Below are 56356 nucleotides of genomic sequence, written 5' to 3' on the forward strand. Positions count from 1 at the left end.
TAGCCCCTGAATCTATGATCTTTTGGACCATTTCTTTTATCATTTGTTCTTCTTGTTCGATGAAGGCTTGCATCTGTGAGGGATCTGTTAACCGTATCTTCGCATCTGTTTCAAGTTCCTTAACCTCTATCGGATATTTTAAGAGTGCTATCTTGGCGTTTTCAACACGTTTTGGCATTGCATGGTCTGCTCTTCCCTTGTCAATTGCTATCCCATTGACTATCATGGAATCGTCAATTGATCCGCCGAGTATTCTATGGATGTTTATGTTGTCCTTGTCTATCTCACCATTATCTTCAACCTGGAGTATTGCATCTACGACCAACTCTGCTAATGATTCCCTTGCCTTTTCAGCTCCTTTTCCTGTCATTGCCGTCATGGCAACTTTTAGTAATGTGCCACGGTCCCTCGCATTTATTGCTATGGAGTCCAGGATTTCCTGGGCTTTTTTAGCTGCTTCCCTGTAGCCTTGCACTATTATTGTTGGATGCACACCCATTTCCAGGAGTTCTTCCGCCTTTTTGAGAAGTTCTCCAGTTATTATGACAGCTGTTGTTGTCCCGTCTCCTACTTCGTCTTCTTGGGTTTTGGCAACTTCTACCAGCATTTTAGCGGCTGGATGGGCTATGTCCATCTCCTTTAGGATTGTGACACCATCATTTGTCACTACTATATCCCCTAGGGAGTCTACGAGCATTTTATCCATTCCCTTAGGGCCTAGGGTTGTTCTAATGGTCTCTGCGAGTATCCTGCCTGCTATTATGTTCATCCTCTGGGCTTCTTTTCCCACATATCTTGTAGTTCCTTTTGGTAGTATTAGTATTGGTTGTGAACCAGTTAACTGTGCCATGTGATCACCTCAAAATATTTGCAATTATCCATGGGTTAGGGGTTCTATAAATATTTTACCCACCCGGTATGATTTTCGGTATGAATGTCTGGCAAAAATCGGGCCTTTTTCTTTTCATCTCCTCTACTATCTTATTGGTTATCTCCTTCTCAAGATCTTTTGTCTTCTCAGATTCAACAGCAAATGATTCACCATCCATATAAACCCTCAGGACCTCTCCACCCATAGACAATTCAAAGGATACCATCCTACCCTTTCCCATATCATCCATTATATTATCGAGTATGTGTTGGGAAAGCTTCAATAGCTTCCTCCCCTCAGGTTTATAAGTTTCTGTTGATGTTTCAATCTTATTTATCCTTAGGGGGGCGCAACCCTCCTCACGGATAGTCTTACGCACAGCCCAGAATAAACATGCCAACAACTTATCCTCCATTGGCAAATCTTCCCCTAAAACTATCTTCTCCATTCTAACACCTATAATGATCTTATATGAGAAGCTACCGACTTGCCCATATCATAACATTTAACCAAATCCTCTTGTGATGGCACATAATCCACTTCTATAGTGGCGAACACCTCAAATCCCGCCTTTGAAAGTTCCTGTTTGAGGTTGTTAACCGCACCACCACCCCAACCTTTAGAACCGAATACAACTGCAAGTCTCCTGAAACCGGTCCTGTCAAATGCAAGACCCCTCAGATAATATGTTAAGTCTCCAAGGCTTGGGAATGGCCCGTTAAAGATCGTGGGACTCCCAACAAATATGGCCTTACTTTCAAGTATATCCTTTACTATTTCACTTCTTTCATCCTCATGTAGAAAATACATGGAGACGTCTACTTCTTCACTCATAGCCCCCTCTGCGAGGGCATGCGCCAACCTTTGGGTGGAATAATGCATTGTATCATATATTATAGTGATCTTATCTTCACATCTTCCCGCAGCCCAATTCTTATATGCGTTTATGATCTTCTCGGGTCTGGTCCATATTTGTCCATGAGATGGTGCTATCATCTTTATCCTGTCAAGGAGTCCAAGATCTTCCACTTCTTTGAGTTTCCTCAACACCAGCGGTGATAATGGTGTTATAAGATTCGCATAGAATTTCCTGGCAGCATCCATTAGAATATAATCATCAATATCCTTGTCAAAGCGTCTATTGTAACATAGGTGTTGTCCGAAGGCGTCATTGGAGAAGAGCATACCATCCTCAGATAGGAATGTGAACATGCTATCAGGCCAGTGAAGCATAGGAGCCTCAAGGAACATGAGGTTTTTACCGCCAAGGTCTAGGCTGTCACCAGTCCTGACTATCTCTATCCTAGAATCCTCTAATGGCGGGTAATGCCTCTTTAATCCCTCTGCTGCTTTCCCTGTGCAGTAGATGGGTGCATTATATTTCTTCCAAACCTCCAGTAGCGACCCGCTATGATCCCTCTCAATATGATTTTGTATTATCACATCAATCTCGTCTCTTCCCTCTTTTCGAAGAGCGTCACTTATCCTTGCCATCATCTGCGCAGAAGTCCCAGGGTATGTGTTATCTATAAGGGCGACCCTATCCTCACCGAATATAAGGTACACATTATATGTTGTCCCCCTCAGGGTGTAACCATGGTAGCTTCTAATATCCCAGTCCAAGACCCCAACCCAATAAACATTATCCACAATTTTCACAGCATCAGCCTTCATATTAATACACCAATATTAGTATGATGGAACTTATATTAACTTGTAATGTTAACAGGAAGATGATTCATAAGAGATCTAGATCTGCACAAAAAAATAGAGAGAATGCGCCTACTTCTAATCTTGTACAATTTAGAAATCCCATAAACCCGATGCCACTGTCTTGGGCCAACATTGTAAGATTAACGATCCATAGGGTGGATGGTCTCCTCCATAATCTGTGGATATTAGCAAGTTTTCGCAGTGACCATCATTTATGAGATCTTCCCTCTATCGTAAAAACTATCGCAATAGGATAGTTGCTGAATTTATCCACGGGAACTCATGGGTTATAGTACACCTCCAATGCCCTCGGAGCATCATTCGGTTCCCTGGCGGGTGGACTTGACTCATGGGTTATAGTACACCTCCAATGCTAGGTGAATGTGCATTATCATTCGGATTCTCTGAGGAGACCCATACTATAATACGGTCTGGTTTTTCTAGGAATGGTCTGCTCAGATTCTTTAGTTCTGCGCACCCCTTTAATTTTATTTGGGTTTGTACTGCAATAATTTTTTCATTACCAAAATGTTTTTTTTTTTTTTTTTTTTTTTTTTTGGAGGGGATTGGTATGCTCCTGTTAAAATCCTCTCATTCTTCGATTTCATATTTGAATTCCCAGAATGGTTTTCCAGTGATTTGACCCTTTGAGAGGTGTTCCATTTCATGGGATACCCCATAGGCTCCGGATCCTTCAAACTTGACGGGTTCTTTTATCTTTTTAAGTTTTATCTTAAGGTCTAGGGGGTCTAGGCTGGCTTTTATAATATGATCGGCTTCTATCACAACCTTATATGGTCTTTTAACAAGTGCTCTTTCACCCTTCTCTCCACATTTTTCCAGCCTGTATACTGTCCCCTCTTCCTTGAGTATTCTTGGATTCAAGAAGAGGTATACTATTTCTATGGTGCGGCCAACCTTTTTATTCTCATCATATTTTGTGATTTTCTCCTTCACTGTCATGAACTTTTCAGAATTTTTCACAAAACTCCAATCCCCACCAAAACGTATGGAAAAAAGGAGGGGGATGAAAGCGTCAGGGGGGATTCCCAGCCTCTTTATAATCTTTTTTTCCTTTAGGGTGAACTTTAAAAGTTTTTTAAGTTGATGGTATTCCAAGTATATCATCCCATGGAAGAGACTATGGGGTGAGTTTAGTGTAGAAGTCGTCTATAGCCGCGTCAACAACTTCTATTATAGCCTTGTCGAGATCTTCGGGGGATTCATCCACTACAATAGGTATATTATCAGAGTATACCACGTCTAAGCCAGCGTCTAACGCTTCCTTTGTCGCGACGTCTACCGCCGCTGCCTTCAACTCTGTTAACATGACCTCGGCCTCATCTATATACTTTTCTATGTCCTTTTGGAGTAGTGGCCTGTTTGAAAGGTGGTTTGTCGTGCCGACTATATTGCAGTTGTATTTGTCCTCGATGTATGTTACAAGTGTATCCATTACGGATCTTGGGGCTGTTGTGGCGAATAATACACTCTTATCCTCTATATCCTGGAGTGGTTTGGGCCTGAATATTGTTGGTATCACCTTTGCATCAGGGTTTATCTCATTTATGAACTTCTCTATATCCTCTATTTTCTTTTTTGTGGCCATTGGCTCTTCGCACATGGTTAAAACGATCAGATCTGCTAGTTTGATCCTGAATGGTCCGAAGAATTTTGTGATGTTTATCATGGGCTGATTCGCGCCTACTATGACAATATGCCTGTCTGTTTTTACTGGTGGTATGGCCGCCCCACTCCCTTCCATGATAACGAAGTCCGCGTCCACTTCATTCGCGATTTCAGCGCCACGTTTAGCATTTGTTATGAAAACGTCACCCACCATACCCCCACCGCATCTCCTGCATCCTATGGTTAATATCCTGCTCATGAGCGCGTCCTCCCAATGGTCTGAGGCAGCGTGCACTCCCTTGTATGCCTGTTCTATCAGATACTCTGGTGTTATGCTTATTTTATCGCCGCGGACTATCTCTGGTTCCTCCGGGCCTCCGCGGCCCATGGCAACAACACATGGGTTATAATCTTTTTCATGGATTAAACGGGCAGCGTATGCGGATACTGCTGTTTTACCTATCCTTTTGCCTGTTCCGAGTATTTTAATTGATGGTTTTTCGAGGACCTCATATTCTGTCAGTGGCTGGAACTCAAAATCTGGGCCTCTGTAAATCGCACCCTCTTCCAATACTATGCTTGCTATGTTAAACCTTTTGGAGTAATCTAATACTGGTTCGTCACTTAAATCCATAACAACATCCGCATCATATTTCCTTATAATCTTTCTTATGAGATTATAGGGGATTTTATGCGGATCCTCACCAAAGTAGACCGGTTTTTCCATGATCTTAGCATATTCCTCTGGGGAGGATGTTTTAAGCTTCTCGGTACCCCCTATGAATACAAGAGCCCTAACATCTACATGTTCGATACAATCAAGGGTTTCAATTGCAGACTTTGTAACGGGGAGATAATGTTCACCGTCAACAAGACAAATAATATTCTCCATAGCTTTCATTCTTCGACACCTTCTGCTGGTTTTTAAGTAGATTGTTAATATTAAATATTTAATAATTTCTGAATCACGACTTTACATTAAAATGGGGGAAGGAAATTTATTTTTTATTTGAGTTAAAAGAAAATTATGACTTCCATTTTGTGGGATAACTCTGATCCTTCTAGTCAAGCGCCACCACAGAACGCCGAGGGTTGGCCTATTTTACTTCTATGTTAGCCTCCATCTTTGCAAGTTCCTTTTTTGATCTTTTAGCGAGCTCTGATAGGCCATTCACGATGTTTGGTGGGAGTGTGTCATTTCCCTGTTTTGCGAGTATTTCTGAAATGGCTGTTGAAAGTACAAAAATAGCATATTTATGTTCCGCCTTTGTCCGGTGGATGTGATGGGGGCTTATGTTAAGTGAAAAATACTTCTCACACTCTTTTTCTATGTCATAACCATTTTCAAGATATTTTAGGATATATACCAGAAATTGATGTAGTTGTATCACCTCATCCTTATACATGGGTACCAGCCTCGACTCCCTCCATATCAGAGTAGTCATGAAGATTATATAAACCTAATGTTAGGGAATCAAAAATAACCCACTGGTACACCAAAAACATACTATTAGGCCCCTCTATGAATTTTCTTTAATGTACCCTAGCTTATATATAATCTTCCTCTTTTATATACCTTGTGTAACTGGGAAAAATTATAATTCAATTTGAATTTAACCCCACATCATCAAAAAAAAAGTTCCCAGAAGATCCTCAACACAACCCCCCCACAAGACCAGAGAAACCAAACACACACCTTAAAACTCCACCCCCCAACTACCCACCAAGATTCCATGTCCAAAAAACTTACCACCCCCATACAATAACATAAGCCTGAGGCGACAATGAATAGGCCTATGTGAAGTGCCCCTTCCCAGAGGATATCAATGATGAACACATCTACTAAATATCACCAGTAACAGATGGGTGAAAGATCATGAAAAAAACTCGCGGGTAGCACCATTGTTCGTTTTCATTGTAAAATTATAGATAGCCCAACGTAGGCTAAATACAAAATTTCACCCCCGCAATTTTAATAATAGCATTCACAATTGGAGTATGGTTTCCTCCCAGCTTCCCCACCCAAAACCAGCCACACATTCCCCCCACAACATTTACAATAGGAATGTTCCTTACAAGACTGAAGATTCTTACTAGCCCCCACACACTTGTAAATGCTATCGCATTCCTCTCAAAACACAAACGTCAAGATGGAAAGCACAAATAATGTTACACATGAAAAGATACTCAATTCTAAGCGGTCTCATTTCACCCGTGTGGTTTTCCGCAAGTCCACCATCCCCACGCCCAAGTTGAAGTAACAGCCATTTGAAATCTACAAAAACACTACCACCTAGGATAATAAACCCACCTATGGTATCCCATGATCAGCCCCCCACAGGTTGACCTCCCAACCCACCATAGGAGCCTGTAACATAACAGATAGTCTCCCCCGCCAAGGATAATCTCCTAGGAAATGGTTAAGATCGACCTCCTAAAACCCCATGGGTATTTAAATTAACATCTAATAAAATTAATCTTTGTGATAGTATGCAGATCATAGAATTCGAAGCCCACATGATCGAAGAACTTGTGAAAAGATCCTCACCAAATATCGATAACGTGACAGAACCCGTTAAGACCATAATTGAAGAGGTTAGAAAAGACGGTGACAAAGCCCTCAGGAAATTCACAAAGAAATTCGATGGCGCCGAAATCGAGGAATTCAAAGTTACAAGAAATGAAATAGAAGAAAGCTATAAGCATATAGATAAAAAGGTGAAAAATGCATTGAATATGGCGGCTGCAAACATCAAAGAATTTCACAGACTACAACTCCCAAGCCAATGGCTAAAGAAGATAAACAGGGGTATAATCGGGGGTCAAATTATAAGAGCAATTGGAAGTGTAGGCTGCTACATACCCGGAGGAAGGGCAGTTTATCCTTCCACCGCCCTCATGACAATAATACCCGCCAAGATCGCTGGCGTCAAAAGGATAATCTGCTGCACCCCACCAAACAAAGACGGAACCGTGAATGAAGCCACAATAGTAGCAGCTGACATGGCCGGAGCAGATGAAATATACAAGGTTGGGGGAGTTCAGGCCATAGCTGCCATGGCCTATGGAACCGAAACCATAGACCCCGTTGATAAGATCGTCGGACCCGGGAACATATTCGTGGCAGCGGCTAAAAAGTTGGTATATGGGGATGTGGATATCGATTTTATCGCAGGCCCATCAGAAGTTCTAATAATAGCCGATGAAGGGGCTAACCCAGAGTATATAGCAGTTGAGATGATAGCCCAAGCCGAACATGACCCTGATGCAGCCTCAGTACTTGTAACACCATCAAGAAGTCTCGGAGAGAAAGTTTATAATATCCTAGAGGAGAAGGTTAAATATGCTAAAAGGGGTGAGATCATAAGAAAGTCCCTCGAAGATTATGGTAAGATAATCATCGTAAAAGATCTTAAGGAGGCTGTTTATTTCAGCAATGAATATGCCCCCGAGCACCTTATAATAATGACCAAGGACCCTGAGATTCTATTAGATGAGATTGAAAATGCCGGGTCCATATTCCTTGGAGAGTTAACACCAGTCTCTGCAGGAGACTATGGTTCAGGGACTAATCACGTACTACCCACCAGCGGATGTGCAAAGATGTACTCAGGATTATCAACAGAATCCTTCCTGAAAAAACCCACAGTACAAATATTATCAGAAGATGGTCTCAAAACCCTCAAAGATATTGTAATCCCACTCGCAGAATATGAAGGACTCTACGCACACGCAGAATCATTTAAAAAGAGACTTATGAGGTGACAACCATGCTAGGTAAGACCAGGAGAACCCATTATTCAAATGAGATCACACCATCACTTGACGGATCCCATACAATCCTCATGGGTTGGGTGTACGAAATACGAGACCTTGGAGGGATAATATTCATACTCCTCAGGGACAGACATGGTATAATACAGGTAACCGCCCCAAGTAAAAAAACATCAAAAGAACTATTCAAAAAATTAAGAAAACTCAAAAAAGAATATGTTATAGAAGTCCAAGGGACGGTTCAAAAGTCCCCCAAAGCCCCAAGAAGCGTTGAAATAATACCCTCCAATGTGAAAGTCCTGGCCAAATCACAACAACCATTACCACTCGACCCCACAGGGAAGGTTAAAGCCGAAATTGACACAAGACTAGACTCAAGGTTCCTAGACCTTAGAAGACCCGAAATAAGCGCAATATTCAAGATAAAAAGTAGAATGCTGCATTCAGTGAGGGTTTTCCTCGAAAAGGAGGGTTTTATCGAGATAAACACTCCCAAGTTGGTTGCATCAGCAACCGAAGGCGGGACAGAACTCTTCCCCATAACCTACTTCGAAAGGGAAGCCTTCCTAGGCCAAAGCCCACAACTCTACAAACAGATGATGATGGCAAGCGGCCTCGACAAAGTCTATGAGATAGCACCCATATTCAGGGCAGAAGAACACGACACCCTCAGGCACCTAAACGAGGTCATATCCATTGACATAGAAGCAGCCTTCATGAACCACGAAGACGTCATGAAAATACTCGAAAAACTCATCGTAAAAGTCATAAAGGACATCAAAGAACACTGCAAAGAAGAACTCGAAACCCTAGGCAGAGAACTCGAAACCCCAAAACTGCCCTTCGAAAGACTAGAATATGACGAAGTCGTGGAGATAGTCAAATCACAAGGAGTCCACCTCAGACATGGAGAAGACCTCTCAAGGGCCGCTGAAAAAGCCCTAGGCGAGATAATGCCCGGCTATTATTTCATAAAATCCTGGCCAACGAATATAAAACCATTCTATGTAATGCCAAGGGAGGATGACCCAAGCAAAAGCTACGCCTTCGACCTCATGTACAAGGACCTTGAAGTATCCTCCGGTGCCATGAGGGTCCATGAACACGACCTCCTAGTTGAAAAGATTAAAAAACAGGGACTAAATCCCAGATCATTTGAAAGTTACCTTTCAGCCTTCAAATATGGGATGCCACCACATGCAGGTTGGGGTCTTGGAGCTGAAAGATTCACCATGGCACTCCTAGAAATCAAAAATATCAGGGAAACAGTACTATTCCCAAGGGACAGGAGAAGATTAACCCCATAAAGTGATTTGATGATGGGCGCCTCCACAAAAAAAGGAAAAAAGATCGCGGAAAAGAGTAGGAGGATAGTGAAAAAGCTTATAAAAGATAAGATAGAAGGGTTACCCCCAGAAGAAGTCGAGATCATAGAGAGGATAGTTCATTCCACAGCCGACCCAGAATATGCTGATATCACTAGGATGAGCCAAGAATTCATACCCACAACCATAAATGCCCTAGGGGACCTTAAGGATATACTAGTAGATGTTGAAATGGTGAAAGCAGGAATATCCTATGATGGGGACATAAAATGTTATATAAACCATCCAACTGTTATAAAGATGGCGAAGGATAAAAACATGACCAGGGCAGCTGCTGCAATGGAATACGCAGCCTCAAAAGACTTCAGCGGAATCGTAGTGGTGGGTAACGCGCCAACCGCACTCTCAAAGGTGATAAAATTAACAGAAGCAGGGATGGATGTTAAATCTATAATAGGAGTGCCTGTTGGTTTTGTAGCTGCTGCTGAATCCAAAAAACTCCTCACAAAAACAAACATACCATACCTTATAACCTCCGGTCCAAAGGGTGGGACGCCAGTTGCAGTGGCAGCCACAAACGCCCTAATAAACCTCACAAAAAAATGGAGAGGAGGAATAAGATGATATCAGATGACCTGTTTAAAGAAGCATTGAAAGTTTTACCTGGTGGTGTGAGCTCCCCGGTAAGAAAGTTTGAACCACACCCTTTCTTCGCCAAAAAAGGTGAAGGTTGCATCCTCTATGACGTGGACGGTAACCGTTACATAGATTACTGTCTAGCCTATGGTCCCCTCATCCTCGGTCACGCCCCAGAGAAGATTACAAGTGCAGTCTGTGAACAAATTAAAAAGGGTAGTGCCTATGGCACGCCAACAAAGGCAGAATTAGAACTTGCAAAACTTGTCATAGAAAGAGTACCATCAGCTGAGATGATAAGGTTTGTGAATTCGGGTACAGAGGCTACAATGGCCGCGATAAGACTTGCAAGGGCATTCACAGGGAAGGATAAAATACTCAAATTTGAGGGCGCATATCATGGCGCCCATGATTATGTTCTGGTAAAACCAGGATCGGGCGCGGCAGCAGCCCCCGATTCACCAGGCATACCCCAAGATACAACAAGAAACACTATATCAGCGCCTTTCAATGATGAAGAAGCAGTTGCAAGTATAATAGAAGAGGATGACAATATCGCGGCAATACTAGTAGAGCCTGTGATGGCTAATATAGGCTGTATAGAACCAGAGGACGGCTACCTAAAATTCCTGAGGAAAATAACAAGTGAAAATGGTATACTCTTAATATTTGACGAGGTTATCACCGGTTTCAGAATAGCCCCTGGGGGTGCCCAAGAATACTATAATATAACAGCAGACCTTGTAACCTATGGGAAAATCATAGGAGGAGGATTCCCCATGGGCGCCCTAGCAGGTCCCAGAAGACTAATGGAACATATATCACCCGCAGGTGATGTTTACCAAGCCGGCACATTCAACGGCAATCCTGTATCAGTAACCGCTGGCATAACAACCCTCAAGGAATTAACAGATGATCTTTACAAGGAACTTAACAAAAAAGGGGAAATAATAAGAAAGGGCATAAAGGATATCCTAGAGGACAATAATCTAGAATTTTACCTGGCAGGATTATCCTCAATGTTCCAAATCTACTTCACCCAAGAGAAGGTTAAAGATTATACCAGCGCCAAGACAGCTAATTTGGAGATATTCAAAAAGTACTTCCATAGCCTACTCAAAGGTGGGGTGTTTGTGCCACCATCACAATTCGAATGTTGTTTTATCTCAGCAGCTCACAGAAAAGAAGATCTTAACATGACACTAGAGGTGGTGGAGGAATCCATTAAAAGAGCCGTCAAACAATCCCCCAGGTGACTTTGCAATGTATATTTAAGTTTTTCAAATCCTATGTATGTTAAAAATTCCACAAGGGCAGTTTTTGGGATTATGATGATATTACCCTGGGCACTTTGCCGGACAACCTCATCTACTATGCTTACATATTTATTCCTGTCCCTTGCAGAGTCTATTATGGCTTTCATGAGGGACTTCACAGCATCCCCACGGGTGTATCCGGCCTTCTGCTCCTCTCTTAGGAATTCTATTGAGTTGCCTGAGACGTAACCTTCCCCCTCCACATATACCGGTCCTATCCTCGCCAAGATCGCGTCAACAGCTTCTGGTGTTACTATAACTACAATATCTGTTTTCTCACCAGTATTATATTCTACTATTTCTTGGGCGAGCTTCGCCCCCTTCTCGGTGTCCTTTTCCCAGAGAGCATCATGAAGATACCATCTTTCAACACCTATAGCTTTTAGGGATGGTGGTGGTGTTGCCGTGGGATGGGCCATCTGCCCCGGATAGACAGACTTTATACCTGTTATATTACCATTATCCAAGGTTATGATGAACGCCATGTCAACTGCTCCTATCCCCGGTCTCGGCTCGCTCGGATCAGCGCATAAAAGCAACACCTTTTTTTCTCCTACCATCACGTTCTGAGAATTCTTAATATACATGCAAGATAGGAAGATAATAACTGAGAGAGCTACTACGAATATTATAATGGTCCTTCTTTCCATGGATACTCTGTTATCACACTTCCATTATATATATGAGGTTGATGCGATCACCGTCTGATTACCCCCATCTTGAACTTCCACCCTTTCATTGGTTGGCTTTTGTGTGGGGGCTCCCACCTCCCCGAGTCTCTTAGGTTCCGTCTCAGGAGATGATCTGAGCACTTCAGTGTGGGGGGGTCTTGCGTCCATTCGATTCTCCCCCCACACGGAGTAGGGTGCGTGTGGAGAATATTTTATAAAACAGCCAAAAAAAGGGGTGTGTGGAACAAAAAAAAAAAAAAAAAAAAAATAATGGGATTTAGTGGAATCCAAAAATCTCCCCACATATTGGGGGAATGAAAAGATAATGGGGGTGGTTTCCCTGCTGAAAATGGACTACCCCCTTGATGGGGGTTTTCTGCTTCAAATGATGAGAGCTTGTGTGAACATGGGGCTAGTTCCCCCTAGAGGGTTTTCCTCATGGCCTGGAGCGTGTCCCCAGCCCCGGTTTTGAATGGTCAGTTATGAACCTGGATTATCTGCCAGTTTTCCCAGACCCTGGGGGGACAAGATAAGTGAAGATTATAATCGAACACTCCAGTTATAAGGTTTTCCGCTCACATCCCCCCATTAGATGGGGAACCTCCCCAATGATAAAATTAAAATGATCAGAAGAACGATCATAGTGGCTATGAAAAATAATATGGGTAGATAGTTAGTGTCCTTATGGGTTTTGATTGCCTCTCTTTTATCCTGGATGGTGGAGATAAAATCTTGGGCATCATCATAGTCCTTTTTGAGCAAACTTTCAAGTGTTTCTTTGTTACTGGTAAGTCCGGTGTGGGTTATCTCATAGGGTCCTTGTGTGGTTTCACTCTCGTTGATAATTTCAGAGGATATTCTGTTGATGGTTTCATCAACTTTGGGAGGTCTTTCTGTGTAGGCTTCTTCTATGGAATCATAATATTGGAGTGAACCTCCACATTGACATGAGACAAAATCAGCGGGGCTTTCACCTTCCTTCAACTTGTAGTAGCCTCCACATTCGCTACAGACGAGATAACCCTTGGAGTCGGATTTTCCAGCCTTTGACAACTGGAACCCCCCAATAAACACCCCAGATTAAAGTATTAATCATGCTCCTATATCCTACCATTTTAATAAAAGGAGCATCTAAGATTATCTTATATTATTTATAGATAAACCTTTCGTATAGGCCATTGAGAAACCTCCTATAATGGAAGATGCGAATAAAATCTTGTTGAGGGGCCCCGATATGGTGGTTATAGTAGTAGGAGTTGGTGAAAACAAAAATGTTGAGAAAGCAGCGAATAATATGGACTTTGAAGTTCTTTTATCCTATTCTGAGGAAGAATTTATCAAGATGATCCATAAGGGCCTTGGAGACGCATATATGAGGGGTTCATTAAATTCAGCGCCTATAATAAAAGAACTGCGGAAAATTGGGGATCCTAAAAGGGCATCATTTATAAAATTAGATGATCACAGTTTTTTCCTCGCCCCTGTTGGTATAGATGAGGGATTCACAATAGACGACAAGATAAAGATAATAGACTACTGTTCCAAATTCATGGAAAAAATAGGCATCAAAGCTACAATAGCAGTTATTTCAGGTGGCAGACCCCAGGATATTGGAAGAGCGCCCGAAATCGACAAATCCATCAAAGAAGCCAAAAAATTAACATCAATGATAAAAGATAAATATAATATAAAACACTATTATATCCTGATAGAAGATGCTATAAAGGATGGACGTAATCTGATTCTAGCCCCAGATGGTATAACCGGTAACCTGATATTCAGGAGCCTCGTGTTAATCGGATCAGCTAAGAGTCATGGGGCTATAACCCTTGGAATAGACCCTATTTTTATAGACACTTCCAGGGCCCAGACTGTCGAGGGCTATGAAAGAGCGTTAAAATTCGCATATAAACTTGCTAACATGAGGGAGGATGTGGATGAAACTCCTAAAACCAATCTATAAACTCTACGAATGGTACATTCTAAAAGACTTGAAAAAGGAGAAAATGCCAAGGCACGTAGCCATAATAATGGATGGCAACAGACGCTACTCAAGATTACAAGGTAGCAAAGATCCTATACAAGGCCACAAAAGAGGTATTAAAACCCTTGAAAAAGTACTAGATTGGTGTATAGACCTTGGAATAGAGATCGTCACAGTGTACGCGTTCTCCACCGAGAACTTCAAACGTCCCAAAAGGGAAGTAGAAGGCCTTATGAGATTATTCGAAGAAAACTTTAAAAAAGTTGCCAAAACTGAGAAGATCCATAAAAATCGTGTGAAAATCAAAGCAGTCGGCAACCTTGACCTCTTACCCGAGAACGTGAAAGAAGCCATTAGAATAGCCGAAAAAGCCACAGAAGAATATGATGATAGAATCCTTAATATTGCCATAGGCTACGATGGGCGACTAGAAATAGTCGAAGCCACACGTAAGATAGCCCAGATGGTTAAAGAGGGAAAACTCGACCCAGAGGATATCGATGAGGAGACCATAAATGATAACCTTTATACCGCAGGTTTAGAGGACCCCCACCTCATCATAAGGACAAGTGGAGAGGAAAGATTGAGCGGATTCCTACTCTGGCAATCATCCTACTCCGAATTATACTTCTGTGACAGTCTATGGCCAGAATTTAGGAAAGTGGACTTTTTAAGGGCTCTAAGATCATACCAGGAACGTGAGAGGAGATTCGGCACCTAATGGTGGGGGTTTGATAATATAATAGATGTTCACTGCCATATAAACTTCAAAGACTTTAACAAGGACAGAGAAGAGGTCATAAAAAGAGCCAAGAGAAAACTAACCGCCATCATAGACTCAGGAGTAGGCCTCGGAGGCGTGAGAAGATCCATCAGATTATCAGAAGAATATAAACATTTCATATATTCTACACTAGGTTTACATCCAGCAGACGCGGCTAGGATGGGGGACGAACTCATAGAAACCATCATAAAAGAGATAGAGGATAATATAGAAAGGGCAGTGGGTGTTGGTGAAAGTGGATTAGACTTCCACCATACAAGGGACTTGGAAGGTCGCAGAAGGCAAGAAAAAATCTTCAAGTTATTCATAGAACTCGCCATCGAATATGAGCTCCCACTCATAATCCATGCAAGAGAAAGTGAAAAACAAGCCTTCAAAATCCTAAAAGAACATCCAATAGAAAATGCAATATTCCACTGTTACAGTGGCGACCTAGACACCGCAAAGAATATAATAGAAGAAGGCTACCACCTCTCATTCTCCACCATGATATGTTTCATAGACCACCACCAAAGGCTAATCAAGGACCTACCACTCCAAAGTATCCTAACAGAGACCGACAGTCCATACCTGTCCCCATTCAAGGGCAGACGGAACGAACCACCATACCTAGAAGAGGCCGTGAAAAAGATAGCCCAACTGAAAAATACAAACATCCAAGAAGTCGACAGTATAACAGAAAAAAATGCTAAAAAAATATTCAGGATATGAATCATTCCAGGACTTCCTTAGCTACTATTAGAGCATTTATAGCAGCGGGAAAACCAGCATATACTGACATTTGTATTATAGTCTCGATTATCTCCTCCCTCGTGCAACCCGCATTAATAGCACCCCGAATATGACCTTTAAGCTGTGAAGTGGCGCAACCAAGAGTTGTTAAAGCGGCGATGGTTATAAGTTCCCTTGTCTTAAGATCAAGACCACCCCTAGAATATATCTCACCATAAGGGAACTCAGCAACCATACGCGCAAAATCAGGGGCTATATCCTCCAGTTCCCCCTTAAGCTCCTCATACGAGCCCTTATGGATCCTATCCTGTATCTTCAATCCCTTCTCATACCTTCCCATAATCTTATACCTCCACAAAGCCAATATCTATCCAATAAATACTTGGGGGTTATACAATTTGAAACCTTATGTAATATTAAATGCTGCCATGACACTCGACGGTAAAATAGCAACACACACCGGAAGCTTGGAAATATCAGGAGAAAAAGACCTGATAAGAGTCCATAGACTGCGCAGAGAATGCGACGCCATAATGGTAGGGATAAACACAGTACTCATAGACAACCCCCGCCTAACAATACACAAGATAAAAGCCGACAAAACAGAAAACCCCACTAGGATAGTTGTCGACAGCAAAGCAAGAACACCCCCAGATTACAGAATACTCAACAAGGAAGCCCCGACAATAATAGCAGTTTCAAAAAGCGCCCCAACAGAGAAAATCAAAAAACTATCAGAGAAGGCGAAGATAATCACAGCAGGCGACAAAAAAGTCAACCTAAAAACCCTAATGGCCGAACTAAAAAAAATGGGCATACACAAGTTAATGTTAGAAGGCGGTTCAACCCTAAACTTTTCCATGCTCAGAGAAGGCCTCGTAGATGAGGTAAGGGTTTGCATAGCACCCATGATAGTAGGGGGTGTCAAAGCAAAAACACTAGTAGACGGTCAAGGAATACCCCATATGAAGGATGCCATAAAACTAAAACTCAAAAAATACTACACACTCGGGGAGGATCTAATCCTAGAATACAAGGTTATAAAATCCTAAAATTTTGGGGGGATGCTCAAATTGCTCGAAGAAATCTACAAAAGAATAATCAAGTTAAGAGAGGATGGATGCCAGGATGGTCCCAAGAGCATCTGTCACGTGGATGAATTCTATTTCAACCAGCTAATGGCCCGCCTAGAAAAGGAGATAGAAATCGTGAACAAATATAACCCCCCAACAAGGCCCGCCCTAGACCCCCTCGTATCCACAGAACTTGGAATCTACCGGGGCGATGACTACCAGATAGGTCGACTACTAGGTTATCCAGAATGTTGCGTGAAAAGCTTTTCAGAAGAGACAAGATTCGCGATAGACGAAAGTCACCTAAAGGAATTAGAGGAGTTGGACGTGCCAGAGGGCGTCTGCGCCCTCATACTACCATCCGGTTTCATACCCTGCAGCTTAAAGTGCAAAAGGGCGTGGGAAAACCGGCTGATAGCATATGTAGATTCTAGAGAATACCAGATGATATTAGAACTTGAAGAGGAACTTAAAAGGGAACTACCACACTTTCATTTAGGCTACAACGAATATTACGAGAAGCTCCCAATCAAAAGATAAAAGGGTTACCTCCATATGTAGATCAAGAGCACGGCCAATCCTATGATAACAGCATAATCCAGAAGGTGGAATAATGATTCTACAGTTGCCCAATGAGGACCTAGGGTTTACCCAACGTATGCCAGGGCGAAACACCAGGGCACTGATCCCATGAAAGTATAAATTGTGAACTTTTTCAAGTCCATTTCAGCTATCCCTGCAGGTAATGAAATGAATGTACGTATAACTGGGAGGACCCGGGAGATGAGAACTGTTTCATGGCCATACCTTGCAAACCATTCTTCTGCCATTTTAAGCTTCTTCTCTGTGATAAGAATATACTTACCATATTTTTCAAGTAATGGTCTGCCACCATAAAAGCCTATAATGTATGCCATCAATGAACCTATAAGGTTTCCTAGAGCTCCTATAATTGTAACCCCAATGATGCTCATAGTACCCTTCCATAGGATATATCCGCTGAATGGCATTATAATCTCACTAGGTAGTGGTATACATGCACTCTCAAGGATCATACATATAAGAACGCCAAAATATCCGGTTTCTTGGATGAATCCAATAACAATATTGCTCAAATATTCCAAAATACTGAACATGTACCCCTTCTTTGTCTAAACTTTGATATATGTTTTCCCATACTATGACTATTATCTTCAGTTTCCCCGGCCATTCTCATCCTATGGAGACCATCCCCTAGACTGGGAGGTTCACTTCTAGAAAAGTACACTATATATGGGGGGTTTCCCGATTATAGACGGAGAACATGGCATATTATTAGCGTCAGGTTTTCCTTCAGTTCAGAAAAATAATCAGCTACCTATTCAATTAAAATAAGTCCCCGGGGTATTATGAAAATTTTTTGAATGATTGGGGTTTGAATCCGAAGTTTATTAGTGTCTGTTTGTCTTCTTCTGTAAGTTTACCTTCTGATGTTGGCGGTACTGGTTTTCCACTCTTTGCTAGTATGGTTCCCCCTTTTCTTTGAGCTCCCATGAATTTACCCGCATCCCCATTTATTATAATCGTACCTGATCTCATGTCAATGCCCGTGAAGTCACCAGCATCCCCATCTATTATTACCGTGCCTCCTCTTAGTAAGGCTCCTGTATTCCTACCAGCATCCCCATCTACCCTTACGATGCCCTTTTTCATTAGTATACCCGTGGAAAGGTCAACATCACCCTTATGTATTATCTGGGCCTCCACGTCTAAACGGGCCCCTATAGTGTCCCTTACACGCCCATCATCTATTATAAGCCTGTTACCTGCTAATATCGCCCCCACGAGCTTCTCTCCTTGGAGGCCGTTGGTGACTATATCTGTTATTGACTTGAATTTTTTATAGCCTTTCCTGTCAGATTCCACCTCTATGAGGTTCCCGATGGGCTCCTTGACATCACCTTTGACGTATATGCTCCCCCTTAACATGTTTATACCCATTCGGGTGTCAACATCACCCTCTACGATAACATCGCCTATGTCTATTGCTTTTCCTGTTCCCCCAAAAAATTTTAGGTCAGCTCCCATACTCGAGCATAGCCTATGACCAGCATCTCCCAATATTTTGACGTTACCACCATTTTTCAGGTGCTCTACAATGTCCTTGTATGTGTGGTCTGTTCCGGGTATTTGATCTTCTGGTTCAAGTTCTTCCCCCTTTTGTTGCCAGTAGAAATTGTAGGTGAAGTCTCCTATACAATCTATGGGACCATCAGGTTCTATTTCCAGGATATTTTCCTTATCACCTTTCCTTTTTAAGAAATTGAACAACTCGCCCACCTTCATCAGAATTTATACTCTTATTATATTATATGAATTAAATAAAATTTTAAGGGAGAGGTGGAAATTCTATGGGTAAAGGAGAGGTTATCAGGTTCTTGTCAAGTATTGGTGTTGACACGAGATTTGTGAGCATCTTGGAGGATGCCATCCTTATAAATAATCTCAGGTTTTCGAGGTTTTCCAGGAAGCGAGAGGAAGTGTTCAAGAAAAATTATCCTAGTATAAAGGTTGTAAGGTCTAAAATTTTCCAGATGATATGTTCAAGGGTCTCCCGCGTACTATCAGATGAATTAGAACCCCATCAGAGGATACTTGTCGAGGAAGGGGATGATCCGCTCTCATACACATTATATGCTGTATTAGAACCCTACACTAGAAAATATGGTGTCAGTTTAGTCTCTGGGGGAGAATTTGATTTTATCGCATGTCCATTAACACTGGATCATATAATCGCAAATGCCATAGGGGAGATGATCAATGGAAAGCCTATAAGGGGCCCCCCAAGAGAAGATGATAGGGGGAGATTATTGTACCCACTATCCAGGGTGCCTGTAGCTTGGATTGAAAGGTGGCTTAGGACCGGGCCGATAAAAATAACAGGGGATGATGTTATCGAAGAGTTTATCGGGTTCTTCGAGGAGATTCTACCAGAGTTTAGGGAGAATATGCTGAAATCTTTAAATTATATTAGAGAAAAGGGTATTATTTGAATTGTAGGAGTGTTGTCTGTTTCTCCCGGTCTGGGGGATCCGCCCCTTCCACTTTCTGTTCTGCTTTCCCGGTCTTGCGCGATTTTCTCTTCCCCTTGAGTATCTTGAATTCTTCATCTGTTAATTCTAAATACTTTCTGATCTCCTTGGCCATTTTTTCATCTTCTACTATTATTTTGAGGTAGGGGAAGGTTGTGATGGCAACCTTCTTTGATATGTGCAACTTTCTTGAAATCTTCTCCGCCAGGTTATCTATTGTTTGGCGTTTGGCCCTTGTCCTCCCAAGGAATTGGAGTGATCCCGGGCCTGCGTATCTTGTAAATTTCCTATAGGTTTCATCCTTTGATAGGGCTACCCCTACTCCTATATGTTCTGATGCATAACGCCAATATATGTAATCTCTTGTCTGTTTAGCCCTCCCAAAAAATATGTCGGCACGGGATAGATGATTGTAAGCTTTTCTTATCTCATGGGGTTTTTCGTATTCTCTTGGGACGTTTTCTGCTGTGAATTCTAGTAATAGTTGGGGGTCTTCGTCGATTTGCATGGCCTCCCTTACATGCCTAATATTTTTACTCTTTAGGATGGCCCTTATAGCGTCGAATAGGCCCGGGAAAACATCCTTTTCACCAGCTTCCAGAATCTCGGCTCCTATTCTCTTTTCTCCTTTCGCCATGGCCTCCAGGTCATTTATGGCTGATCTTAGATCCCCATGTGACCTCTTGGCTAGTTCTCTTAGGATTTTAGGGTCTGCTTCTATGTTCTCTTTTTGGCAGATCCTTTTAAGGTATGCTACTATTGAGTTTGGGTGTGCTTTTCTAATGTTGATGATCTTACAGGCTGGTTTTATCGTCTGCAGTTTTTTACTGTAGGGGTCGTTAGCAGTTAATACGATGGGATGCTTTGACTCCTTTATTATCTTGTTTATTGCGCGCACCCCCCCACGGTCCTCGTTTCCATGGATGCCATCAACTTCGTCGAGTATGATGAGTTTGAGGTTATCATCAAATAATGATCTGGTGGTTGATGCTTCTCCTATAATGTTTATGAGGAGGTCGTAGGATCTTTTGTCACTGGCGTTAAGTTCTAGTTTATCTGAGAAATAAGAGCCGATAATATGGGCTAGTGTTGTCTTCCCAGTTCCTGGGGGTCCTATTAGTAGGAGTGGGGGTTGTGGTTTGCCGTCTTTCCATGCTTGGATCCATTCTTTTATTTCCTCGATGGCTTTTTTGTTCCCCACCATCTCATCGAATGTGCTCGGCCGGTATTTTTCAGTCCATGACATCCTCTTGCCCCGGTCACTCAGATAGGAATGTTGCAAGCAGCGCCTCTAATTGTATTCTGGGATTTGCGCCTTCTCTTATCCTGAAATCATATTCTCCAATGGAATCTATGAATTTTATGTAGGTTTCGGCTTCTAGGACGCCCTCCATGGCCAGTCTTGAAACTTCCTGGTATATTTGATCCACCATATCCTCTCCACTCACACCCTGTAATATCATGATCTCCCTTAAAAGATTCCTAGCGTCCATGAAATCCCCCTTGAGGGCTGTTTTTATCATCCTACGGACGTCCTTTGGCCTGGCCCTTGAAACCACTTCGTATATTGTGTCCTCGGTTATTTTTTCTTGTAGTGAGGCTGCTGCCTGTAGTATGTTTATGGCTTTTCTAAGGTCGCCTTCTGATAGATAAGCTATGATGTCTAGGGCTGTTGGTTCATAGTCTAGTTCTTCCTTCTCTGCGATGTATTCTAGCCTTTCCTTTATCTGGTGTCCCTTGAGTGGTAAGAAGCGGAATATTGCACATCTTGACTGTAATGGTTCTATTATCCTAGACGAGTAATTACAGGAGAGTATGAATGCTGCCGTTTTTGTGTACATTTCCATTTCCCTTCTGAGGGCGTGCTGGGCGTCCCTTGTCATGTTGTCTACTTCGTCGAGGAATATTATCCTGAATGGTGCGCCTATTGGTTTTAAGCGGCAGAAATTTTTGATGTTAGTTCTTACCGTGTCTATTCCCCTCGCATCAGAAGCGTTAAGTTCTAGGAAGTTTTGCCTCCAATTTTCTCCCAATATCTCCTTTGCCAGTGCTAACGCTGCTGTTGTTTTACCGACCCCCGCTGGTCCTGTGAACATGAGATTGGGCATGCTCTTCTGTTCAACATAGCGTTTAAGCCTTGATATGATGTGTCCTTGTCCCACTATCTCATCTAGTGTTCTTGGCCTGTACTTTTCAACCCATGGTCCTTCCAATTTTGATCACCCTATAACTTTTAGTATTGCCTTTTCCATTATACCCGTTGGGGCTTCTTTCCCCGTCCATATCTTGAATGACTCCGCCCCCTGGTATACTAACATTTTTATTCCTGATATTGTCCTAGCCCCCGCCTTTTCAGCTTCTCTTAAAAGTCTTGTCTTGGGTGGATTATAGACCAAGTCCTTCACGATCAGGTTCTCGTGTAATATGTCAGCGGTTGCGAGGGGCCTTGCATCGGCATCAGGGTACATTCCAACTGGTGTTGTGTTGATGAGGATATCCGCATCCTTGATCTTCTCTTTCAAATATTCTAGGCCACCCGCGAATACCCTAGTTCCTAGTTTGTTTTTTATGTCCTCCGCTGTCCTCTTGGCGTTTTCAGGGGTTCTGTTAAGGATGTGCAAGCCCCCTATATTAGAGGAGACTAGTTGGAATGCGATAGCTCTTGAAGCCCCACCAGCACCTAATATTATAATATTCTTGCCTTCGAGTGTTGTCACTTCTTCAAGGGCTCTTACACAACCCAGGCCGTCTGTGTTAAAACCCCATATTTTCCCGTCTTCTAGTTTTAGGGTGTTAACCGCCCCTATAAGCTTTGCTGTTTCATCTACCTTGTCAATGTAGTCCAGTATATCTACCTTGTGTGGGATTGTGACATTAAGTCCCCTTATGTTGAAGGTTTTCATGGCCTCTGTTGCCCTCTTTGCCATCCCCCTTTTCACGTGGAAGGCTACGTAGACATAATCCAAGTTTAGGTGATTGAACGCAGCATTATGCATGATAGGTGATAAGCTGTGCTCCACAGGATCCCCTATCACTCCAACAACATTGGTCTTTCCTGTTATCATTACCAGGAGCCTCCTCTTCTCTTAATTCCTTTGGTAGATCCAAGTATATTTATTTGTTGATGATGATAATATATTCTATCACGATTATGAGAGGGGAATAAAGGTGCTTGCAAAACAAAGATTTGTACTTGATACAACTGCATTTACTGATAAACAGTTAAGGGACCTGATAGGCTCCGGGGATCTCCATAAGTCAGTTGATAAACTACTCGACCTCATAGCAAGATCCCGTATCAAATTAAATATAAGCTGTCATATGCCCCCAGTAACCTATAAGGAGTTCACCGATTATATGAACAGGTATAGTTGTCCAGAGGATATACTCGTAAAGGCAGAGACATGGATAGTGAAAAAGACACCAAACCGTTATGACACCCAGATACCATCCCAGGTTTTCTTTGAGTACGTCCGGGACATAAGGGAGAGAATGAACAAGGGTATGAGGATCTCAGAGTCCGCAATATGGGAGGCTGCAGTAGAGGCCATGGTAATGGCCTCAAAGGGTGTTAAAAAGAGCAGGATAGAAATGGAAGTGATAGGCGGGGCTATAAAAGACTTCAGGAAAAAATATAGGAGCGCACTCCGCAGGGGGACCCTTGACAGCGCCCCAGACCTCGACGTTTTATTACTGGCCAAGGAACTAGGTGCCGGTGTTGTCGCAGCAGATGAGGGCATCCAAGTATGGGCTGAAAGATTAGGTTTAAGATTCCTTGAGGCAACATCATTCCCCAAAATGTTAGAAGAATACCTTAAATACTATGAATAGTCCAAAATCGCCAGGGGGATAATACATGGAGATAACAAGACCGCGTGGGACAAGAGACTTCCTCTTCGAGGAGATGAAAAAGAGAAAAGAAGTAGAGAAGACCCTGAAGAGAATCTTTGAAACCTATGGTTATCATGAGATAAAAACCCCAATATTCGAAGACTTAAAACTATTCACCCTAAAATCTGGAGAAGAGATAATAAAACAGATCTACCATTTCAAGGATAAAGCAAACAGAGACCTGGCCTTGAGACCAGAGCTCACAGCACCAGTGGCCAGATTATACCTGAATGAGATGAGAAAACATCCAAAGCCTATAAAATTGTACTATTATGGGAGTTGTTTCAGATATGAGAGGCCCCAGGCTGGCAGATTCAGGCAATTCTGGCAGTTTGGATGCGAACTTATGGGCGCAGAATCCCCACAGGCGGAAGCAGAAGTGATAGCATTAGCAGCGCATTGCCTGCGAGAACTTGGCCTCAAAGAATACAAGTTACATATAGGACACCTTGGCATACTCAGGGGAATATTAGAAGATGCTGGGATAAAAGGAGAATCACAAGATAAGATAATGAGCCTAATCGACAAGGGAGACCTAGAAGGACTTAAAATCCACCTAGAGAATATAAAAGTGGACAAAACCACAGAGAACCTACTATTATCCATCATAGGCATGAAGGGTGGTCTAGAGGTGCTTGAAGACCTTGAAAGTATGGTTGGTGGCTGTGAACCCGCCATGGAGTCCATTAACGACCTTAGAAAACTCATATCGCTTTTGGATGATTTCAAAGTTGAAGACTATAACCTGAACTTGGGAATTGCCAGGGGACTGGACTACTACACTGGTATAGTATTCGAGATCTATGTACCATCACTAGGAGCCCAAAAGCAAATCTGTGGAGGCGGCACATACAACCTCATAGAATTGTTCAGTGGAGAAAAAATCCAATCAACAGGATTCGCATTCGGATTCGACAGACTAGTAGCAGCCCTCAAAAAACAAAAAGGTGAGATCTTCCAATTTGCAAAGGTTTTCGTGGCCCCAGTCTCTGATTCAACCAGACCATCAGCTTATAGGATAGTCCAGGAGCTCCGAGAGGCTGGCATACCCTCAGATGTTGACCTCTCAAGTCGAAAACTGAGGAAAATATTATCATATGCAGACCATCTCAACGTGGAAAAGGTCATCCTCGTAGGCGAAAGAGACCTTAAAGATGGTAAAGTCACCATCAAAGACATGAAAACAGGCTCCCAGAAGCTCGTAGAAATTGATAAGATAATAGAATATCTCAAGGAGGAATAAAGATCCTAAATTTTAGACACGAAATAGGCGGGGAGAAACTTATAATAGCAATAGCCCAAGATAAAAATACCAAAGAGATCCTAATGGTAGCCTATATGAACAAGGAAGCCCTAGATCGGACAATAAAAACCGGCATGGCCCATTACTGGAGCACGTCAAGGAAAAAAGTCTGGCTAAAAGGTGAAAGTTCAGGTCACACCCAAAAAGTGGAAGAAATCCTAGTAGATTGTGACATGGACGCCATAATATTAAAGGTAGAACAAAAGGGTGGTGCATGCCATACAGGATACTACTCATGCTTCTATAGGAGGCTAACCCCCCCCAAGAAGTTAGAAAACATAGGCCGGAAAGTTTTCAATCCTGAAAAAGTCTATAGGGGATGAATAATATGAAGATAGTCCCAGATACGAGTGTTATCGTGGATGGTAGAATCACAGACATAGTACAAGAAGAGGAATTCAAGGGGAGCAAAGTTATAATACCAGAAGCCGTAGTATCAGAACTAGAATACCAGGCGAACAGGGGCCGTGAAACAGGATTTAACGGTTTAGAAGAGCTTAAAAACCTGCAGGAGTTGAGTAAGGAGAATATAATCTCCATGATCTTCGTTGGTAGAAGACCCACACTAGATGAGATAGCCCTCGCAAAGGGTGGTGAAATAGATGCCATGATAAGGAGCACAGCCAGGGAACACGATGCAGTACTAGTTACAAGCGACAAAGTACAAGCAGAAGTTGCAAGGGCCCAAGGATTAGATGTAGTATACATACAACCAGAAGTCCTTGAATATGATAAACTCGAGATAAGCAAATACTTTGACAAGGACACAATGTCAGTCCACCTAAAAGAGAACGTTGTCCCCATGGCAAAAAAAGGAAAACCAGGAAAAATAAAACTTGTCAGGATAGGATCCAGGCCACTTAAACGTTCAGAAATCCATAGAATGGCCCGTGAAATAGTTGAAAGGGCTAAAAGCGACTTGAAAAGTTTCATCGAAATAGAAATGGAAGGCGCTACAGTCGTCCAATTCCGAGAATATAGGATATCCATCGCAAGACCCCCATTCTCAGAGGCCATGGAGATAACAGCCGTAAGACCAGTAGCAAGGGTCTCACTCGAAGATTATAGCCTATCTGATGAATTAATGGAACGTCTGAGGGACACTGCCAAGGGTATAATAATCGCCGGGGCCCCAGGGGCTGGTAAGAGCACATTCGCCCAGGCAGTCGCCGAATTTTTCAGCAAGGAGATGAATGCAATAGTCAAAACCATGGAATCCCCAAGGGACCTGCAAGTAGGTGATGAGATAACCCAATATGCTCCGATAGAAAGGGACATGCAAAAGACCGCGGACATCCTCCTCCTTGTAAGGCCAGACTACACAATATATGATGAGCTGCGGAAAACAAGAGACTTCAGGATATTCGCTGACATGCGCCTTGCAGGTGTGGGTATGGTTGGAGTGGTCCACGCCACCCGGCCCATAGACGCCATCCAGAGGATAATAGGACGAGTAGAACTTGGTATGATACCATCAATAGTAGATACAACCATCTTCATAGAGGATGGGAAGATAAAGGCAGTCTATGACATCTCCCTAACGGTTAAGGTGCCAAGTGGCATGGTCGAAGCAGACCTTGCAAGGCCAGTAATCGAAATCAGAGACTTCGAAACAGGAGAATTAGTATATGAGATTTATACCTACGGTGAACAGACCATAGTAATGGAAGTTTCTACCCTCGGTGAAAGGAAAACCCCAGCTCAGTTAATCGTTGAGAGGGAAATTGAAAAAGAGTTCAGTAAACGATTACCCCCTGGTAAATTCAAAGTCGAACTAGAATCCGATGAAAGGGCGAGGGTATGGGTTGAAGAAAAATATATACCACAGATCATAGGCAAAAAGGGTAAAACCATCGAAGAGATCGAAGATAGTATAGGGATAAGCATCAACATACAACCCCTTGAAAAGGTAGAGGAAAAAGGCCTAATACAGGTTCCAGTGGATGTATCCGGGAACTATGTGGTCCTAGAATTCGGTAAAGATTCTATAGGAGTATCATATGATATACTAGTGGGTGACGAATACCTGTTCACAGCCACGGTAGGGAAAAAAGGCACTATAAGGATAAAAAAGGATATCGAATTGGCTGAGATGATATTAGAGGCTATTAGGAAGGGCATACCCATAAAAGCCCGTTTAAGGTCAGAAACATGACATTGGGGGGCCTATTTGGATTTTGGAGTTTCAACATTAGCCTTGCACCCAGCACCACTTAACGCCACCTTGGAATATTTAGAAGGGCTCGGGATCAACAATTGTGAGATAATCAACGAATACCCGCTAGATAGGATAGAAGAGGATCTAATCAGCTCACACTCCCTCAAATTCATAGTACACGCCCCCATCTCTGATGTTAACATAGCCTCCCCAAATAAAAGGATAAGAAGATCATCAATAATGGAGATAAAATCCTCAATGGAGTTAGCAACACGCCTAGACTCGGATAAGCTGATATTACACCCAGGTAGCGTACCATTCCTTGCAAGAGCATACAAGGATAAAATTTTAGAATATAATCTCCAGTCACTCAAAGAACTTAAAAAATATGCAGATGATCTAGGCGTGACACTCTGCCTCGAAAACATGCCAAGGATGGAAAAATACCTCTACAATAACCTAAATGAACTACAAAAACTAGTAGAAGAACTTGAAATCATGGCAACCCTTGATATCGGCCACGCCCACACCATGGGCTACACAACAGAGGACATTAAAATAGATTTAATAGGCCATATACACCTCTCAGATAACAATGGCCTAGAAGATTCCCACAATGCCCTCGGAACAGGGACCATAAACTTCCCCAAGGTATTCGAAAACCTGAAAGGATACAGTGGTATCCTAACAATTGAGGTGAAGGGCAAGGAAGAATTAATTGAAAGTTTAACTTTCCTTGAAAAATTAAACCTACTCTAAGGGTGATGTACAATGGATAGGAAAATTGCCATAATAGGAGGAACCGGAGACCAGGGCATGGGATTGGCCCTAAGACTCGCGATGGCGGGTGAAAATGTTATAATAGGCTCGAGGGATGCGAAGAGAGCCCGGGATACAGTGGATAGGATAAAGGAGATGACAGACAACCCAAGGCTGAAATTGGAGGGTATGAATAATGAGGATGCCGCCAGCCTAGCAGATATCATAATATTAACGGTACCATTACATGCCCAGATGGCAACCCTAAAATCTATAAAGGAACACACCAAGGGTAAAATTTTCATAGATGCCACAGTACCCCTTGAAAGTTCACTTGGCGGGTCCGGTGTAAAATACCTTGACCTATGGGATGGTTCAGCCGCTGAAAGATCCGCGAAATTCCTAAAAGATACAACCGTAGTCTCAGCATTTAACAACATAAGCGCCCATAGCCTACTAAAGTTCAAGGAAGACGTAGAATGTGACTGCCTCATAACATCAGACGACGAAAAAGCCAAGAAACTCGTGATAGAACTTGCAGAAAAAATACCTGGAATCAGGGGCATAGACTGCGGACCCCTAGAAAATGCCAGGATAATCGAGAAGATAACACCACTACTCATAAACCTGAACATGAAAAATAGGATAAAAAATGCTGGTATAAGGATAACAAACATTTGAAGGTAATACAATGCCCCTGAGAACCGTGGAAAAGATAACAGAACACGCACGGAGAGTCGCGGAAAGAATAAACAAAAAAGACATAGATAACATCATAGAATTACTCACAAAATCAGAATCTATATTTATATTGGGCAGTGGCAGGTCAAGACTAGTAGGCGAAGAATTCGCAATGAGACTCGCCCAACTAGGACTAAATGTCCATGTAATCGGAGACTCCACAACCATCACACCCAAGAAAGATGACCTTATCATAATCATCTCAAGTTCAGGGGACACAAAGAGCATAATAACAGAGACCAGAAGATTAAAAAATAAAGGGGCCCGTATCATAGGAGTAACAGCAAACCCAAAATCGCCACTCGCAAAATTATCAAATACCATAATAGATGTCGGACCATGGAGAGACTACAAAAAAGAGATAAAGACCGGGAAAGAAGATAACATAACACCACTTGGCACATTATATGAAGATACAAGCCTCCTAATATTAGATGGTATAATATCCGAGTTAATGACAAAACTTGGAAAAACAGAAAAAGACCTTGCAAAAGCACACTACTAAGGGTGAGAATGTTTGGATGGTCAACTTGCAGGTGACACAGTAACAGTACAAGGGGATCCTATGGCCCTACGCCTAAACCAGAAGAGCCACTATGGGAACCTAGAAGGCGACCACCTCAAACTGTCACTGGTAGAGGCGGCCTACCTACAATGGAAAGGCAAACTCTCAATATGGGATGATAAAAAGATTATAAGCTTCAACGAGCTCATATCCATCCTAAACAAGCGCGGCTTATACCAGAAATTCATAGTCTACAGGGATCTTCGAGACAGGGGCTACATAGTGAAAACAGGCTTCAAATATGGTTCAGAATTCAGAGTCTATGAAAGAGGGAAAACCCCAACCAAAGACCATTCAAGCTACCTTGTAAGGGTCTTACATGAAAGCACAAACCTTAAAATCCTAGACTTTTCAAGTTATGTCAGAGTCGCCCATGGCGTTAGAAAAAAACTAATACTTGCAGTAGTCGATGACGAAGAAGACGTCACCTACTACATGGTAGAATGGATCAGACCATAAAGGTGAAAGATTATGATAGACCCATGGAGTTCAAAGATACTAGAATACAATGAAATAATGGAAAACTTCGGCATAAAACCCTTCAAAGAAATCCTAGACAAGATAGAGGATCCACATTGGCTCATGAGAAGGGGTATAATATTCGGCCACAGGGACTATGAGAGGATACTCACAGCCATAAATGAAGGGAAAGACTTTGCAATAGTAACAGGGATGATGCCCAGTGGAAGGATGCACATCGGACATAAGATGATAGTTGACCAGCTCGTCTGGTATGATGAACACGGGGCGGAAATTTACATTCCAATAGCTGATATGGAATCATATTCTGCACGTGACATCGACTTCGAAGAATCACGGGAACTCGCAATCAAAGAATATATAAGTAGTTATATAGCCCTTGGCCTAGACCTTACACAGGATAACATCCATGTTTATCTACAATCAGAGAATCTCCTAGTAGAGGATCTTGCTTATATATTCGCCAAAAAGGTTAACTTTAACGAGCTGAGGGCCATATATGGTTTCACTGGTTCGACTAACATGGCACATGTTTATGTCCCCCTCATACAAGCAGCTGATATACTACACCCACAATTAGAGGAGTATGGTGGTCCAAGGCCGACCCTCGTACCAGTAGGGCCTGATCAGGATCCTCACATACGCCTTACAAGGGATATAGCATCCCGTCTCCAGAAAAGGTATGGTTTTATTCTCCCCTCCTCCACTTATCACAGGTTTATGAGGGGGCTTACTGGGGGTAAAATGTCAAGCAGCAAACCAGCCACTGCAATATTCTTAACAGACACGCCTGACGAGATCGAATGGAAGGTTAAAAATGCCAAGACAGGTGGCAGGGAGACCCTAGAGGAGCAGAAGAGACTAGGGGGGGTTCCAGAGGATTGTATCGTATATGAAATCCTATTATATCATATGATAGGCTCCGATAAAGAGCTTGAAAGGGTATATAGGGATTGTAGGAACGGCACACTTATGTGTGGTGAATGTAAAAATAATGTTGCAGATTATATGCGAAGATTTTTTGAGAAATTTTCAAAGAAAAGAAAAAGGGCCGAGAAAATCGCAGAATCCATACTTGACAGGGTGCACCCATGAATATCAAAGACCTTTACAAAGAGAATAAGAATTACCTTATCATAGCCACCATAATATTCCTAGGATCATTTTCCATAGGATACCTGCTAGCAGGATTCCTGGATATCTTGTTAGCGCCTCTGATGAGAGAGTTTAAGAAGAGCGTCATAGAAGAGGGTATAAGTATATTCTCCATATTCTCTCATAATCTACAGGCCATCCTCCTATTATATCTTGGCGGCTTATCCCTGAGCATCTTCACAAGTTTATCCCTTGCACTTAACGGATTATTTATGGGATATTTCGCCACGAAGGTCCCGGTGGTTGATTTCATATTATTAGTAGCGCCCCATGGCATATTTGAGATCCCAGGTCTTATAATCGCGAGTGCAGGAGGTTTCAGGTTATCAAGTTTCATCATCCACTTTATAGGGGACCTTATAAGAGGTTCAGGGTCATTCACCCGGAAATTGAAAAAATCCTTCAATGATAATATAACAGAGTTTAGAGATTCCCTACTCATATTCCTTATAGCTGTTATACTCATACTCATAGCGGCTATAGTCGAAGCAGAGTTCACACTAACATTCTATTATATGATAAAAGGCTTCTAGTGGTGTTTTAGAGATGATAAGATGTATAAAATGTAGGATGGAGTATGAACTGGATGAGATAGTATACACTTGTAAAGAGTGTGGCTCGATACTCGAAGTCATAATAGAACCCAAGGTCTCAAGGGATGTTTTCGAGGGTAGAAAGAAGACAATGTGGAAATATAAAGAGTTCATGCCAGTTGATGAATCAAAGATAGTAACACTCCAGGAGGGTGGAACACCCCTTATAAAATGTGACAATATAGGAAAAGACCTTGGGGTGAAATTATATGTTAAATTTGAGGGTGCTAATCCAACAGGAAGCTTCAAGGATAGGGGTATGAGTGTTGGTATAACCAAAGCCCTCGAGTTAGGGGTTAAAAGTGTTGGATGCGCTTCAACAGGGAATACCTCAGCTTCACTGGCTGCATATGCTGCGAGGGCCAACCTAGACTGTTTAGTGCTTCTACCCCATGGTAAGGTTGCCCTTGGCAAGCTTGCCCAGGCCATGTTCCATGGTGCCAGGGTTTTATCTGTTAGGGGTAATTTTGATGAAGCCCTCGAGGCCGTGACGAGCCTTGCCTTAATGGGTGAAGTTTACCTTCTTAATTCTGTGAATCCTTTCCGTCTGGAAGGTCAGAAGTCCATCGGTTTTGAGATAGTTGATGAGCTGGGTTGGAGATCCCCCGATCGTATTATATTACCAGTGGGTAATGCTGGTAACATCTCGGCGATATGGAAGGGTATAAGCGAATTCTACCGGGCCGGTTTTATTGATGATAGGCCTATGATGACTGGTATACAAGCTGAGGGTGCTTCCCCAATTGTCAATGCTTTTAAGAAAGGTGAGATGGAGATAGAACCTGTTAAGAATCCTGAAACTGTCGCAACAGCTATACGTATAGGGGCTCCTGTAAGTTATCTTAAGGCTCTTCGGGCTATTTATGAGTCCGAAGGTCTTGCAGAGTCTGTGAGCGACAAGGAGATTTTGGAGGCTCAGAAGCTCTTGGCGAGGAAGGAGGGTGTGGGTGTTGAACCCGCCTCAGCAGCTTCCCTAGCAGGCCTTATAAGGTTGTTGGATGAAGGAGAGATTGACAGGGGGGAGGAAGTCGTCTGCATAGCAACTGGCCACCTACTCAAGGATCCTGACACTGCTATAAGGGCTTGTGAGGAGCCATTGGAGGTTGAAGCTGATATTAACAGCCTATTAGATGTTATAATGGGAAAGGCCGGTTCTGGGTAGATTTGTCTTTTTTGGTTGTCCCTTTTTTCATGGGACTCTTCCATAGTTTATCGTTTTTTATAAAATCTTGGATGATAATACCTATCATGATATCATGGGCGAAAAGTTCATAGTTGGCCCAGAGAATCTACATGATTGGCGATATATTTATATAGAAGTAATTTAATAGATGATACTTGTAAATTGAGGTGGTTGGTTATGGAATTGCCAATAGCCCCTATTGGGAGAATCATAAAAAATGCCGGTGCCGAGAGAGTTAGTGATGATGCAAGAGAAGCACTAGCAAAGGCCTTAGAAGCAAAAGGTGAAGAGATAGCAGCAGCAGCCATAAAATTCGCAAAACACGCCGGTAGAAAAACCGTTAAAGCAGAGGACATAGAATTAGCCGTTAAAAAGATATAAGCTTTCTTATTTCTTTTATTTTTTCTTTCCCGGGGAAAGTTTTATAAACAATAACTAGAATAACACTACTATAGTTGTTCTAATTTTTTATTAGAAAAATTTTATATATTCCCATTTATAAAAGGGTACTCACCAGCTCAGAGTATTGCCGATGGATGGTATCCAAAAAACCAGATGAAAAAGGAGGTAATATTTTATGGCAAAAGCAATCTACGTAAAATTCGACGTGCCAAAAGAATTAGCTGATAAAGCCGCTGAAGCATTAGAGATAGCGAGAGACACTGGTAAAATAGCTAAGGGGACCAACGAGGTCACCAAAGCAGCTGAAAGGGGAGTTGCACGGCTCATCCTAATAGCTGAGGATGTTGACCCGCCAGAGATAGTAGCCCACCTACCAGTCCTCGCGGAAGAAAAAGAAATACCCTACGTATACCTACCCACAAAAGACGAACTAGGAGCAGCCGCGGGTTTAAACGTTCCCTCAGCATCAGCATGTATAATAGACCCTGGAGAATCAGAAGAACTAATAAAAGAAGTGATAGAGAAAGTCGAAGAACTCAAAAAATAACAGCCTAGGTGATAATATTGGAAGAAGCAACCCCAGCAGAAGTCATCGAAGTCCTCAAAAGGACCGGGATGACAGGGGAAGTACTACAAGTAAAATGTAGAATACTAGAAGGAAGAGACAAAGGCCGAATACTCACAAGAAACGTGATGGGACCAGTAAGAGAAGGCGACATACTAATGCTACTGGACACCATCAGAGAAGCCAAAGAAATCAAAGCACCATAAGGTGTAAAGACCATGAGAACATGCTCATTCTGTAACCAAGAAATAGAACCAGGAACCGGGAAAATGTTCGTGAAAAGAGACGGCACAGTATACTTCTTCTGCAGCAGCAAATGCGAAAAGAACATGCTAAAACTTAAAAGAGTCCCCAGGAAAACCAAATGGATCACAAAGAAAAAATAATAGTGATACCATGGAAAAAACATTCATAATGTTAAAACCAGACGCCATCCAGAGAAGACTAATCGGAAAAATCATAACACGACTCGAAGAAAGAGGACTTAAAATAGTCGCTGCAAAAATGTTAAACGTCACAAAGGAACTCGCAATGGAACACTACCAAGAACACAAAGACAAACCATTCTTCGAAGACCTCATAGATTACATAACATCCGCACCAGTACTAGCACTAGTAATAGAAGGCGAAAACAGTATAAAACTGACAAGAAAGATCGTCGGAGCCACCAACCCACAAGAAGCAGACCCCGGCACCATAAGAGGAGACTTCGCACTCCATACAGGGAGAAACATAATACACGCCTCAGACTCGCCCAGATCAGCTGAAAGAGAAATAAAACTATTCTTCAATGATGATGAAATCCACGATTATACCATGCTAGATGAAAAAATAATATACGAACCCAGGAGATAAAAAAAATGAAAATAAGGTCGCCCATAGTATCAGTCCTCGGCCACGTTGACCACGGCAAAACCACCCTACTAGACCATATCAGGGGCACCGCCATCGCCGCCAGAGAAGCCGGGGGCATAACGCAACATATAGGGGCGACAGAAATCCCAATGCAAATCATAGAAAAAATATGTGGCAAATTCCTTAAAAGATTCTCCATAAAAGAAAGATTACCAGGCCTGTTCTTCATTGACACACCAGGCCATGAGGCATTCACAACCCTCAGAAAAAGGGGAGGGGCCCTAGCAGACCTCGCGATACTGATCGTAGACATAAATGAAGGCTTCAAACCTCAAACCTATGAGGCGCTGAACATCCTCAAAATGTACAAGACACCATTCATAGTCGCGGCAAACAAAATAGACAAAATCTCTGGGTGGCAAGTCCACGAGGACATGCCATTCATGGACACATTCCCACTACAAGCCAGTAACGTCCAGGAAAGACTTGAAACAAAGGTATATGAGCTTGTTGGCAGCCTCCACGAGGAAGGTTTCGCATCTGAACGCTTCGACAGGATAACGGATTTCACGCGCCAAATAAGCATCATACCTATAAGTGCGAAGACGGGTGAAGGCATCCCCGAACTCTTAACCATGCTCATGGGCCTCGCCCAACAATACCTTAAAAAACAGTTAGAGATAGAACCCGATGCACCGGCAAAGGGCACAGTACTAGAAGTCAAAGAGGAAAAAGGACTGGGGACAACATTAGACGCCATTATCTATGATGGTATAATCAAGGACAACGACCAGATAGCCCTAATAACCCCAGATGATATCATAACAACAAGGATAAGATCATTACTAAAACCAAGACCCCTTGAAGAGATGAGAGAAACCAGGAAAAGATTCCAAAAGGTAAACGAGGTCGTGGCTGCCGCGGGTATAAAAATAGTAGCCCCAAACATAGACGATGTCATCCCAGGCTCCCCCCTGAGGGTTATCAAGGATGATATAAAATCTATAAAGGATGAACTACAAAAAGAAATAGAAGACGTTAAAATAGTCACAAAGGATGAGGGCATAATCGTCAAAGCCGACACTCTAGGTTCACTCGAAGCCATGGTAAAACTCCTAGAAGATCTTAAAGTGCCTATAAAGATCGCCGATATAGGTGATGTTTCAAGGAAAGACGTCGTCAATGCACAGATTGCAAAACAAGAAAACGAACTCTATGGCGTTATAATAGCCTTCAATGTAAAGGTTCTACCATCCGCCATGGAAGAAATCAAAGCCTCAAAGATAAAATTATTCCAAGGGAATGTAATCTACAGGTTAATGGAAGAATACCAAGAATGGATGGAAAAAATCAAGGAGAAACGGAAGAAAAAATGGCTGGAAGCCATCATAAGACCTGCTAAGATTAGGATAATACCTAAATTAGTGTTTAGGCAGAGCAAACCAGCCATAGCAGGTATAGAAGTTCTCACCGGAACTATAAAACAGGGCTACCCCCTAATGACAAGCGAAGGCAAATCCCTTGGTAAAGTGGCTAGCATGCAAGACAAGGGCGAAAGCAGAAAATCCGCATCAACCGGCCAAAAATTGGCCATGGCAATAAGTGAAGCCATATTCGGGAAGAATGTCCATGAAGATGACATACTCTACGTGGACGTCCCAGAGAAACACTATAAGATCCTCATAGACAAACTCAGAGGGGATCTTACCGAGGACGAATATAACACGCTCCAAGAAATAGCCGAGATTAAAAGGAAAAAGGATCCAACATGGGGATCCTAAAATAAATAGTATGGGAGGGAGATGACACAGTGACTTTCAAGATAGTAATCTCCGATAAAGAAAAAAGCATACAACTGGAAGCCGACCCCTCACAAGAGAAGAAACTCATAGGACTCGCCATAGGCGACGAATTTGAAGGTTCAATAATAGGACTAAAAGGTTACAAGTTAAAGATAACCGGTGGAAGCGACAAGGACGGTTTCCCAATGAGAAAGGATATACCAGGCCCTAGGAGGGTTAGAAGTCTAGTATCGGCCGGTCCAGATTACAGGCCAAAGCGTAAAGGTGAAAGAAGACGCAAAACCCTAAGGGGTAATGTTATATCCGAGGATATTGTGCAAATAAACACCATAGTAACCAAGAGGGGTGATAAGCCCCTAGAAGAACTTATAAGTGCCGAGGAAGAATAAAAAACCTAATAGGTGCATCCTTGTGAAAAAACAATCCGAGATAAACATCGGCCTCGTGGGACACGTCGACCATGGGAAGACAACCCTCACAAAGGCCCTATCAGGGGTGTGGACAGACACCCATAGCGAAGAAACAAAAAGGGGAATATCCATCCGCCTAGGATACGCGGATATAACCTTCAGGAAGTGTCCCAAGTGCCCGCCACCCCAATCCTACACAACAAAAGAAAAATGTGAACACTGTGGCTCCAGGACAGAATTCCTAAGGAAAGTATCATTCGTAGATGCTCCAGGCCACGAAACCCTCATGGCAACAATGCTATCCGGCGCCGCAATCATGGATGGTGCGATACTCGTGATAGCAGCCAACGAACCCTGTCCACAACCGCAGACAAAAGAACATCTCATGGCCCTGGACGTCATAGGAGTTAAGGATGTTATCGTAGTCCAAAACAAGATAGACATAGTATCAAAAGAAAGAGCCCTAGAAAATTATAAGGAGATCAAAGAGTTCGTGAAGGGCACATGCGCAGCCGACGCGCCGATAATACCAGTATCAGCCCAACAAGGGGCTAACATCGACATACTAATCCAAGCAATAGAAGAGAACATTAAAACGCCAAAAAGGGATCTTAAAAAACCTGCGAGGATGTACGTGGCCCGCTCCTTTGACATAAACAAGCCAGGAGCCACCCCAGATCAACTAAAGGGCGGAGTTATTGGCGGGTCACTTATACAGGGCAAATTCCGAGTCGGAGACGAGATAGAGATAAAACCTGGCATACAACTCAAAAAGGATGGTAAAGCATCATGGAACAGCCTCTACTCAGAGATCGTGGGATTAGTTGCCGGTGGAGAGCCGATGGAAGAAGTTGGACCAGGAGGCCTTGTAGGCGTGGGCACCAAACTAGACCCATCACTCACAAAGGCAGATTCCCTCTCAGGTTCAGTAGTCGGTGAACCAGACACTCTACCACCCGTTAGGCACAATCTCACCATTGAAACACACCTATTAGAGAGGATCGTTGGTACAGAGGAAGAAGCGAAGGTTGAACCCATAAGAACAAATGAACCCCTAATGATCAACGTAGGGACAACAACCACCGTAGGTGTTGTAACCTCCGCCAGGGAGAATGATGCTGATATCACATTGAAATTACCAGTCTGCGCCGAGGATGGTCAAAGGATAGCATTATCAAGACGAGTAGGTGCAAGATGGAGGCTGATAGGCTATGGTATCATCAAATAAGATTGTCATCGACGCAAATTTTTTATGATACCATTCCAGTTCAGGGTCGATATCATCTCTGAACTGAAGAGAATAGCCCCCAATGGCGAATTTATCATCCCATCATTCGTAATAGACGAACTCGAAATGATTAAAAGGAAATCCAAGGGGAAGGATAGGATCGCCGCCCGGATAGCCCTCAGATTGGCGAAGAGGGGGCCGTTCAAGATAATAAACCTCCCACTAAGGGAGGGTGAAAGTGTGGACGACGCGCTAATACGCTTATCAGACATCCTCTGCACAAATGATAAAGAACTTAGAAAAAAAGCGCGCAGAAAGGGCGTGCCAGTCATCTACCTTCGACAGAAAAAATATCTAGCCATCAACGGATACATATCATAAGTAATAGTAGGAGGGAGATAATATGAACCTCTGGAAGGATATAAAACCGGGACCATCAATCCCCGAAGTTGTATATGCCATAATCGAGATACCAAAGGGTTCAAGGAACAAATACGAATATGACAAGGACCTAGAAGCCTTCTCACTCGACAGGGTATTATATTCACCATTCTTCTACCCTGCAGATTATGGTATAATACCACAGACACTATACGATGACGGAGACCCCATGGACATCCTCGTACTCATAGACGAGGCCACATTCCCCGGTTGCATCATCGAATCAAGGCCAATAGGACTGATGAAAATGCTTGACAGCGGCGACCAAGACGATAAGATACTAGCAGTACCAGTCAAAGACCCCCACTATAAGGACGTGAATGACATCGGCGATATCCATCCACACATCCTAAAGGAGATAGCCCACTTCTTCAAGGAATACAAGAAACTTGAAGATAAAAACACCGAAATAATCGGATGGGAGAACCGTCAAAAGGCATTAGATGCAGTTATCCACTCAGTGGAATTATACAAAGAAAAATACCTAAAATAAAAATTTAGATAAAAGGGGGATACCTTGTATTATAAAACAAAGATCATAGACACGGTTAGAATACCACCACACCGTTTTGAAGAACCCCTAGAAGAAGTCACATTCGACATACTCAACGAAACCTACGTAGGTAAGATGGATAAGAAACTTGGACAGATGCTCACAGTAACAGACATAGAAGAGATAGGAATAGGGAAAGTCATAATGGGTGACGGGGCCGCCTACCATGAAGTAACATTCAACGCACTCTTCTTCAAACCGGAACTCCAAGAAGTGGTTGAGGGTGAAGTGATAGAGATAACCGAATTCGGCGCATTCGTAAGGATAGGTCCCATGGATGGTCTAGTCCATGTTTCACAGGTTACAGACGATTACATAACATATGATGCCAAAAAACGTGTCCTAGTCGGTAAAGAGACCAACAGGAGGCTCGAAGAAGGCAACCGTGTGAGGGCTAGGATAGTCTCACTAAGCCTTAAAGAGGAAGGAAAGATAAAGATAGGCCTCACCATGAGACAGCCAGGACTTGGAAGGCTTGAATGGATAGAAGAAGAGAAGAGGAAGAGTAAAAAATGACCCTCAAAGCTTGCACTAAGTGTAAGAAGATCACAGAGGAAGAACGCTGCCCAGATTGTGGAGGATTAACATCTACCAATTGGAGTGGAGTGCTCATCATAATCAACCCCGAAAACTCCAGGATAGCCAAGGAACTTGCCATCACCAAACCTGGTGAATATGCTTTAAGGGTCAGATAAAGTGTTAATCCTACCAAGAAAATTAAGGAAAAAATTAAAGGAACCATTCGGGAGACTATACCCATCACCCAAGGAAGCGCCCATACCAAAGGGTGCATTCATAATCTCAGTAGGTGATGTTACAACACACAGACTACTCCAGACAGGTTTAAAACCCCGCCTAGCCATAATAGATAATCGCATTCAGAGAAGAGCCTCAAATTACAGGATCCAATATGATGCCAAAATCCTAAAATGTGAAAACCCACCAGCCACCATAACAGATGAACTCTGGACAAGTATAAAAAAGGCCATAAATTCAGGGGATAATTTCCTTATCATAGTAGATGGTGAAGAGGACCTCGCAGTCTTACCATCGATCATATTAGCACCACCAGATGCCATTATATTATACGGACAACCCAATAAGGGGGTTGTCCTAGTCAAAGCAGAAAAGATGAAAGAAAAAGCAGAAAACCTAATCAGAGAATTTAAGGAGGTAAAAGAGGATGGAGATCAGAATAACCGATGAAAAGGAGAACCCACTCCTTTCAAGGACTGAGATAAAATTCGAATGCCTATATCATGGGGAGCCAACACCAAAAATACTCGAAGTTAAAAAGAAACTAGTCGCAATGCTAAACACTAATAAAGATCTTCTAGTTATAGACACCCTAAAACCATACTTTGGAGAAGGCAAAGCAGAAGGATATGCAAAACTCTACCAAGACAAGAAAGCACTAGAAAAGATCGAACCAAAACATATCATAGAAAAAAACCTAGAAGAGAAAGCGGAAACCGAGGGAGAAGAATGAGCAAATATAAATTATATGAAGTCAAAGAAGACAAGATCAAGAGGAAGAACCCATTCTGTCCCAGATGCTCAAGTGGGGTTTTCATGGCCGACCATGGGGACAGATACGCGTGTGGAAGATGCGGGTACACCCAATGGAAAAACAGGTAGAGGATGGAGGATAATTGAACATTAGAGGTGGCAGACTACAAAAAAAGATGGATGAAGAAGCTGCCAAATTCACATCATCCCTAAAATTTGACCACCACATATTCCACGCTGATATAAAATGTAACATAGCCCACACCAGGATGCTAGCCCAAGAGGGTATAATAGACAAAAAAACAGCCCACAGGATAATAAAAGTCCTAGAAGAACTCGAAAAAGAGGGTATAGAAGCCCTAGATTTAGATCCCTCAGTTGAAGACATCCACATGGCTATAGAAGAATATGTCACAGAAAAAATAGGAGAAGAAGCCGGTTTCATGCACACAGGGAAATCGAGAAACGACCAAGTAGCAACAGACCTCAGACTCGCCCTCAAAGAAAAAATACGAGAAATACAAAAAGAACTACTACACTTCATCAAAGTCCTGGTTAAGATGGCTGAAGACCATAAAGAGACTATCATAGTAGGTTATACGCATCTTCAACATGCCCAGGTCACAACCCTCGCACACCACCTACTCGCATACACCCATGCACTTAAAAGAGACTATGAACGTCTAAAAGACACCTATAGGCGGGTTGATGTTAACCCCCTTGGTTCCGGTGCCTTGACAACAACTAGCTTCCCAATAAACAGAAAACTCACAACGAGACTATTAGGATTTAGTGACTACATGGAAAATTCAATGGATGCTGTAAGTAGCCGGGACTTCATTGCAGAGACCATATTCGATCTCTCAATGATAGCCACGAACCTGAGCAGAATCTGTGAAGAGATAATACTCTGGAGTAGTTACGAATTCCATCTAATAGAATTGGCTGATGAATTCTCATCAACATCATCTATAATGCCCCAGAAGAAAAACCCAGATGTTGCTGAGATAGCCAGGGCCAGGACAGCGAACCTCTACAGCAACCTTATGGGCGTTCTCGGGATCCTAAAGGGTCTACCCTATACCTACAATCGGGATCTCCAAGAGATCACACCCCACCTTTGGGATGCTATGAGAACATGTTACGATATGATCCGTATAGTTAGGAGAATGTTATCAACGGTTAAAATAGACAAGAAAAGAGGTTTTGAACTTGCGGTTTCCAATTTCGCCACGGCAACAGACCTCGCAGATACTATTGTAAAGGAGAAGAAAATCCCCTTCAGGACAGCCCATCAAATCGTTGGACGCCTAATCAACAATCTTATAAGTGAGGGTTTAAGTCCATTAGATGTTGACTCCAATCTACTAGATAAGGTTAGTATGGAGATCATAGGGGAAAAACTCGGATTAGACGATGATATTATAAAGAGGGCTCTTGACCCGCGTGAGAATGTTAAAATGCGGAATGTCCCAGGCGGACCCTCCCCTAGGATGGTGGATGCCTCCATCAAAAGACTGAGAACTTATATTAAAGAAGAGCTTAAATCACTACACTAATCTATATATATCATATTATCTGATTATAGTATATGGTAGCGAAAACAGATCCTCGTGTAATAGGAATCCTTGCAATAATTATAGGCATACTGATGATCATATACCCTTATCTTGTAGGCTACCTTGTAGGTATATTCCTGATTGTCTATGGTATATTAAAGTTCTTTGAATAGGCCCAGGATAAGGGTTAGCGCCTCTCCAGGTTCTAATATTCCGGCGCGTGTCTCCCTCAATATCCTCTGTACTGAGTATCGTCTAAAATGTGGGAATCTCCTGTGAACTTCCCCCAGGAGGGGGCAGCCGAAAACCTGGGATCCTCTGATATTGAATTGAGAGACCACCCCCTTTACTTCTTGTTTAGATGCTGCAAGGAGGGCTGGAAGGTTCAACCTCAAGAGATCATCCACTTGGTTTATAGCCTGGGACGATGTGGGTAGTAAATCGCCGAATATGACAATCCCGATATCATGGTCTCTCGCATAATCTAATATTTTATCATTTATCTTCTTGGAGCATCTTCCACAGGGGTGGAATCTCCCTTCAAGGGCCTCCTTTATAAGATTTGAAAAATCTGCCTCGATATATTCGTGTTTTATCTCCAATGTCCTGGATAGCCTATTTATATTTTCTTTCACATGTCCGGGGAGTATGATACTCCCAGGGTCTACTGTTATGGCTTTCACATTAAAACCAAGGTTTTTTGCGATTATGGTGGAAAAACTGCTGTCAACCCCACCAGATAATGCTACTATAACCTCCCCGTTCAAATCTTCAAGTTTATACTCTAAAAGGTCAAATTCTGGGACTTTCTCCAGTCTTTCCTGGAGAAGACCCTTGAAAACCTCGAGTTGGTCTGGGAATATTCCTTTTTTTATTAGGGATTCTATTTTATCCAATGAAAGTTTCATCCTATATTTTTTCAAGATTAGATCAGTATAAGCTTCAACATGGACTCTGCCAACTCCAAGGGCTTCTCTAAGCCTACCAGCAACCCACCCCCCCTTCCCTATTATAACAGATTTATCCGACCTGTCAGGGGCTACTATGATGAGTTCATTCTTTTCCCTGTTAAAAATGGCCTCTTTTATGTTCACATCAACCCTTTCATGGCCTATTTCTTCTCTAAGTTCTTCTATCATCTTCTTTAAATATGAGGACTCCATATAATATAATAAAGGGATGACAAGTAATAAATAGGATCCCCCTAGAAAAGAAGATACCATGGGTGGTTACCCCATCAAGTTTTACCATAAGGAAGGGTGAAATTGTAATGCCGGATATTAGAAGCCTCCTCTTCGGGGATAGGGAAGAAGAATGGACCCGTAAAAGGGAAACCGAGAATATAATAATAGGTTATGGATATAAGAAATTCAGCAAACCCCCTATTATAGGTAAAAACCCCCTCATAAGATCTAATACAGTCATCTATAATGATGTGACCATCGGTGACAACCTACGCACAGGCCACAATGTATTGATCCGAGAGAAGACAACAATCGGAGACGACGTTCTTATAGGTACTAATACAGTCATAGAAGGCCACTCCAGGATAGGTGATAATGTTAGCATACAATCAAATGTTTATTTGCCGAAAAAAAGTTACATAGAGGATAATGTATTCATAGGGCCATGTGCTTGTTTCACCAATGACAGATACCCTGTAAGGGTAAAATATAAACTCAGAGGCCCCATAATAAGGAAGGGAGCGTCCATAGGTGCTAACACGACCTTCCTCTCGAATATTGAGGTTGGAGAAGGGGCTATAGTAGCCGCGGGTGCTGTTGTCACAAGGAACGTGCCGCCATGGTCCCTTGCCATAGGAGCCCCCGCAAAAATCAAAGCACTACCACCAAAACTTAAAGTACCAAACAGAATCTAAAAAAAGAATATCAGATCACACAAAATAATTATTCAAATTTTAAAAAGACCCCCTCTGCAAAGGAGAAAATGAATCACAGATGAACTATAATGGCGACTATCAAATGCTTGATAAGGGGATCCATCCAGTTTACCTTTTTAGAATACCATCTTGTACAAGTTTAAAATACCGTAAAAAAGAGTTTCCTAATATGATTTCCCCAAAAAGCTTACGAAATTAGCGAAACTTGAAAAATAATCGTTATAAACATTACAGGGTCATTTCCACGATTCAATGGTGAAAACATTTTATGCTATCAGAGTAAGGTTCAAAATTTGAAAGGAGTCATGTACATGATGTTATCCGAGTATACTATGAATCGCGGAAACAATCTTGATAGGAACCTTAATACCGTGGTTCGTCTCCTAACGCCTTAGAAACGCTACCAAGTCCTTGATAATCTGCGACAAGCCCCACAGTATATGGGAGTGTACTTGCAGGAAGCCCCATGCAAAGCGTGAGGACAATTCAACCTCTTGAATATAATCCTATCATCTCTGTTTTTTCGATTATATGCCCATCCATGGCCCTTAAGAGCTCCTCCTTGGATGTTCCGGGTTCAAGGTTAAGGCTCGTGTCCAGGGCATATAATTTGAAGTAGTATCTATGCACGCCAAATGGTGGGCATGGACCACCATATCCTATACGCCCAAAATCGTTAAATCCTTGTTTGATCCCGTTTTCCAACTCTCCAACTTTCTCAACACCCTCTGGGAGACCGTTAAGTTCTGGAGGTATGTTGAATATCAGCCAGTGTGTCCAGGTTTTGGATGGTGCGTCTGGATCATCAGATATTATGGCGAGTGTAACAGTCCCTTCGGGCACATCCTCCCAGGTGAGTGGTGGTGAAACATCTTCACCATCACAGGTATGCTTTTTCGGTATTCTCTCCCCATCATTAAAGGCGCTACTTCTAATCTTCAACGGCTAAACACCCCCAAAATAGTATATTATCTTATTCATGAAATAATTTATCGATGGATCATAAAATAAATGTACCCTCAGATAATAAAATTTTTGTAAAGACGCAAGCCTATCTTAAACTTAAAAGTGTGCTAGAGGATCTGAAGTATAAGAAAGGGAAGATAGTACATGTTATAGGCACTCCTGGTACTGGTAAATCAGCGAACATTTACAAGGCCATAGACGAGCTTGGACTCAGAGTATATGATGTAGAATGCCACCTTAAGAACCTGTCAGCAAACCCACAAGAAGTCCTCAAGAATATAATAGATAATATTAAGGAGTCATTAGATGTTAACGGGGAGGATGAAGCTTATAGGCGCCTTTCAGCCTTTGATGCTGTTCTGTTCGCTGACAGATTCCATGACAGCCACCTCATAAAAGATGATGTTCATGGTTTTAGTGAATGGACCCTGAAATCTAGGAAAACCCCCTACTTTTATCTGCTCTGCATCAAAGAATACCTAAGACACAAGAAAGAGTTCAAGAATCTTAACATCATATTCCAGACAGCATGGAGACTAAAAATAGGAGATAAAAAATATGATATCTTCACAGACATCCCCATAATCTCAAAGATGCTCTCAAAAATCCTAGGAATGATATTCACAGTAGTCAGGATAGAATACACGCCCAAGGAGACTATCAAGATCATTAAGGCACATTTAGACGTTGAAGAGGATAGAATCAAAAAATATATCAGAGTATATGGTTGCAGGCCCCGCTATATACTAGACAAAGTTAGAAAAGTCTAGTAGCCCCCACAGAGAGTATCACTGGTGGTATAGGATGTTAAAAGCTCTTTTAAGGTCAACTAGGATCACCTGGACGGCTAAGAATATCCATATGTATCTTCTCGTCCTTACCTATGCCCACGAGTATAAAACGGCTTTCAGTCCACTGGAATTCCTCTCAGGGCTTCTCATTGTATCAATACTCTGGGGTGGACTCTATTCCCTTAATGATCTTACAGATATTGAAGTTGATAAAAGGGACAGGTTAAAATCTAACAGACCATTCACAGGAGGGGATGTAAGACCAAGGATGGTCCTATTATTTATATCAGCCTTGATAGTATCCTCATTAGCGTTTTCAATCCTTTTAAACCCACTCTTCACTATAATACTCCTTTTAATGGTCTTAAACCAGCTCTTGTATACTCTGCCCCCCTTAAGGTTGAAGGAAACCCCCCTCGCACCATTAAATAGCACAGCAACTAACAATATTCTAAGATTAGCCTCTGCAAGCATACTAGTAGGGGGCCTCCTTATTATCCCAGCCAGTATTTACATTTTAATGTTCACAGCAGGACTGGGAACATATCTCATGTATAAGAAGAAACTTAAAGAAACAACCATAGTATCCATAATATTCTTCTTAATCATATACTATGCGTATAGTAACCGTGATATAAGCCTTTCACAGATCCTAATAGTAATATTACCATCCTTTATGGCCACAATACCACTATATCTCTCCAATATAATGGAAAGAGAGAAGATGATCAAATTAGCGGATATAATCTATCATAGGATGTTATCAGTCTTTTATCTGGCCTGTATAATCATCCTACTCCTCTTAAAATAGCCTTCCAAGTTTTAAGAGGGCCCTTGGGGAAACCTTCACCAATTTTTTAACAAGTTCCGTTGTGCTTATCTTCTCAAATTCCACATCCTTAAAGGCTTCCGCGATTGAGTCAAGTTCATCGTCACTGAGACTTAACATGTAATCCTTCACCTTAAGATACCTATTGATATCTTTACCTATACTCTCATAGGCTAGTTTCTCATATTCACTAAGCCTTTCCTTGGATGTGTCATTATCTTTCATGGCCTTGGCCGCGACCCTACCTGCTAGCATGCTACCCGTCATCCCAGATATTATACCCCCACCCGTGAGTGGGTTGACCTGGCCTGCAGCATCACCCACAACCATCAAACCATCAGTTACTAGCTTTTTTGGCATTCCACCTACCGGGTCCCCGCCTATATTTAATTCAACTGGTTGAGCGTTCCTGGTGGCTGGACAATCTTCCACAAATTCTAGTAGGTGCTCGTATGCGCTCTTATTGGTCCTGGTTGAAAGGACGCCGAGTCCTACGTTAGCTATATCATCCCCCTTCGGGAATATCCAAGCATAACCCCCAGGGGCGACACTCCCGAAATAAAATTCTATGCAATGATTATCCTCCATTTCAACACCAACCATCTCAAATTGTGCTGCTGATTCCATGTCCTTTGGCTTGGTGGCGGTTTTGAGACCAGCCCACCTTGCAACCCTTGATTCGGGTCCGTCAGCTGCTATAATTATACGCGCTTTTATCTGGAATTCTTCCCCCATTGTCTCAAGGTCCACAATGTAACCATCATCTACCCGTTGCAAGCCCCTTGCAAGGGTTTTTATCATGATCCTCGAACCGGCCCTGGCAGCGTCCATTGCCAGGTGCTTGTCAAAGACTTTCCTTTCTAATATGTAACCTGCTTCCGGGAGTTCAACCTTTTCAGATGTTAACCAGACACTGGTACCATTGGGTGATACAAGGCGCACACCCTCTATTTTCCTTGTTATCCACTGGGGGTTGGGTTTTATCCCGAGGGATTCGAGTCCGCCCATGGAAACCCCCTCCGCGCAACGTTTAGGCGCGCCTATCTCAGACTTTTTATCTACTAGGATTACATCACAGCCTCCGAGGGCCGCGTGTTTAGCCGCGGTTGAACCTGCCGGGCCTGCGCCGATTACAAGCACGTCTGTTCTGATCATCTACTATCACTCCTCTGGTTCAAGAGCCCCTATAGGACATACTTGCATACAGAGTCTACAATCTTTACATTCCTTCTTTGAAAATATTATAGATGTCTCCTTAACTTCTATCAAGTTCCTGGGGCATACTCCTGCACATTCTCCGCAATACATGCACCAATCGTTAACCTTCATCCTTTCATCCCCATAGTATGGTTGAGGTTCTAGGATCTTGAGGTGTTCCCGGGTGATGTTCCATCTGGTGATGGTTGGTCGGGGGATGGTGTGCTTGTATCATTTCCCGGATATTGTTGTGTGGGCTGCTGCTGTTGTGTAGGTTGTGTAATGGTTGGTTCATCCGCTGGTTGGTCACTTGAATTATTGGTTATGTTAAGGATTGGGTTTTGTGTTGATGAGAGTCCTAGGGTCCATCCTATTACCAAGCCTATTAGTAGGGCTCCCACGCCCACTATTAACATCTTCTGGTCCACTTTTATCACCTTAATTTAACTTCTTTTTCAAGTATATTAAGTATCTCACCCCTTAGGGTTAGGAAGTCTTTACTTAGTCTGTCTCTTATCCTCTCTATTTCAACTTTAAATGTTCGCAGTATTCTACCAGGTCTTACGCTTAGGACCACTATCCTATCTGCTAGGAATACTGCCTCATCCACGTTATGTGTTACGAATATTATGGTTTCATTTGTTTTCTCCCATATGTATAAAAGTTCTTTTTGTAGTAGGTTTCGTGTTTGTATGTCCAATGCTGCGAATGGTTCGTCCATGAGGAGAAACTTAGGATTATTTGCAAGGGCCCTTACTATTGCAACTCTCTGTTTCATACCCCCTGAAAGTTCATATGGGTATGCGTCCTTGAAATCTTCTAATCCGACCAGTTTAAGGTATTCCATGGCGATTTTTTCCCTTTCACCCTCTTCTAGTCCTTTAAGTTCTAATCCGAAGGTCACGTTCTCGAGTACGGTTCGCCATGGGAAGAGGGTGTATTGTTGGAATACGAATCCCCTATCGGCTCCGGGTCCCTTGACCGGCTTGCCATCGGCGAATACTCTGCCTGTGGTGGGCTCTTCTAGGCCTGCGATTATCCGCAATAGTGTGGTTTTACCGCAACCTGAAGGTCCTACTATGCATAGGAATTCACCATCCTCAACCTGGAGGTTTATATCCTCTAGTATGGGCCTGTCCTTGAATTTCTTCGAAAGCCCCTCTATCTTTAATGGCATCCTCAAACCCCTCACATTAGATGGTTTTACCCCTCCATGGGATGTATTTTTCCTCCACCCTTGAGAGTAGCTGGTCGATGGCGAATCCTATAAGGCCTATGGTGAGCATGCCCACTACGACTTCGCCCGTGTCGAGTAGGCGCATAGCCTCCATGATAAGGTATCCTAGGCCTGATTTGGCTGCTATCATCTCAGCCGCTACTGTGCACATGAATCCTATGCCGAAGCCAACCCTCAAACCTAGTAGTATCCCTGGGGAGGATGCTGGTAACACAACCTTAGTCAGCACCTGTCCTTCGGTGGCTCCTAGTGTGCATGCTGCTTCGATGAGCACCCTTTCCACGCCCTTGACGGCGTCTAGGCTATTTAGGAGTATTGGGAAGAATGATCCTATGAATATTATGAATGCCTCTGCTTTAAGCCCTAGGCCGAACCAGAGGAGGGCGAATGGAACCCATGCCAATGGGGGTATAGGCCTCAATATTTGTATTATCGGGTTGAAAAGCCTCTCCAGGGTCTTGGACCAGCCTATGCCTATTCCTAGTGGTATTGCGATTATAGCTGCTGCGGTGAATCCTGTGACAACCCTTAATAGTGTGCTCATGGCATGTAAAAACAATTCTCCAGTTATTAGCAGGTTGTAGAATGCTACTAGGACCTCATATGGGCTTGGGAGGATATATGATGGTATCAGGTTGGTGAATGTTAATATTGACCAGACTACGATCAGTATCACTGGTATGATTAGTGCTTCGAAGAATTTCTTCAAAATCGTCCACCCTCTTGGTCTTATCCCTTTTATGGTAGGTACTCTAGGTTGAAGATATCATCCCTTTTAAGGTCCTTTTTAATATAGCCCAGTTGTTTTTCTATTTCAACAAACTTCAGGACATTGTCTATAAAGGAACCTGTGGGTACTGCGAGGAATTTCATGTTCTGGAATGCCCTCTTTTCTACTTCAGGGTCTGTCCCAAGGGTTTTGGCTACTATGGATGCTGATTCGTCCTTGTGACTGTTAAGGTATTCGGTGGCCTCTACATGGATCTTTAGGAATTTTCTTAGCTGGTCTGGGTGTTCTTTTATGAATTGGTCTGTGGCTATCACCACACAGCATGGGTGATCCTTCCATATATCCCTGGAATATGCGATGGCGTGCCCGTAACCCTTCTGTTCCGCCATGGAAACATAGGGTTCCCATGCTATGAAACCGTCTATTCTCCCTGCTTCTAGGGCCTTTGGCATTAGTGGGACTTGCATTTCTATGATGTTAACATCTTCTGGGTTTATGCCATGTTCTTTCAGTGCCATCTGTAATAGTACATCTTGTATGCTGCCCTTCATTGGTATTGCTATAGTTTTGCCTTTGAGGTCTTCTATCTTTTGAATGCCTGTATTTTCCCCGACTACTATCCCCGATCCCTCCTGGTTGACTGCCGCGACTATTTTTATGGGCACACCCTTAGCTATCCCGGTGACTGCTGGGGGCGTCCCACAGTAGCCAATGTCTATCTGCCCCGTCGCCGCTGCCTTCACGAGATCTGGTCCCGCGTTGAATTCGATGGTTTCAACCTTTAAACCCTCTTTTTCGTACATTTCTTTTGCCTGTGCTATGAAGAGTGCTGAGTGGTGGTCGTCTTTTAGGTGGCCGACTCTTATAACCCTCTCTTCTGGTCTGGGATATAACGTGTAGGCTGCGCCCACTATCACTAGTATTATTATTGTGGCTATGATCCATTTTCTCTCCACCATTATTATCCCCCTTTTTTGAATCTTTTTTTATAATAGGTTAGACTTTGGGGTTCTTTTTTAACGAGTCTTTCTATGAGTTTTTGATTTTTGAATTCGTTGATTGTCTTTTCTAGTATTTCTATTTTTTCCCGTGCTTCATCGAGTAGTCTTTTGGTTATTTCAGCTCGGTGTTTTAGGCGGTTGTTTTCATCTTCTAGGGCTTGGATGTTTTTAAGTTTGAGGTCTAGTTTTAGAACTTCAAGCTCATTTAATCTTTTGTTTAATCTTTTCTTCTCTTCTCTCAACTCATCTAGTCTCCCCTTATATTCCCATAGTTTTTCTCGGAGGTCTTCTATGATCTTCTCCTTCTCTTTTATTTCCTTTTCTAGTTTTTCTATTTCTTCTTCTATGGATATTCCCCCAGGTTTAGTATCTTTTCTTGTAGGTGAGTTCTTTGAATGTTACTGTGAAGTCTAGGCCTTTCTTGCTTTTGATTGTTAGTTTCCCTCCGAGTTGGTCTATCAGGGACTCTATGAGTTGCCATCCCAGTCCCTTCGATTTTTTTATCTCATCCATTCTCAAGCCTTTACCATCATCCCGGAAGTGTAATCTTAGACCTCCACCAGCTTCTTTTTTTAGTTGGATTTTGGCTCTTGTTGCATTGGCATGTTTTATTGTGTTGGTTAATAGTTCGTTTATTATTAGGCCGATTGGGAGGCTTGTTTCAATATTTAGTGTGATGTCATCGATATCTGTTTCTATGCGGATGTCTGTTGTGTAGGTTTGGATTATCATGGATGTGAGATTTTTTATATAATCTCGTATTTTAACCTTTGCAAGGTCCTCTGATTGATATAAGTGTTCATGTAATAGTGAGATGGATTTTATACGGTCTCTGCTACTTGAGAGTATCCCCTTGGATTTTGGATCCTCTATTTTCCTTTCCTGGATGCCTAGTAGGCTTGAGATGATCTGTAGATTATTCTTGACACGATGGTGTATCTCACGTAGTAGGAGTTCCCTTTCTTTTATATATTCTTTGAGGGGTGTTATATCCTCTATTATCGTGATTATCTCATCTTTTAGTCTGCTGAAATTTATCTTAGCATATAATATGCTCTTATCCCTCCTCCGGATCCTGTATTCCCCAGGAATTGGCCTTGCGATCTTATCCTCAAGGATATCATTGAAGCTTTTACCCTTCAATTCATGGGGCTTGTAACCGAGGATTTTCACCATACTATTACAATCTTGGATTGTGAAATCCTCGTCTAATGATATTATAATGTTCGGGGCCGCTTTAAAAATGCTCATGTATCTTTTTTCGCTTTCTTCAAGTTTCCTGCTCATATGGTAAACTTCTGTGATGTCCTCGCCTGTGATGAGGGCTCCTTTGAATTCTCCCTCTTCATAGAGTAATCTGGCTATGAAATGGATTATTTTCCTGTTACCCTTACATGTTATGATACTACCCGTGAACGCATAACTTTTCTCACCTCTTTTGATGTGATCCAGGTACCTTTTCTCTCTCTTTGGGCGCTCATCGGCTGGTATGAAATTTAGGAACCAATTTTTGCCTTTAACATCTTCTTCGGCGCATTCTAGGATCTCGAGTCCTCTCGGGTTTATGTATCGTATTCTCCCTTTATCATCTAGTAGTATGATAGCCCATGCTGCGATTTCAAGGTATAATTCAGCCTTTCTCTTCTCAGCATTTGCTCTTTTAATAAGTTTTCTGTTCTCCAACAGGCTGCATGATGTCTTCCAATTGTTAAAGATAATATTATAAAGAATGCTATCGCAAAACTCCTAGCTGTTGCGATTTTGAAATTGAATAGTACAAATACAAATAATATAAACAAGAATAAAAGGAAGAAATCTGGGAAATGTTCCACCACCTGGAGACGTTTCTGGGAATATACTGGTCTTTCAAAATCCTCCACCCTAAATTCAATAGTTGAAACTGTCAATAATAGGTAGCTTATTATCCATCCTAGGTCGAGTGGACAGCCAATATAATAGAATCCATAAAAATCGCTATAGGCGAATAAAAGATCACTTAAAAGTAAAACTATTATACCAGCAAGGAACATGCCGACGGAGCGAGACCTTAATGATCCAATCTTATTGATTATAGCATCTACTATAATGAAGAGGATTATAAAATCGCCGAAAACATAACCCGCAGATATTATAACTTCGATTAACGGCCCCCCAGATACTATGATGGGTTTGAGGATGAATATCCATATAATGGTGGCTAAGGAAGCCGATATTATGCAAAAGTCGAGTATCGACTTAATCTTTTCTGTTTTCCTCTCCACGGGGATGGTTAAAAGTCCAAGGCCGAAAATAGGATAAAATGACAAGTACAGGACGTCTGCGATGGAGGGGAACGGGTTTTTGCCCAGGAATTCGAGTATGAGCCACGCCAACTCCCCAAGTCCATTGAAGAAAAGCCCCAAGCCCAATAAGAAAAGGGTGGTATAATATTTTTGATAAACTTTTCTTGAATAGAATCCAATGGAAAAAAATGCAAAGGAAGCCAAGAATCCTGTGACACAGGTTATAATGTTTATGATTGGAATGCGAAACCTGAGGGGTAAGAAGAATGCGGCAAGTGAAAAGAGGAATGCCAAGATAATTATAAAGTAGATATTCTTCTTATCCATGATAAAAATCCCCCAAAGATTATGAGTCATATCCTATCGAGGATTACAAGCCAAGAATGCACCCTTTTAAAGTTTTGTATAATGTGCACTATATAATAGTTTAGGCGATCATAAGGTGGAAGGTTAATGGCGTTAACGATACTCAAAGATATTGTCATAATCTTTGGATTGGCCTTCTTTGTTTTGGTCCTATTCCAGAGGATGAAAATGCCAAGTATCGTTGGATTTTTCATCACTGGGATTATCGCAGGACCCCAAGTACTTGGACTCGTCCAGGATGGAGGGCAGATAAGGTTAATGGCAGAGGCTGGTGTTATACTATTATTATTTGCCATCGGCCTCGAACTTTCAACTGAAAGGTTTGGTGAATTTAAACGGACAGCAATACTCGGGGGCACCCTCCAGATACTCTTAACAATAATCATAGTGTTAATATTATTATTAGAGATCGGATTAGGCTTGAAAAAGGCATTATTCATCGGATTTCTAATTTCACTTAGCAGCTCTGCGGTGGTTTTAAAGATTTTGCAGGATTCTGAACAGTTAGAATCCCCACATGGTATGGTTTCAGCCTCTATATTAATATTCCAGGATCTTGCAGCAGTACCCATGATATTATTGGTACCTGTACTCGCGGGAACCGTCTGGGGGATGGTAAACCTCTTCAACATAATATTAAAGGGTGCTCTCATCATAGCATTCACACTAGTCGCCGCGAAATACCTTGTACCCCGGATTCTACATTTGGCGGCGAAGGCCAAAAGCAGAGAATTATTCCTAGTCACTGTTATATTCATCTGCGCTTCTGTAACATGGATTACAAGCGAAGCCGGATTATCACCAGCCCTAGGAGCGTTCATAGCAGGCTTTATGGTGGCCCAGACAGACTATGCCCACAGAGCCCAGGGTATAATCCTACCATTTGAGGAAGTATTTTTAAGCTTTTTCTTCGTATCCCTTGGGATGCTGATAGACCTCAACTTCCTATTCGCAAACTATGCGCTGATCCTAGCTGCTGTTATCCTTGTTATTATCATCAAATTTTTCATCAATAATATTGTAGGTTTCCTACTCGGATATTCAAGTAGGATCATGGTACTTGCAGCTATAATGTTATCACAAGTGGGTGAATTCTCATTCATAGTATCCGAGGCCGGGCTAAGGTACGGTGTCATAGATAATCTCATGTTTCAGGGCCTGCTTTTGGTTTCCATCATGACAATGGCTTTCACACCATTCATGATAATGGCCTCTCCAAGGATCGCCGAGCACTTCATGAAATTCCCATTACCACGAAAGGTTAAAAGGGGAAGATATTACAAAAAGCCTAGAGAACCCCTCGAGGATCATCTCATAATAGTAGGTGTGGGTTTAACCGGTCGCAAACTGGTGGATATAGCCGAGGAGAACAACATACCATACATTGGAGTTGATATAAACCCAGAGGTTGTTAACAGGATGCGAGAAGAAGGATATAACATATACTATGGGGACGCCACCCATATTAACGTTCTAAGACATTTTAATGTTTCAAAGGCTGCTGCAATGGTGGTGGCCATAACAGATTATGATTCAACAGTCCATGTCGTCCATGAAGCCCGCCACTTAAACCCCCTCATGAAGATAATAGTCCGCATGAGGGGCTTCGAGGACGAAGAGCCACTCTACAGGGCAGGGGCTGATATAGTGATCTCTGAGAAAAAAGAGGCCACGAGGAAGATAGCAGGGGAGATATTCACATGTTACAAGGGCATCTGCGAATTGGAATGATGAACCTAACCCCCAAAAAGACGCCCATCGGAACCATCCACATACTATGGCAAATGAAAGAAAAACCCATCATATTCAAAGTTCTACTACCCGGAAGCCTAGATAATAGATTAAAGATGATAAAAAGGGCCAAGTTACCCTCCAAGAGTGTGAAGATGGAAAACCTCGCATTAAATCTTTGTTCAAAATTCCAAAGGAAGGTCCTATCCGAAGTGTATAAAATACCGGCTGGTTTTGTAAGTACCTATGGGCGCATAGCAGGCAAACTCTCAACGAGCCCAAGGAGCGTGGCCAGGGCGCTGGCCACCAACCCATTCCCCATCATCATACCATGCCATAGGATTGTGAGATCTGACGGGAGCCTCGGAGGATACCAGGCAGGCAAGGCCATGAAAAAAAGACTACTAGAAAGCGAAGGTATAAAATTCAATCAGAACATAATAGACAAAAACAGGATCATATGAGGTGTTGAAAGTTGAGAAAATATCTAATAATCCTCCTAGTAGTGTTGGCTGCCGGTTGCATCTTCAAGGGACATTACGAAGGCCAGGGAATATCCTTCGATTATCCCATGGGATGGGAATGTGGCAAGGTCATGGACCTTCCAGGGGCCCTAATAAGTGTCAACAGTCCCTCAGGTGATGCGCAGGTTATCATATTCAAGGAAAGGGCGAACACAAGCCTCGAGAACAGATACCTAGAATATACCAGGAACCTGCCAGCGAACCTTTCAGGATACTGCTACAGACAAGTATCTAACAGGACCCTAACAGTAGATGGCTCAAAAGCCTATGAACTAGTATATACTATAGGATGCGATCCTACGCAAACAAGCCAACAAACCCGCCTAGTAATCCTCCAAAAAGGAGACTACTTTTATATCATAGCATGTAAAACCGCACCAGGGAACTTCAATAGAGAAAACCCCAACTTTGATATTATCATCAACAGCCTAGCTATACTCTAGTCTATGATGTTGAAAGCTTCCTCTAGGCTCATCCTTGGGGGTGGTGACGGTTTCTCGGCAGGATAACCCAATGGGACTATCGTAACCGGCCTTAATGTAGATGGGATGTCCAGGATTTCGCTTACAAGCCTTTCATCGAAGGCCCCAACCCAACAAGCTCCAAGGCCGAGCTCATGGATTGTGAGCAGCATGTTCTCGACTGCTGCTGCAACATCAAATAGACAATAAAGGTTTCTACCACGTTCACCATAGCCCAGGGCTGATCTTTCAAGATCGGCGCATGCTACAATGACAACCGGGGCCTCTGCTATGAATGATTGCCTATAAGCGGCATTTGCAATCTCATTTTTCAATTGGGGGTTTTTAACTATCAGGAATTTTCTGCTTTGGAGGTTGCCGGCTGATGGAGCCCACCTCGCAGCCTCCATTATCTTCTCAAGATATTCCCTTGGTATATCCCTTTTTTTGAATCTCCTTATACTCCTTCTACCCTTAATAACATCCAAGAGGCTCATGAAAAAACACCACCATACCATTTTATATTTACTATTATATATGAGCTCCCATGTTCACACCTTCAAGCCCACCACACGGTAGGGTTAAATAATATTATCATGATATATTCTTC

70 protein-coding genes and 1 pseudogene (1 of these 71 only partly in view) are annotated in these 56356 nt (G+C 42.5%); 44 read left to right on the top strand and 27 right to left on the bottom strand.

All coding sequences use genetic code 11. From position 1 onward, the window contains the following. The 6 genes from thsA to MTTB_RS04445 form a co-directional block, all read right to left on the bottom strand. Positions 1 to 850, bottom strand: the 5' portion of a protein-coding gene (thsA, locus tag MTTB_RS04420) for a thermosome subunit alpha (protein WP_248563833.1). 779 nt of this gene lie to the left of the window's left edge; only the first 850 of its 1629 coding nucleotides appear in the window; its start codon is at positions 848 to 850; the stop codon falls past the left edge of the window. 55 nt (positions 851 to 905) lie between these two features. Continuing rightward, complete coding sequence (locus tag MTTB_RS04425; protein ID WP_248563834.1) at positions 906 to 1319, bottom strand: hypothetical protein; 414 nt, start codon at positions 1317 to 1319, stop codon at positions 906 to 908. 8 nt (positions 1320 to 1327) lie between these two features. Next, positions 1328 to 2545: an FprA family A-type flavoprotein gene (locus MTTB_RS04430; RefSeq protein WP_248563835.1), complete on the bottom strand. Its 1218-nt coding sequence runs from the start codon at positions 2543 to 2545 to the stop codon at positions 1328 to 1330. Between the two features lie 630 nt (positions 2546 to 3175). Continuing rightward, positions 3176 to 3712, bottom strand: a complete 537-nt coding sequence (locus MTTB_RS04435; protein ID WP_345893991.1) for a putative ATP-dependent zinc protease — start codon at positions 3710 to 3712, stop codon at positions 3176 to 3178. Positions 3713 to 3725: 13 nt separating this feature from the next. Further along, positions 3726 to 5114 (bottom strand): 2,3-diphosphoglycerate synthetase, encoded by a 1389-nt coding sequence (locus MTTB_RS04440; protein ID WP_248563837.1) that lies wholly within the window; start codon positions 5112 to 5114, stop codon positions 3726 to 3728. A 196-nt stretch (positions 5115 to 5310) separates the two neighbouring features. Continuing rightward, positions 5311 to 5619 carry a UPF0058 family protein gene (locus tag MTTB_RS04445; RefSeq protein ID WP_248563838.1) on the bottom strand — a complete coding sequence of 103 codons (309 nt, stop codon included), beginning with the start codon at positions 5617 to 5619 and terminating at the stop codon, positions 5311 to 5313. 1084 nt (positions 5620 to 6703) lie between these two features. On the opposite strand from MTTB_RS04445, the gene hisD reads away from it, so the two are divergent. From hisD to hemL, 4 genes are read left to right on the top strand one after another with little or no spacing between them, the layout of a single operon-like run. Beyond that, positions 6704 to 7978: a histidinol dehydrogenase gene (gene hisD / locus MTTB_RS04450; protein ID WP_248563839.1), complete on the top strand. Its 1275-nt coding sequence runs from the start codon at positions 6704 to 6706 to the stop codon at positions 7976 to 7978. Continuing rightward, complete coding sequence (gene aspS / locus MTTB_RS04455; protein ID WP_248563840.1) at positions 7975 to 9294, top strand: aspartate--tRNA(Asn) ligase; 1320 nt, start codon at positions 7975 to 7977, stop codon at positions 9292 to 9294. Before hisD ends, aspS begins: the two co-directional genes overlap by 4 nt. A 9-nt stretch (positions 9295 to 9303) precedes the next feature. Further along, positions 9304 to 9936: a cobalt-precorrin-8 methylmutase gene (locus tag MTTB_RS04460; RefSeq protein ID WP_248563841.1), complete on the top strand. Its 633-nt coding sequence runs from the start codon at positions 9304 to 9306 to the stop codon at positions 9934 to 9936. Next, entirely contained in the window at positions 9933 to 11204 is a 1272-nt protein-coding gene (gene hemL, locus MTTB_RS04465; RefSeq protein WP_248563842.1) for a glutamate-1-semialdehyde 2,1-aminomutase, read from the top strand. The genes MTTB_RS04460 and hemL overlap by 4 nt, the downstream gene beginning before the upstream one ends. Here the strand turns inward: hemL and MTTB_RS04470 are convergent. The 3 genes from MTTB_RS04470 to MTTB_RS04480 all read right to left on the bottom strand — a co-directional run bounded on the left by MTTB_RS04470 (position 11123) and on the right by MTTB_RS04480 (position 12988). Beyond that, positions 11123 to 11914 (bottom strand): DUF4012 domain-containing protein, encoded by a 792-nt coding sequence (locus MTTB_RS04470; protein WP_248563843.1) that lies wholly within the window; start codon positions 11912 to 11914, stop codon positions 11123 to 11125. The two genes, hemL and MTTB_RS04470, sit on opposite strands and share 82 nt — an antisense overlap. Before the next feature lie 24 nt (positions 11915 to 11938). Further along, complete coding sequence (locus MTTB_RS04475; protein ID WP_248563844.1) at positions 11939 to 12103, bottom strand: hypothetical protein; 165 nt, start codon at positions 12101 to 12103, stop codon at positions 11939 to 11941. Positions 12104 to 12523: 420 nt separating this feature from the next. Further along, positions 12524 to 12988 (bottom strand): hypothetical protein, encoded by a 465-nt coding sequence (locus MTTB_RS04480; RefSeq protein ID WP_248563845.1) that lies wholly within the window; start codon positions 12986 to 12988, stop codon positions 12524 to 12526. 181 nt (positions 12989 to 13169) lie between these two features. Between MTTB_RS04480 and mtxX the strand changes: the two genes are divergently transcribed. The 3 genes from mtxX to MTTB_RS04495 are packed head-to-tail and all read left to right on the top strand — an operon-like array spanning position 13170 to position 15414. Further along, on the top strand, positions 13170 to 13898 hold the full coding sequence (mtxX, locus tag MTTB_RS04485; protein ID WP_248563846.1) for a methanogenesis marker protein Mmp4/MtxX: 729 nt from the start codon (positions 13170 to 13172) through the stop codon (positions 13896 to 13898). Beyond that, positions 13873 to 14640 carry a polyprenyl diphosphate synthase gene (gene uppS / locus MTTB_RS04490; RefSeq protein WP_248563847.1) on the top strand — a complete coding sequence of 256 codons (768 nt, stop codon included), beginning with the start codon at positions 13873 to 13875 and terminating at the stop codon, positions 14638 to 14640. The genes mtxX and uppS overlap by 26 nt, the downstream gene beginning before the upstream one ends. Positions 14641 to 14661: 21 nt before the next feature. After that, on the top strand, positions 14662 to 15414 hold the full coding sequence (locus MTTB_RS04495; protein WP_345894025.1) for a TatD family hydrolase: 753 nt from the start codon (positions 14662 to 14664) through the stop codon (positions 15412 to 15414). Position 15415: 1 nt separating this feature from the next. Here the strand turns inward: MTTB_RS04495 and MTTB_RS04500 are convergent, their stop codons facing one another. Beyond that, the gene (locus MTTB_RS04500; RefSeq protein ID WP_248563848.1) at positions 15416 to 15775 is read right to left on the bottom strand and encodes a carboxymuconolactone decarboxylase family protein; all 360 of its coding nucleotides are present in this window, start codon (positions 15773 to 15775) and stop codon (positions 15416 to 15418) included. Between the two features lie 58 nt (positions 15776 to 15833). On the opposite strand from MTTB_RS04500, the gene MTTB_RS04505 reads away from it, so the two are divergent. After that, on the top strand, positions 15834 to 16487 hold the full coding sequence (locus MTTB_RS04505; protein ID WP_248563849.1) for a 2,5-diamino-6-(ribosylamino)-4(3H)-pyrimidinone 5'-phosphate reductase: 654 nt from the start codon (positions 15834 to 15836) through the stop codon (positions 16485 to 16487). Between the two features lie 12 nt (positions 16488 to 16499). Beyond that, positions 16500 to 17048 carry a DUF483 domain-containing protein gene (locus MTTB_RS04510; protein ID WP_248563850.1) on the top strand — a complete coding sequence of 183 codons (549 nt, stop codon included), beginning with the start codon at positions 16500 to 16502 and terminating at the stop codon, positions 17046 to 17048. Between the two features lie 5 nt (positions 17049 to 17053). On the opposite strand, the pseudogene MTTB_RS04515 reads toward MTTB_RS04510, so the two are convergent. Both MTTB_RS04515 and MTTB_RS04520 read right to left on the bottom strand, forming a co-directional pair. Further along, positions 17054 to 17644, bottom strand: a pseudogene (locus MTTB_RS04515) (DedA family protein). 250 nt (positions 17645 to 17894) lie between these two features. After that, positions 17895 to 18818 carry a hypothetical protein gene (locus MTTB_RS04520; protein WP_248563851.1) on the bottom strand — a complete coding sequence of 308 codons (924 nt, stop codon included), beginning with the start codon at positions 18816 to 18818 and terminating at the stop codon, positions 17895 to 17897. Between the two features lie 80 nt (positions 18819 to 18898). On the opposite strand from MTTB_RS04520, the gene MTTB_RS04525 reads away from it, so the two are divergent. Then, a complete protein-coding gene (locus MTTB_RS04525) occupies positions 18899 to 19540 on the top strand; it encodes a hypothetical protein (protein ID WP_248563852.1) in 642 nt (213 codons plus the stop codon). Here the strand turns inward: MTTB_RS04525 and MTTB_RS04530 are convergent. The 3 genes from MTTB_RS04530 to MTTB_RS04540 are packed head-to-tail and all read right to left on the bottom strand — an operon-like array spanning position 19533 to position 22644. After that, positions 19533 to 20825 carry a replication factor C large subunit gene (locus MTTB_RS04530; RefSeq protein WP_248563853.1) on the bottom strand — a complete coding sequence of 431 codons (1293 nt, stop codon included), beginning with the start codon at positions 20823 to 20825 and terminating at the stop codon, positions 19533 to 19535. The genes MTTB_RS04525 and MTTB_RS04530 overlap by 8 nt on opposite strands. Before the next feature lie 13 nt (positions 20826 to 20838). Beyond that, the gene (locus tag MTTB_RS04535) at positions 20839 to 21792 is read right to left on the bottom strand and encodes a replication factor C small subunit (RefSeq protein WP_248563854.1); all 954 of its coding nucleotides are present in this window, start codon (positions 21790 to 21792) and stop codon (positions 20839 to 20841) included. A 6-nt stretch (positions 21793 to 21798) separates the two neighbouring features. Continuing rightward, the gene (locus MTTB_RS04540) at positions 21799 to 22644 is read right to left on the bottom strand and encodes a shikimate dehydrogenase (RefSeq protein ID WP_248563855.1); all 846 of its coding nucleotides are present in this window, start codon (positions 22642 to 22644) and stop codon (positions 21799 to 21801) included. A 103-nt stretch (positions 22645 to 22747) separates the two neighbouring features. Here MTTB_RS04540 and MTTB_RS04545 point away from each other — a divergent pair, with 103 nt between their 5' ends. The 28 genes from MTTB_RS04545 to MTTB_RS04680 all read left to right on the top strand — a co-directional run bounded on the left by MTTB_RS04545 (position 22748) and on the right by MTTB_RS04680 (position 41904). Further along, positions 22748 to 23410: an RNA ligase partner protein gene (locus MTTB_RS04545; RefSeq protein WP_248563856.1), complete on the top strand. Its 663-nt coding sequence runs from the start codon at positions 22748 to 22750 to the stop codon at positions 23408 to 23410. A 25-nt stretch (positions 23411 to 23435) separates the two neighbouring features. After that, positions 23436 to 24713, top strand: a complete 1278-nt coding sequence (gene hisS / locus MTTB_RS04550) for a histidine--tRNA ligase (RefSeq protein WP_248563857.1) — start codon at positions 23436 to 23438, stop codon at positions 24711 to 24713. Positions 24714 to 24715: 2 nt separating this feature from the next. Further along, positions 24716 to 25096, top strand: a complete 381-nt coding sequence (gene hisI / locus MTTB_RS04555; protein ID WP_428343376.1) for a phosphoribosyl-AMP cyclohydrolase — start codon at positions 24716 to 24718, stop codon at positions 25094 to 25096. A 5-nt stretch (positions 25097 to 25101) separates the two neighbouring features. Further along, positions 25102 to 26928 (top strand): PINc/VapC family ATPase, encoded by a 1827-nt coding sequence (locus MTTB_RS04560; protein WP_248563858.1) that lies wholly within the window; start codon positions 25102 to 25104, stop codon positions 26926 to 26928. A gap of 15 nt (positions 26929 to 26943) precedes the next feature. Beyond that, positions 26944 to 27690, top strand: coding sequence for a sugar phosphate isomerase/epimerase family protein (locus MTTB_RS04565; protein ID WP_248563859.1), 747 nt, complete (start codon positions 26944 to 26946; stop codon positions 27688 to 27690). Between the two features lie 12 nt (positions 27691 to 27702). After that, on the top strand, positions 27703 to 28371 hold the full coding sequence (gene npdG / locus MTTB_RS04570) for an NADPH-dependent F420 reductase (RefSeq protein WP_248563860.1): 669 nt from the start codon (positions 27703 to 27705) through the stop codon (positions 28369 to 28371). 10 nt (positions 28372 to 28381) lie between these two features. After that, positions 28382 to 28936, top strand: a complete 555-nt coding sequence (locus MTTB_RS04575; RefSeq protein ID WP_248563861.1) for an SIS domain-containing protein — start codon at positions 28382 to 28384, stop codon at positions 28934 to 28936. Positions 28937 to 28948: 12 nt separating this feature from the next. After that, complete coding sequence (endA, locus tag MTTB_RS04580) at positions 28949 to 29455, top strand: tRNA-intron lyase (protein WP_248563862.1); 507 nt, start codon at positions 28949 to 28951, stop codon at positions 29453 to 29455. Between the two features lie 12 nt (positions 29456 to 29467). After that, the gene (locus MTTB_RS04585) at positions 29468 to 30571 is read left to right on the top strand and encodes a tryptophan--tRNA ligase (protein ID WP_248563863.1); all 1104 of its coding nucleotides are present in this window, start codon (positions 29468 to 29470) and stop codon (positions 30569 to 30571) included. Then, a complete protein-coding gene (locus tag MTTB_RS04590) occupies positions 30568 to 31164 on the top strand; it encodes a stage II sporulation protein M (protein ID WP_248563864.1) in 597 nt (198 codons plus the stop codon). The genes MTTB_RS04585 and MTTB_RS04590 overlap by 4 nt, the downstream gene beginning before the upstream one ends. Positions 31165 to 31177: 13 nt before the next feature. Continuing rightward, complete coding sequence (gene thrC, locus MTTB_RS04595) at positions 31178 to 32386, top strand: threonine synthase (RefSeq protein WP_248563865.1); 1209 nt, start codon at positions 31178 to 31180, stop codon at positions 32384 to 32386. A gap of 198 nt (positions 32387 to 32584) precedes the next feature. Then, a complete protein-coding gene (locus tag MTTB_RS04600; RefSeq protein ID WP_248563866.1) occupies positions 32585 to 32788 on the top strand; it encodes a histone family protein in 204 nt (67 codons plus the stop codon). 196 nt (positions 32789 to 32984) lie between these two features. Then, positions 32985 to 33356 carry a 50S ribosomal protein L7Ae gene (gene rpl7ae / locus MTTB_RS04605; protein ID WP_248563867.1) on the top strand — a complete coding sequence of 124 codons (372 nt, stop codon included), beginning with the start codon at positions 32985 to 32987 and terminating at the stop codon, positions 33354 to 33356. A gap of 17 nt (positions 33357 to 33373) precedes the next feature. Continuing rightward, positions 33374 to 33580 carry a 30S ribosomal protein S28e gene (locus tag MTTB_RS04610; RefSeq protein WP_112094261.1) on the top strand — a complete coding sequence of 69 codons (207 nt, stop codon included), beginning with the start codon at positions 33374 to 33376 and terminating at the stop codon, positions 33578 to 33580. A 12-nt stretch (positions 33581 to 33592) separates the two neighbouring features. Next, positions 33593 to 33760, top strand: coding sequence for a 50S ribosomal protein L24e (locus MTTB_RS04615; RefSeq protein ID WP_248563868.1), 168 nt, complete (start codon positions 33593 to 33595; stop codon positions 33758 to 33760). A 10-nt stretch (positions 33761 to 33770) separates the two neighbouring features. After that, on the top strand, positions 33771 to 34229 hold the full coding sequence (ndk, locus tag MTTB_RS04620) for a nucleoside-diphosphate kinase (protein WP_248563869.1): 459 nt from the start codon (positions 33771 to 33773) through the stop codon (positions 34227 to 34229). A 5-nt stretch (positions 34230 to 34234) separates the two neighbouring features. Beyond that, positions 34235 to 36010 carry a translation initiation factor IF-2 gene (infB, locus tag MTTB_RS04625; RefSeq protein WP_248563870.1) on the top strand — a complete coding sequence of 592 codons (1776 nt, stop codon included), beginning with the start codon at positions 34235 to 34237 and terminating at the stop codon, positions 36008 to 36010. Positions 36011 to 36039: 29 nt separating this feature from the next. Further along, on the top strand, positions 36040 to 36420 hold the full coding sequence (locus MTTB_RS04630) for a 30S ribosomal protein S6e (RefSeq protein ID WP_248563871.1): 381 nt from the start codon (positions 36040 to 36042) through the stop codon (positions 36418 to 36420). 22 nt (positions 36421 to 36442) lie between these two features. Beyond that, entirely contained in the window at positions 36443 to 37669 is a 1227-nt protein-coding gene (locus MTTB_RS04635; RefSeq protein WP_248565278.1) for a translation initiation factor IF-2 subunit gamma, read from the top strand. 24 nt (positions 37670 to 37693) lie between these two features. Continuing rightward, a complete protein-coding gene (locus tag MTTB_RS04640) occupies positions 37694 to 38050 on the top strand; it encodes a type II toxin-antitoxin system VapC family toxin (RefSeq protein ID WP_248563872.1) in 357 nt (118 codons plus the stop codon). Between the two features lie 22 nt (positions 38051 to 38072). After that, positions 38073 to 38603: an inorganic diphosphatase gene (locus MTTB_RS04645; protein ID WP_248563873.1), complete on the top strand. Its 531-nt coding sequence runs from the start codon at positions 38073 to 38075 to the stop codon at positions 38601 to 38603. Between the two features lie 24 nt (positions 38604 to 38627). Continuing rightward, positions 38628 to 39179, top strand: a complete 552-nt coding sequence (gene rpoE / locus MTTB_RS04650) for a DNA-directed RNA polymerase (protein ID WP_248563874.1) — start codon at positions 38628 to 38630, stop codon at positions 39177 to 39179. Then, a complete protein-coding gene (spt4, locus tag MTTB_RS04655) occupies positions 39176 to 39358 on the top strand; it encodes a transcription elongation factor subunit Spt4 (protein WP_248563875.1) in 183 nt (60 codons plus the stop codon). Before rpoE ends, spt4 begins: the two co-directional genes overlap by 4 nt. Before the next feature lies 1 nt (position 39359). Continuing rightward, complete coding sequence (locus MTTB_RS04660; protein WP_248563876.1) at positions 39360 to 39869, top strand: GTP-dependent dephospho-CoA kinase family protein; 510 nt, start codon at positions 39360 to 39362, stop codon at positions 39867 to 39869. Beyond that, positions 39847 to 40152 carry a 30S ribosomal protein S24e gene (locus MTTB_RS04665; RefSeq protein WP_248563877.1) on the top strand — a complete coding sequence of 102 codons (306 nt, stop codon included), beginning with the start codon at positions 39847 to 39849 and terminating at the stop codon, positions 40150 to 40152. The genes MTTB_RS04660 and MTTB_RS04665 overlap by 23 nt, the downstream gene beginning before the upstream one ends. Then, positions 40149 to 40301 (top strand): 30S ribosomal protein S27ae, encoded by a 153-nt coding sequence (locus MTTB_RS04670; RefSeq protein WP_248563878.1) that lies wholly within the window; start codon positions 40149 to 40151, stop codon positions 40299 to 40301. Before MTTB_RS04665 ends, MTTB_RS04670 begins: the two co-directional genes overlap by 4 nt. Before the next feature lie 14 nt (positions 40302 to 40315). Beyond that, a complete protein-coding gene (gene argH / locus MTTB_RS04675) occupies positions 40316 to 41731 on the top strand; it encodes an argininosuccinate lyase (protein ID WP_248563879.1) in 1416 nt (471 codons plus the stop codon). Positions 41732 to 41763: 32 nt separating this feature from the next. After that, positions 41764 to 41904, top strand: coding sequence for a DUF3096 domain-containing protein (locus MTTB_RS04680; RefSeq protein ID WP_248563880.1), 141 nt, complete (start codon positions 41764 to 41766; stop codon positions 41902 to 41904). Here MTTB_RS04680 and MTTB_RS04685 read toward each other — a convergent pair. Beyond that, complete coding sequence (locus tag MTTB_RS04685) at positions 41887 to 42894, bottom strand: 7-cyano-7-deazaguanine synthase (RefSeq protein ID WP_248563881.1); 1008 nt, start codon at positions 42892 to 42894, stop codon at positions 41887 to 41889. The two genes, MTTB_RS04680 and MTTB_RS04685, sit on opposite strands and share 18 nt — an antisense overlap. Positions 42895 to 43001: 107 nt before the next feature. Here MTTB_RS04685 and MTTB_RS04690 point away from each other — a divergent pair, with 107 nt between their 5' ends. Continuing rightward, positions 43002 to 43610 carry an acyltransferase gene (locus MTTB_RS04690; protein ID WP_248563882.1) on the top strand — a complete coding sequence of 203 codons (609 nt, stop codon included), beginning with the start codon at positions 43002 to 43004 and terminating at the stop codon, positions 43608 to 43610. A gap of 507 nt (positions 43611 to 44117) precedes the next feature. Here the strand turns inward: MTTB_RS04690 and MTTB_RS04695 are convergent. After that, positions 44118 to 44573: a YbhB/YbcL family Raf kinase inhibitor-like protein gene (locus MTTB_RS04695; RefSeq protein WP_248563883.1), complete on the bottom strand. Its 456-nt coding sequence runs from the start codon at positions 44571 to 44573 to the stop codon at positions 44118 to 44120. 53 nt (positions 44574 to 44626) lie between these two features. Between MTTB_RS04695 and MTTB_RS04700 the strand changes: the two genes are divergently transcribed. Continuing rightward, the gene (locus MTTB_RS04700; RefSeq protein ID WP_248563884.1) at positions 44627 to 45367 is read left to right on the top strand and encodes an ATP-binding protein; all 741 of its coding nucleotides are present in this window, start codon (positions 44627 to 44629) and stop codon (positions 45365 to 45367) included. A gap of 34 nt (positions 45368 to 45401) precedes the next feature. Continuing rightward, positions 45402 to 46199: a UbiA family prenyltransferase gene (locus tag MTTB_RS04705; RefSeq protein WP_248563885.1), complete on the top strand. Its 798-nt coding sequence runs from the start codon at positions 45402 to 45404 to the stop codon at positions 46197 to 46199. On the opposite strand, the gene MTTB_RS04710 is transcribed toward MTTB_RS04705, so the two are convergent. The 9 genes from MTTB_RS04710 to MTTB_RS04750 form a co-directional block, all read right to left on the bottom strand. Further along, the gene (locus MTTB_RS04710) at positions 46191 to 47372 is read right to left on the bottom strand and encodes an NAD(P)/FAD-dependent oxidoreductase (protein ID WP_248563886.1); all 1182 of its coding nucleotides are present in this window, start codon (positions 47370 to 47372) and stop codon (positions 46191 to 46193) included. The two genes, MTTB_RS04705 and MTTB_RS04710, sit on opposite strands and share 9 nt — an antisense overlap. Before the next feature lie 6 nt (positions 47373 to 47378). After that, positions 47379 to 47546, bottom strand: a complete 168-nt coding sequence (locus MTTB_RS04715; RefSeq protein ID WP_248563887.1) for a 4Fe-4S binding protein — start codon at positions 47544 to 47546, stop codon at positions 47379 to 47381. Positions 47547 to 47575: 29 nt separating this feature from the next. After that, positions 47576 to 47842: a hypothetical protein gene (locus MTTB_RS04720; protein WP_248563888.1), complete on the bottom strand. Its 267-nt coding sequence runs from the start codon at positions 47840 to 47842 to the stop codon at positions 47576 to 47578. A gap of 5 nt (positions 47843 to 47847) precedes the next feature. Then, positions 47848 to 48591, bottom strand: coding sequence for an ABC transporter ATP-binding protein (locus MTTB_RS04725; protein ID WP_248563889.1), 744 nt, complete (start codon positions 48589 to 48591; stop codon positions 47848 to 47850). A gap of 16 nt (positions 48592 to 48607) precedes the next feature. Beyond that, entirely contained in the window at positions 48608 to 49360 is a 753-nt protein-coding gene (locus tag MTTB_RS04730) for an ABC transporter permease (RefSeq protein WP_248563890.1), read from the bottom strand. Positions 49361 to 49389: 29 nt separating this feature from the next. Next, a complete protein-coding gene (locus MTTB_RS04735) occupies positions 49390 to 50340 on the bottom strand; it encodes an ABC transporter substrate-binding protein (protein ID WP_248563891.1) in 951 nt (316 codons plus the stop codon). 2 nt (positions 50341 to 50342) lie between these two features. Then, positions 50343 to 50624: a hypothetical protein gene (locus MTTB_RS04740; RefSeq protein ID WP_248563892.1), complete on the bottom strand. Its 282-nt coding sequence runs from the start codon at positions 50622 to 50624 to the stop codon at positions 50343 to 50345. 121 nt (positions 50625 to 50745) lie between these two features. Continuing rightward, a complete protein-coding gene (locus tag MTTB_RS04745; RefSeq protein WP_248563893.1) occupies positions 50746 to 52065 on the bottom strand; it encodes a PAS domain-containing sensor histidine kinase in 1320 nt (439 codons plus the stop codon). Next, complete coding sequence (locus tag MTTB_RS04750) at positions 51972 to 52991, bottom strand: hypothetical protein (protein WP_248563894.1); 1020 nt, start codon at positions 52989 to 52991, stop codon at positions 51972 to 51974. The genes MTTB_RS04745 and MTTB_RS04750 overlap by 94 nt, the downstream gene beginning before the upstream one ends. Before the next feature lie 126 nt (positions 52992 to 53117). On the opposite strand from MTTB_RS04750, the gene MTTB_RS04755 reads away from it, so the two are divergent. The 3 genes from MTTB_RS04755 to MTTB_RS04765 are packed head-to-tail and all read left to right on the top strand — an operon-like array spanning position 53118 to position 55728. Beyond that, positions 53118 to 54761, top strand: coding sequence for a cation:proton antiporter (locus MTTB_RS04755; RefSeq protein ID WP_248563895.1), 1644 nt, complete (start codon positions 53118 to 53120; stop codon positions 54759 to 54761). Continuing rightward, positions 54731 to 55225: an MGMT family protein gene (locus MTTB_RS04760; RefSeq protein ID WP_248563896.1), complete on the top strand. Its 495-nt coding sequence runs from the start codon at positions 54731 to 54733 to the stop codon at positions 55223 to 55225. Before MTTB_RS04755 ends, MTTB_RS04760 begins: the two co-directional genes overlap by 31 nt. Before the next feature lie 11 nt (positions 55226 to 55236). Next, entirely contained in the window at positions 55237 to 55728 is a 492-nt protein-coding gene (locus tag MTTB_RS04765; protein WP_248563897.1) for a PsbP-related protein, read from the top strand. On the opposite strand, the gene MTTB_RS04770 is transcribed toward MTTB_RS04765, so the two are convergent. After that, positions 55725 to 56243 carry a nitroreductase family protein gene (locus MTTB_RS04770; protein ID WP_248563898.1) on the bottom strand — a complete coding sequence of 173 codons (519 nt, stop codon included), beginning with the start codon at positions 56241 to 56243 and terminating at the stop codon, positions 55725 to 55727. The two genes, MTTB_RS04765 and MTTB_RS04770, sit on opposite strands and share 4 nt — an antisense overlap. Positions 56244 to 56356 lie beyond the last annotated feature (113 nt).

Origin of the sequence: Methanothermobacter tenebrarum, from assembly GCF_023167465.1 — an archaeon.
GTDB classification, from domain to species: domain Archaea; phylum Methanobacteriota; class Methanobacteria; order Methanobacteriales; family DSM-23052; genus Methanothermobacter_A; species Methanothermobacter_A tenebrarum.

Coding starts and splice junctions, on each gene's coding strand:
- MTTB_RS04470 (WP_248563843.1), bottom strand. CDS start 11,914: ATGGAAAGAAGGACCATTATAATATTCGTAGTAGCTCTCTCAGTTATT.
- thrC (WP_248563865.1), top strand. CDS start 31,178: ATGATAAGATGTATAAAATGTAGGATGGAGTATGAACTGGATGAGATA.
- MTTB_RS04585 (WP_248563863.1), top strand. CDS start 29,468: ATGATAGACCCATGGAGTTCAAAGATACTAGAATACAATGAAATAATG.
- MTTB_RS04715 (WP_248563887.1), bottom strand. CDS start 47,546: ATGAAGGTTAACGATTGGTGCATGTATTGCGGAGAATGTGCAGGAGTA.
- MTTB_RS04445 (WP_248563838.1), bottom strand. CDS start 5,619: ATGTATAAGGATGAGGTGATACAACTACATCAATTTCTGGTATATATC.
- MTTB_RS04440 (WP_248563837.1), bottom strand. CDS start 5,114: ATGAAAGCTATGGAGAATATTATTTGTCTTGTTGACGGTGAACATTAT.
- MTTB_RS04425 (WP_248563834.1), bottom strand. CDS start 1,319: ATGGAGAAGATAGTTTTAGGGGAAGATTTGCCAATGGAGGATAAGTTG.
- MTTB_RS04770 (WP_248563898.1), bottom strand. CDS start 56,243: ATGAGCCTCTTGGATGTTATTAAGGGTAGAAGGAGTATAAGGAGATTC.
- MTTB_RS04575 (WP_248563861.1), top strand. CDS start 28,382: ATGCCCCTGAGAACCGTGGAAAAGATAACAGAACACGCACGGAGAGTC.
- MTTB_RS04510 (WP_248563850.1), top strand. CDS start 16,500: ATGCTCAAATTGCTCGAAGAAATCTACAAAAGAATAATCAAGTTAAGA.
- MTTB_RS04735 (WP_248563891.1), bottom strand. CDS start 50,340: ATGGTGGAGAGAAAATGGATCATAGCCACAATAATAATACTAGTGATA.
- MTTB_RS04640 (WP_248563872.1), top strand. CDS start 37,694: ATGATACCATTCCAGTTCAGGGTCGATATCATCTCTGAACTGAAGAGA.
- MTTB_RS04670 (WP_248563878.1), top strand. CDS start 40,149: ATGAGCAAATATAAATTATATGAAGTCAAAGAAGACAAGATCAAGAGG.
- MTTB_RS04755 (WP_248563895.1), top strand. CDS start 53,118: ATGGCGTTAACGATACTCAAAGATATTGTCATAATCTTTGGATTGGCC.
- MTTB_RS04500 (WP_248563848.1), bottom strand. CDS start 15,775: ATGGGAAGGTATGAGAAGGGATTGAAGATACAGGATAGGATCCATAAG.
- rpl7ae (WP_248563867.1), top strand. CDS start 32,985: ATGGCAAAAGCAATCTACGTAAAATTCGACGTGCCAAAAGAATTAGCT.
- MTTB_RS04615 (WP_248563868.1), top strand. CDS start 33,593: ATGAGAACATGCTCATTCTGTAACCAAGAAATAGAACCAGGAACCGGG.
- npdG (WP_248563860.1), top strand. CDS start 27,703: ATGGATAGGAAAATTGCCATAATAGGAGGAACCGGAGACCAGGGCATG.
- MTTB_RS04710 (WP_248563886.1), bottom strand. CDS start 47,372: ATGATCAGAACAGACGTGCTTGTAATCGGCGCAGGCCCGGCAGGTTCA.
- MTTB_RS04685 (WP_248563881.1), bottom strand. CDS start 42,894: ATGGAGTCCTCATATTTAAAGAAGATGATAGAAGAACTTAGAGAAGAA.
- MTTB_RS04665 (WP_248563877.1), top strand. CDS start 39,847: ATGGAGATCAGAATAACCGATGAAAAGGAGAACCCACTCCTTTCAAGG.
- MTTB_RS04540 (WP_248563855.1), bottom strand. CDS start 22,644: ATGATAACAGGAAAGACCAATGTTGTTGGAGTGATAGGGGATCCTGTG.
- hisS (WP_248563857.1), top strand. CDS start 23,436: ATGGAGATAACAAGACCGCGTGGGACAAGAGACTTCCTCTTCGAGGAG.
- MTTB_RS04700 (WP_248563884.1), top strand. CDS start 44,627: ATGGATCATAAAATAAATGTACCCTCAGATAATAAAATTTTTGTAAAG.
- spt4 (WP_248563875.1), top strand. CDS start 39,176: ATGACCCTCAAAGCTTGCACTAAGTGTAAGAAGATCACAGAGGAAGAA.
- MTTB_RS04525 (WP_248563852.1), top strand. CDS start 18,899: ATGGGTAAAGGAGAGGTTATCAGGTTCTTGTCAAGTATTGGTGTTGAC.
- mtxX (WP_248563846.1), top strand. CDS start 13,170: ATGGTGGTTATAGTAGTAGGAGTTGGTGAAAACAAAAATGTTGAGAAA.
- infB (WP_248563870.1), top strand. CDS start 34,235: ATGAAAATAAGGTCGCCCATAGTATCAGTCCTCGGCCACGTTGACCAC.
- hemL (WP_248563842.1), top strand. CDS start 9,933: ATGATATCAGATGACCTGTTTAAAGAAGCATTGAAAGTTTTACCTGGT.
- MTTB_RS04690 (WP_248563882.1), top strand. CDS start 43,002: ATGCCGGATATTAGAAGCCTCCTCTTCGGGGATAGGGAAGAAGAATGG.
- MTTB_RS04460 (WP_248563841.1), top strand. CDS start 9,304: ATGATGGGCGCCTCCACAAAAAAAGGAAAAAAGATCGCGGAAAAGAGT.
- MTTB_RS04435 (WP_345893991.1), bottom strand. CDS start 3,712: ATGATATACTTGGAATACCATCAACTTAAAAAACTTTTAAAGTTCACC.
- MTTB_RS04430 (WP_248563835.1), bottom strand. CDS start 2,545: ATGAAGGCTGATGCTGTGAAAATTGTGGATAATGTTTATTGGGTTGGG.
- MTTB_RS04760 (WP_248563896.1), top strand. CDS start 54,731: ATGTTACAAGGGCATCTGCGAATTGGAATGATGAACCTAACCCCCAAA.
- MTTB_RS04645 (WP_248563873.1), top strand. CDS start 38,073: ATGAACCTCTGGAAGGATATAAAACCGGGACCATCAATCCCCGAAGTT.
- MTTB_RS04530 (WP_248563853.1), bottom strand. CDS start 20,825: ATGTCATGGACTGAAAAATACCGGCCGAGCACATTCGATGAGATGGTG.
- MTTB_RS04600 (WP_248563866.1), top strand. CDS start 32,585: ATGGAATTGCCAATAGCCCCTATTGGGAGAATCATAAAAAATGCCGGT.
- MTTB_RS04705 (WP_248563885.1), top strand. CDS start 45,402: ATGTTAAAAGCTCTTTTAAGGTCAACTAGGATCACCTGGACGGCTAAG.
- MTTB_RS04750 (WP_248563894.1), bottom strand. CDS start 52,991: ATGGATAAGAAGAATATCTACTTTATAATTATCTTGGCATTCCTCTTT.
- MTTB_RS04475 (WP_248563844.1), bottom strand. CDS start 12,103: ATGGACGCAAGACCCCCCCACACTGAAGTGCTCAGATCATCTCCTGAG.
- ndk (WP_248563869.1), top strand. CDS start 33,771: ATGGAAAAAACATTCATAATGTTAAAACCAGACGCCATCCAGAGAAGA.
- MTTB_RS04560 (WP_248563858.1), top strand. CDS start 25,102: ATGAAGATAGTCCCAGATACGAGTGTTATCGTGGATGGTAGAATCACA.
- MTTB_RS04680 (WP_248563880.1), top strand. CDS start 41,764: ATGGTAGCGAAAACAGATCCTCGTGTAATAGGAATCCTTGCAATAATT.
- hisD (WP_248563839.1), top strand. CDS start 6,704: ATGCAGATCATAGAATTCGAAGCCCACATGATCGAAGAACTTGTGAAA.
- MTTB_RS04725 (WP_248563889.1), bottom strand. CDS start 48,591: ATGCCATTAAAGATAGAGGGGCTTTCGAAGAAATTCAAGGACAGGCCC.
- uppS (WP_248563847.1), top strand. CDS start 13,873: ATGAAACTCCTAAAACCAATCTATAAACTCTACGAATGGTACATTCTA.
- MTTB_RS04590 (WP_248563864.1), top strand. CDS start 30,568: ATGAATATCAAAGACCTTTACAAAGAGAATAAGAATTACCTTATCATA.